Source organism: Lysobacter sp. DMC104 (assembly GCF_056313665.1).
Genome location: NZ_JBQUZW010000014.1, coordinates 1 through 57671 on the forward strand (window position 1 = coordinate 1; position 57671 = coordinate 57671).

The following is a 57671-nucleotide window of genomic DNA, read 5'->3' on the forward strand; positions in this document are numbered from 1 at the left end:
GTCCCCGACTGGTTCGCACCCGTCGACACCGTCCCGGTCAGGTTGTGCTCTTCCACGCACACCGCGCCCACCACACCGCCGCTGCCCAGGCTGTAACCGCCGCTGGCATCGGTGCTGGCCGTCGCATACGTCGTGCTACCGCAATCGGTGAGCGTCACCGTCACCCCCGCGATGCCCGCCTCGCTGCCGTTCTGCACGCCGTCGTTCGGCGTGCCGCTGTTCGCGCCCGTCCCCGGCGGGACCGGTGCACCGCTGTCACGGAACACCCGGCCCGATACCGTGAACCCGCCGTACGTGTCGGTGAACGCACACACGATGTCCGCTCCCGACAGCACGTTCGCCGCCGGAATCGTGATCGCGCTGCCGCTGATCGTGCCGAAGCTCGCCGGATTGCCGGTGGTCGCGGCGTTGCGGTCGAAGCACGACACTGCGTTGAGCGTCCAGCCGGGCGGCACCTGCTCGGTCACCGTCGTCGCCACGCCGTTGGCGACCAGTGTCTGCACCGACGAGTCGGCCAACGCGCCGGCGGCGCTCGTCGTCACCGCCACACCGGGGAGGGCCGCGGGCAGGCCGTTCGTCCCGGTGAACGCAAAGCTCCCCGTACCGCCGAAACTCGTCTTGCGGATCGTCAGCCTCGGGCGGGCGTCGTTGGTGAAATCGCAGGTCCAGTTCGAGCCGGCGGCGACGTTCGCGGCCGGGATCGTCACCGTACCGGTGGCGCCGCCGATGGCGGGCAGACCGGTCGCGGCGAACGTGCTGGTGCCGTCGGTGCAACTCGCGGCACCGAGGGCGAAGCCGGCCGTCACCGTTTCGCTGATCGAGACCGCGGTCCCGGACGTGCTGATGACGATGATCGGCTGGACACCCGAGATGCCAGAATCGGCATCGTAGGTGACGGGTGTACCGGCTACCGTCGTCGTGATGGTGGCCGCGCTGTCGGCCACGGCCGGCGTGGTCAGGTCGGTGTCGGCATTGGTGACGCCGAACACGAACGTGCCGGTCGACGACGTGCTGGTCTTGCGCAGCAGCACACTCGGATTGATCGCCACGTTGGCGCTGAACTCACTGGTGTTGTTGGCCGTCGTGGCGCCGTCGGTGCGGATCGCGATGGCCGTGATCCGGTCGTTCGCCGTCAGCCCGGTCACGCTGAGCGTGCCGGAGGTGAGCAACCCACCCGTCACCGTGAGTTCGCCCAGATAGGTGCCGCCCTCGCCGGCCTGCTTGCCGTCCGTGCCCACGTCACCGGCGTTGCCCGCCGCAACCTTGTAGATCTCCAGCCGATAGGTACCGGTACCGCAGTAGGTGGCACCGAGCGTCAGCGTCGTGCCGTTGAGCACGGCATAGTTGATCGTCGGCCTGGCGATGTCGCCGTTCACGCCGCTGGTCCCGTTCGCGGTGCATGCGTTGGTGTTCAGGCTCACGCCATCGCCATTGAGATCGATCGCGTTGCCGCCGTTGCCGCCGAAATCGTTCTGCGACACCAGCGCCTGGGTCGGTGTCGAGATCGAACGATCCAGCCGCACCGCGGCACCCGGATTGTTCTGGATGATGTTCTGCAACACCTCGATCTTGCCGGCGCCGGTGATGCGTACGCCGAACAGTTCCGCGCCGCCGGTGCCGTTGCCGATGATGCTGTTGCGCCAGACGAACCAGTCCCCGGACGCATGCCTGAACCCTTCCACGCCCACAGCGCCGTTGGCGACGATGAGGTTGCTGTCCACGGTCAGGGACCCGGCGTTGACCGGCCACAGCCCGATCCCGTCCGAATGCACATCGACCAGCGCATTGCCGCGGATCTCGTTGCCGGTCAGGGTCCAGCCGGCCACGTTGTCGGAGGCCGGCACGTTGCCACCTGCGCCGGGCACCACGCCGTCGAACGCGTGGAAGCCCACCAGGCTGTTCCTCAGCGTGCCGTTGTCCGCGCCGGAGATCGTGATGCCCGCACCGGTCGTGCGTGCGCCCGCGCCAGGATCGGTGAAGCTCGCCGCGGACGTGCCGACGACATCGGCATCGATGAGGTCGCCGGTGAAGCCGTTGGAGACGTTGTTGCCGATCTGGATGTCGGCCGAGGCCGACGTGGTGCGCGTGCCGTTGCCGAACCCGTAGATCGCGATGTGGCGGATGGCGACGTTGCTGGCCTCCACGTCCAGGCCGGTGGCGATGCTGTTGTTGCCCGGCCCCTTGATCTCGAACTCGGGGCCGTTGAGTTGCGGCAATGCGACGGCGCCACGTCCCACGGTGCCGCCGGTGCCGAGCGTCGCGTTGTTCGGGTTGATGACGGTGGTGCCGTCGTCGTCACTGTACGCGGTACCGTCGATCGTGGTCTGCGCGTCCGTCATGGCCGGCAGCAGCGATGTCGGTGCCACGCGCCACCATGCGTTGCCGCCACTGGCCTGGTTGGTGATGACCGCCGGGACGAAATGCATCGTATCGGCACCGGGGATCGTGTTGGCGTTGAGGATGAACTGCCGCAGCGAACCCTGGCCGCTGTTGCCGGCATGGGTCACCACGTCGAAGCCGAAGCCGAAGTCCGCGTCGGTGACATCGCTCGAGCCCAGCACCACGCGGGTCACGTGCTCGTCGTTGTCCAGCGTGGCGCCCGGATTGTCGGCGACCGCGCCGCGCCGGCCACCGTAGCACGCGCCCTTGGCGGTCAACACTGACGTATCGATTGCCACACCGCTGGTGGCGGTAGCGTTGCTGTCGATGTAGGCAGGCGGCGTCCCGCTCACGCACAGCGGACCATGGCCGGTGCCTCCGGCCGAACCGGCATTGCCGTTGCCGGAATCCGCGTAGGTCTGCTCGCCCACCACGCCCGCGATGCCCGCGGCCGTGGTGACTGGCCGGTCGACACTGATGTAGTAGGTGCGCGCCAGAAGATTGCCGAAGGTGTAGCTGCCATCGGCCGCCGTGGCAGTGGTGGTCTGCTGCACGCCAGTACTGTCGAACAGGCGCACGGTCACGCCACCGATGCCGGGATTACTGGCGTTGCCGACGGCGCCATCGAACAGCAGGTCGCCCGATTGGTCCTCGAACACTCGACCCGACACCGCCAGGATCTGCGGCGTATTGGTGATGGTGCAGTTGATCGCGTCACCGGACACCGGCGTCACGTTGATCGGCAGGCTGGTCAGCCCGCTGACGTTGGTGGTGCCGGAGTTGGTGCAGGCCACCGTCTGGACGTACTGCGCCAGGGTGGAACCGCTGCCCGTGGCCATCGCCTCGTTCAGGGTGTAGGCCGTGCCGCTCGTGCCGTTGAATAGCACGTCGGCCGACGTGATGCTGCTGCCCGCACCCGTGGTGTCGCTCGGCGCCGGCGCACCGGTACCGGTCGCCGTCAGCGTGAACTGGTCGGTCGCCACGATGCGGCCCGCACCGCCCAGCGTCTTCTTCAACTGCAACGTCGGCGTGTTCTGCGCCGCGATCACGCAGACGCGCTGTTCATTGACCGCGGCCGCCTCGGTGGCCGCGACGAAGCCCACGTTGACGATCGGATTGCCCGCGAAGTCCAGCGCCACGATGTCACGCACCAGCGTACGGACGAGCGTGCCGTCCACGTAGACCCGCAGCGTATTGGTGGGCCGGTCCCACGCCACCCGCACCGTATGCCAGTTGCCATCCTCGACGTTGGTCACCGTATCCGTCGTCAGCTGCCCCGCCGCTGCCGGATTACCCGCCCGGTGCAACGAGATCTCGTCGGTGCTGGGGCCGAAACCGGCGGGATCGGTCCCCGCATTGTTGTTGGTGTCCACCTCGAGCGTCAGCGATGGCGTGATGCCCTGGTATCCCATGCCCGCCCCGCCCGTTCCGGACGTGGCCGCACTGGTGGCCTTGAGCACACCCGCGATGCCGCCGGCGCCCGAGTCGAGGTCGCCGTAATAACCACGGTAGGTGTAATCGAACGAAGCGGCCAGGTTCACCGTCTGGTTGAACCATGCCTGCCCGTTCTGCGAGGCCGGACTCGTCGACGTCAGCCGGATGCTGCCGTTCTGGTAGCTGGCGTTGCCCGAGACGTTGAAGTTAGGGCTGCACAGTGCGTCGTTGGCGGTCAGCGTGGCGCTGGCCGCGGTGTCGTTGGCGCCGCGATCGGTCTGCAGCGCGCCTGCGGCGAGCGTGTTCACGAAACTGCCCGCCGTGGTGGGTTTCACATCCACCGCCACCGTGCAGGTGCTCGCCGCCGGAATCGTGGCGCCACTGGCGAGAGAGATGGTGCCTGCGCCGGCCACGGCGTTCACCGCACCCGCGCCGCAGGTGGTGACCGCGTTGGGCGTCGCGCTCACCACCACGCCGGCAGGTAGCGTGTCCACCAGCGCGGCACTGAGCGTCGCGACCAGCGTCGGATGCGTGTTGGTCAGGGTGATCGTCAGCCGGCTCTTGGCGGGCACATCAACCGTCGCCGGGCTGAACGCCTTGCTCAGCGTGGGCAGGTTGACCTCGTTCTCCAGCACGCACACGGCATTGATGCCGCCTGCGTTGGCCTGGGTGTTCAACCCGGCCGCCGGAATGGTGAACGCATTGACACCCAGCGTCGGATTGGTGCCGCCCGACAGGCCCGTGCAGGCAGCCGAACGCAGCGTGTAGCCGGTGGGCTGCGGCGCTTCGGTCAGCGTGGTCGCCGTGTTGGCGGCCGTGAGGGTCTGGGTGGCGCCGGTCACGGCGCCCGGGTCGCCCGCCGCGGTGGTGACGAAGGTCTGGTTGGCCCAACCATTGGTGCCGGTGACGGTGAAGGTCTGGCCGAAGCTGCCATAGGACTCCTTGGTGACCGTCAGCTTCGGGCGGCACAGCGCGGCGGTCTGGAAGTTGGCCATGAAGCCGGCGATACCACCGCCATCACCCACCTGCAGCACGAGGGTATTCAGGCCCGCCTGCCAGTTGTTGCTCAGCGTGATGGAACGACCATTTCCCGCCAAGAAGTCCGTGCATCCGCCATAGTTGGGGCCGCCGGCGCAACTTGAAAGCGTGGCGTAGGTCGCCTGCTGGACACCGTTGACCCAAGCCGAAACCGTCTGGTTGTCGGACCAATACTTCATGGTCAAGGCTAATGTTGCCGGATCGACAGCCGGGTCCAGATTGAAATCGAAGCGATACCAGCTGTTGTTCTGGCCGCTGGACGAACCAGCGCTCGGCACGCCGCTGATCCATGAAGTGCCGGCCGCAGGCGCCGCCCAAGCACCTTGCACTACCTTAGACGCTGGGTAGTAGCCGCTCGCGGGTGGCGCCAGCACTGCCTGGCCGCCGCCATCGAGGAAAGCCACCTTCCAACGATCATCCTTGCCTGCGTTCACGGTCGAATAACGTCCCGTATCGAAGCCCGCACCGCCATCGATGCACGACAACGTGGGAGTTGCCGGCAGCGGGTTGAGGACACTGGTGTTGGTGTAGGTGCAGGTGATGTTGGCCGCCGCCGCGCTGGCAACCGAACTCGGCGACGTGACGGTGCGGCTGTAGCCCGTACCGCCAGTGATCAGGCTGGTGCCATTGCCGTCCACGCAGGCGAAGGCCGTCGTGTAGTTCGCCAGATCGGTGTAGGTACTCGCCGCCTCGGTCAGGGTGATGCTCTGGCCGGCGTTGACCGTCACCGTGCCGGTGCTGCCGCCATTGCCCACGGCATTGGCCGGATTGGCCGTGCAGCCAGTGCCGCAGGTGGCGGTGCCACCACTGACGGTGAGATTGAACAGGGCGTTGTCCGGCTGGATGCCGGCGGTCGCCTTGACCAGCGTGACCGTGGGTTTGGCGTTGGTGAACGTGCAGGCGATGTTCGCGCCCGCCGCCGTCGCCGCCGCATCCAGCCGCACGCTGCGCGCAGGCACGCCACCCACCGCGGCGCTGGTGGTGTTGACCGTCGCGGTGCCGCCGCTGCCCAGCCCCGTGCAGGTGATGCCCGTCAGCACGAAGCCGCTGGCCGAGGGGTCGGCCTCCGAGATGTCGGTCACCGTGCCCGAGGCGGCCAGAGTGCGCGCGGTGCCGGCCACCGCTGTGCCAGCGGTGATGGTGGTCACGCTGGTGTTGGCGTAGCCGTTCGTGCCGCTGAACGTGAAGGTGCCCACGCCGCTGTTGGACAGCTTGGTCACCGTCACTGTGGCGGTGCGCGAATTGGTGAAGTCGCAGGTCCAATTCGACCCGGCCGTCACATTGGCCAATGGAATGGTGACCACAACGTTGTTGCCGCCCGTCACGGGCAGGCCCGCAGCGTTGAAGGTGCTGGTCCCGTCGGTGCAGCTGGCGGCCGTCAGGCTGTAGCCCGCCGGCACCGCCTCGGTCACGGTCACTGCCGTCCCCGTCGTGGTCACGACGATGGGCTGAACACCGGCCACGCCGCTGTCGGCGTCGTAACTCGTCGCCGTGCCGGCCACCGTCGTGGTGATGCTCGCCGCGGTCTGCGCCCCGGCCGTGGCGAGGTCGGTGTCGGCGTTGGTCAGTGTGAAGGCGAACGAGCCCACCCCGCCATTGCTCGTCTTGCGCAGCAGCACGCTCGGCGAGATCGCCACGTTGGCGCTGAACTCGCTGGTGTTGCCCGCCGTTGCGGCTCCGTCCTCGCGGATCGCGATGGCGGTGATCGTGTCGGTGGCGGCCAAGCCTGCCACCGTGAGTGAGCCCGAGCTGAGCGTGCCGCCGGTGAGGCCGGTGAGCGCGCCCAGGTAGGTGGCGCCTTCGCCGGCCTGCTTGGCATCTGCACCGGTATCGCCCACCGACGCGCCCGCAGCGACTTTGTAGAACTCCAGCGTGTAGGTGCCGGCGTTGCAGTAGTTGGCGCCGACCGTCAGCGTGGTGCCACTGAGGGTGGCGTAGCCGACCGTCGGGCGCGCCAAGTCGCCATTCGCCCCGGAGGTCGCCGCTGCAGTGCAGGCATTGGTATTCAGGCTCACCCCATCGCCGTCCAGGTCGATCGCATTTCCGGTATTGCCGACGAAGCTGTTCTGCGTCAACTTCGCCTGCTTGCGTGATGCGCCGATCGCGATGCCGCTGGAGCCGTTGGCGCTGAAGCGATTGCCTCGCACGAGGTTGGACGTACCGCTGCCGACCATCGTGATGCCGATGGAGGTGTTGGCGAAGAACAGGTTGCCGATGATCTGCCAGCCACCACCGGTGCTGCCGGAGGTCAATGCCAAGCCGTTGCCCGCGGCCGCCGTGACCAGGTTGTTCTGCACCACGACGTTGGCCGTTGCACTGGCCTCGCCGGCGAAGGCGGCTGTGGAGATGTCCGCTGGACCGCCGACGCTGCCGCGCAGGAAGTTGCTCCGCAGCGTCCAGTCCCCCTGCGCCAGCCCGGTCAGGTTGCACAGCGACACGTTCTGGCTGGTCGAGCGGATGAAGTTGTGCTCGATGAGCCCGGATGTGCCGGCCAGGCCGGCGCAGGCGCCGGCTCCTGTGGGGCCAACGGCTATGCCCTGCGCAGCAGCCGTGAAATCGCCGCCCGCGGGATCCTGCCCCAGGATGTTGTCGCGCACAGTCAGACCGGCAACCCCGGCAGTACGCATCAGCAGCGCAGCGCCGCCTCGGGTAATGGAGAAATTCCTTACCGTGGCATTGCTGGCCGCGACCTCGAAGACGGCATTACTGAGCGCCGTGCCGCCGGCTGTGCCCCGGATTTCCAGTTCGGGCCGCGCCAGTGCGGCAATGGTCGCCTGGTCGATGCCAGTGCCAACCGAAATGCTCGCCTCCCGGTCGCCGGGCATCGGGTCAAGCACCGTACTGCCATCGCTCATGCTGTAGGCGGTGCCGTCGAGCGTGGTACTGGCTCCGTTGGCGCCGGTGATGGCCGGCAGCACCGCGGCCAGGCTGGTGCGCCACCAGTTGCCGCCGCCACCGGCGGCGTTCGTCGCCACCGCCGGCACAAAACGCATCGCATTGGCGCCTGATATGGCGTTGGCGTTGGTGATGAACTGGCGCAGGCTGCCCTGGCCGGTGTCGTTGGTGTTGGTCACCACGTTGAAGCTGAAGCCGTAGTTCACGGCGGTGACGTCCGTCGCGCCCACGACCACGCGGGTAACGTGCTCCTGATTGTTCAGCCCAGTGCCCGGGTTGTCGGCCGTGCCGCCGCGCCGCCCGCCGTAGCAGGCGCCATTGGCCGGATTGACGGCCGTGCCCCCCACGACCGCGGCGCCCGCGTCGTTGTAGGTCGGCGGTGTTCCGCTCACGCACAGCGCTCCGTAACCCGCCGCACCGCCCGCCGCACCGGTGTTGCCGCTGCCGACGCTGGCATAGGTCTGCTCGCCCATCACGCCGGCCGTGCCACCTGCCGTGCTCGTGGGCCGGTCCACCGCCACGTAATAAGTGCCCGCGGCCGGCGAGAAGAAGCTGTAGGAACCGGGCGCACCGGCAACCGTGGCGGTGACGGTGGTCGCCACTTGAACGCCAGCGTTGTCGAACAGGCGCACCGTGATGCCGTTGATGCCTGGGTTGTTCGCGCCGTTGACGGCACCATCAGCCAACAACTCGCCGGCGCCGTCCTCGAATACCACGCCAGAAATGGAGGCGGCCGTGTTGGTCGCGGTACACGAAACGGAAGGTCCATCGGTTCCGACTACCGCAGGATTGAAGGCGGAACTCGGTATCGTGAACTTGCCTGTGCCGGTCGTGTCCACCGTGGGCGTGACCGCCACGCCGCCCGCGGTCTGACAGGTCACTCCGGTTAGCGAATAGCTTGAAGGTAACGCTGTCTGGCTGATGACAACGTTACTGCCATCGGGGTTGATGCCGGTTGCCTGGGTGCTCGACAGCGCTGCGCTGGCGTCATATTGCACCGTTCCATTCGCAGCGATTGGGCCGACCGTTGCGGCCGTGTCATAAGCAGCGGTATCGACATTAAGATCGATATTGGCCGAACCACTAACGCTAACGTTGCCGGCTGTAGTGCCGACCAACCTTTCACTTAGGCAGAGGGTAGGACGTTGTGTAACACTGATGGAATTTACAATTGGGTTATCTCCCGCCGCGCCTGCAGGCACGCTTGCATCAATCGCGATAGTGCCATTAGGCGGCAGGCCGGCCGGCAACTGGACCTGTGATGTATACCCGTAGAAATTGCCGAATCCGTTATTGCCTATGTAAGCGGTAGCTGGCGCACCCACACAATTCTGTATGCAAATTGCCCCTGAACTAAGAACCCACCCGGTCCTTGAACCCCACGTGGCATAAACAACGCCGCCATACCTCAATCTAATCAAAACATTATTTGCATCCCAATTGAAGCCGGTAGTAATTGTTACAACGGGCGAATTCGCAACGTTCACCAAATTTTGGGTGAGTGGCGCGAGCCATGCCGCCCCGTCGTAGTTGGTCGCCGGCATGTTGGTGCCGGAAATATTCTGGATACCCCATCCTCCGTAGTTCCAGTACGTCGCTCCGCTTTGAAAGGTTGGGTCCTGCACCACGGGCGGTCCGCACGTCGCTGCATCGGCCACCGATCCGATCGTCATGGTCGAGCCAAGGAAGGCGACAAGGGCTAACCGCGCATACGACGAATGGCGCCCTCCCATCCCCAATGGTCGACATAACTGGATGAGTCGCCCAAAGCACAGCGCCAAGGCATGGCCGACCAGGCACACGAGAGTCAAGATGATGCCCCGATACGCAAAGATCACTTTCATGGTGTTTTCCCCGTGCCCGCACCTTCCGGGCGCCTGACTTCGGCTCGCCGATCGGATGCCAGGCACGCGATGTTTTCGGTGGTGGCATCTGCATCGCAGCCCTGCACCACCGGTTCGTCAGCGCCTCTGGCCTCCACCTGGATGCGATCGGGCGGGATACCGAGTTCGGCAAGGATCGCCTTGACGGTTTCGGCACGTCGCTCGGCAAGTCGCCAACTGAATGTTGCTTCCCCCACGTGGTCGGCATACGCAAGACCGAGCGCCATGCCGGGAGAAGCGTGCTGCTTCCACTGCGCCGCAACGCGGGTCAATTCTTCCAACGACCCCGGAAGCAGGTCCTCCCGATCGGCACCGCCGTAGCGGAAGCGGATCAGGCTGCCCATTTCGACGGGCCAGGCATCTGCGGCCGGTGTGACCGCAGCCGGCGCTGCGGGCATCGCCGATTGCGTCGGCGTGGTCTGTGTGACCAGCGGCGCAGACGAGGTCGGCGCAGTCGCCGCAGGCGCGGGCGTAGCAGCGGCGGAGGCCGGCGCAGGCGCAGGGGCGGCCGGCATCGGCACGGCACGTCCACGGGAGAACGCAGCTTCGTCGAACTTGTAGCGCAGGCGCACGTAGGCGCCGCGATCGAGGTAATCCTCGTCGGTCAGATCCGCGTCGTTCAAACCGAGGACGTTGTAACCCGCCGACAGCCACAGGTTGGGCATGAGCCGATAGCCGCCTTCGAGGCCGAACGCCCATTGCCGTGCCCCGCCCTTTCCGTAGAGCAGCGCGCTCTGCAGGCCGATGTCCCAACGATCGTCGAGGTCATAGGTCATGCGGCCGGCGAGCAGGTGCGCCCAATAGGTGCTGCGCAGCCCGTCGGCGTCCAGGATCGAGAACTTGCCGGCGTAGCGGGCGTTGAACCACAGGTCGCGCCGCGGCTGGACGTTGAGGTGCGCGGACACGATATGCGTGGTGGTCTCCTCGTCCGTCGCGCCACTGAGGCGTTCGGTCTTGTACTCGTAGCGGGCCAGCGCGTTCCAAACGTCCTGGTCGACCGGGCGGTAGGCCACACCGATCTGCTGGCGGACCAGCAGGCGGTCGCTGCCGCTGGCGCTCTTGACGTCGCTGTCGCTGACGATGGAGCGCGCCAGCAGGGTCCAGTCCCGATCGATCTTCCAAGCCACGCCGGCCGTGAGCATGGCGGTATCGGCGTCGTCGCCGCTGCGCAGCTCCAGGCCGCCGCTGGCCTTGAGGTCGTCGCGTTTGGTGTACTCGATCGAGCTGGTCAGCGCCGTGGATTCGACGCCTTCCGCACCGCCCAGTGCCTGCGTATGCTCCATGCCCGCCTGCAACGTCAGCCCTTCGCCGAGGCGGAAGACATTGCGCAGGCCCAGCGCCGCCACGGCGTCACGCCCGTTCACGCCATCACGCAGGCGATATTCGCTGTAGGCACGACCGGTCTTCATGTACGTGCTTTCGAGACCGAAGATGCTGGTGTTGTTGCGCTGGGTATCGTTGAGGCCATAGTCGCCGGTCAGGCTGGAAATGAACTCGTGACGGCCGTAGAAGCGCAGCCTGTCGTTGATGCGGTAGTCGCCGCCGGCCGCGAAGACCTGGCGATCGGCGTCGTTGACGGCCTGTTCGGCCTCGACGAACACGCGACCGTCGGGGGCGAACGGCAGGCGCGCGGTGAGGCGACCGCGGATGGTGAACAGGTTCTCGTCCGAAGTGCTGCGCGGAAGCGAAGCCGATGACGACGGCGAGGAAACGTTGCCGTAGTCGAAGGACGACGCCGGCGAAGCCGATTCGTTGCCGGCGCGCACGCCCAGTTCACCGCTGATGTTCTGGTTGAAGCGATGCTGCACGCTGAGCGACGCTCCGCGACGCTGGTTGTCGCCGGTACCGCTGCCGTCGGAATAGACCGCCTCACCGCGCAGTTGGGTGCGCTCGCCGAGCTTGTATTCGGCGCGCAGGTTGGCCTCGGTGCGGCCGGACGCGACTGCCGCAGACGGATTGTCGAACCGGTCGTTCGTCTTCGCGATCTGGGCCTGGAGCTTCAGGCGCCGGCCTTCGTGCCGCAGTTCGATGCGGCCGCCGAGCCCGTCGCCCTTGTCGTCGGTACGCGTGCCGACCACTTCGGCGGCGAGCGAGGTCTTCTCGCCCAGCTTGAACAGGCCGGTGAACGCGAGCAGCTTGCGGGCATTGTCCGGGTTGTCGTCGACGGACGCGGCCACGCCGAGCTGGGCGCGCTTGCCGACCTTGAACTGCGCATCGGCACCTGCGACCCAGAACGCGGGACCGCCGCCGTCCACCTCGTAGGTGATGCGAATGGACTGCGGATTGAGATCGGGATCCAGCGACGACACCGGCTTGCTGAACAGCAGGCGCTTGGTCGTGGGCTCGATCGCATAGTCGACGAAGCGGCTGAGCCGCGTGGTCGACAGGATCAGGCTGGCCTGGTTGCGATCGCGCACGAGGATCTCGACCTGCTCGCTGTTGGCGAACAAATCACCGGCGGCCTTGAGGTAATACGGCCCGGACGTGCCGTTGGCGGGGAACTCCTCGATCTTCTGGCGCAGGTGATCGTGGCTGGCGTATCCCTCGACGCGGACGCGATCGTTCTCGTAGTGCTGCTTGACGCCGGTGAGCGAGCGATTGACCTGGCTGAGCTGCCGCACTTCCGGGCTGGCCGCGGTGGTCAGGTCGCCGTACATCAGGAACGAGCGGTCCTTGTCGATGCGTACGTACGCGCGATCGGTGGTCTGCGCATCGAAGGTCCGCGCGGAAGCGTCGCCGTAGACGGGGTAGTACTCGTCCGGACGGATGTCGCGGAACAGGCGTTCGCGCGAGGCCTTGTCAGAGTCGTAGGCGGCCGTGAGCAGGTAGTCGCCCCGGATCACGCCCTTGAAGTACAGGGCCGCACGCGCCGATGCACGGCCCTTGCCGTTGTCGAATTCCCGCGACCAGTGGTCCAGTTCGGCCTCGAAGGCGTCGCGCACGCCCAGCCCCTGGGCACGCTTGCCGAAGTCTACGCGCGCCTCGACGATGCCGATGCCGGCGAGCGGCCGCAGCTCGGGCAGGAACGCCACGCGCACCTCGCGCGAGGCAGTGCCGGCCGACGCACGGATCACGCCATCGCCGGGCTGCTCGGGAGGCATCAGCTCGAAGGTGCGCTTCCCGCCTTCGATGAAGACCTGCAGGCCTGGCTCCTCCGGATTGAGATCAGGCGTGTTCCAGCGGCCGGCATTGGCTTCCACCGTCACCGCCGTGCGCGCCGTGACCGGAACGCCGCTGGCGTCGGTCAGGCGGACGCCTATCTGCAGCGGCACGCCGATCCGCACGTTCGCCGGCACATCGAAATCGATCTGGGCGAGCTTGTCGGGCGCGGTGATCGTCAGGCTGCGCTGGTCGCGGACATTGCCGAATTCATCGACGACTTCGAGCACGAGCTGGTTCTCGCCCGCCTTGAGTTCGATGCCGATGTATTCCCACGCCACCAGGCTGCGCGCCGCCAGGGTCGAACGCTTGCCCACGCGACGCTCGGGAATGACTTCGCCGTTGACGCGCAGTCGCAGGGCGGTACCGCTCGGCCCCTTCACGCTGACGTTGGTCTGGCGCGCGGGCAGCACGTCGTGGTCCTGCAGGTCGAGGAAGCCCGGTGTGTTGTCCAGATCACGCAACCGTTCTTCGAGCGGGATGGCGGATGCAGTCACGGTCGGTTCCATCTCCGGCAGGCCACCCATCGGCGCGACCTTGACGTCGGCCGGTGCCAGCGCGCGGAAACCATCCGGAATCGGTGTTGCAGCGGACGGCATGGTCGTGCCGCCGGCCACGCCCTGCGCGTCGATCATCGGCCGCACCACGGGCTGGTCGAGCTGGACGCCACCGTTGTCGGTGATCCGGCCGCTGGCTGCGAGGGCGCGTGCGTCGCCGATGCGAACCGGCTGTCCATCCGGCGTGAGGTGCACGCGGGCACGCGCGGCCTCACCTTCCGCCCCGGTACGGCCAGTGGCCTGCTGGCGCCGCGTCTTGACCTCGTCAGCCACCGTCTGCTCGCAGCCGGCGATGGCGAAATCGGCCTTGTGCCATTCGCCCTTGCGCAGGTCGACGAAACGGCTGCCGGCGCGACCGGCATTGCGGTTGTCGAGCACTTCCAACTGCGCGCCGACCGGCAGCGTGGTGTCGTCGAGCTTCAGCGCGTGGGTGATCGGCCGCAGGCCGTACAGACTCCACTTGCCTTCGCTGTCGGTCACCACGCCGGTGCCGTCCTCGATGAACAGGCGCACGCCGGGAACACCGGACTCGTCGGGATCCTGCTCGCGGTTGCGATTGCAGTCCAGGTACACCTTGCCGAACAGGAAGGCATCGTCCGAGAACACGCCACCGCTCACGTGGACGCGCCAGGAGGCTTCGTTGGATTCCTGCGTCCCCGACCAGGCGCGCGCCCGGTTGATGGCATCGCCCGTGGTCGGTGCACCCACGCCGATGCGCAGGCGATAGGTGACGTCGAGCGATGCGTCCTTGGCGAGCGTCAGCGCGGGGTAGTCGAACGTGAGCGTACGTCCCGGACTGCCCGCCGGATCGGGCATGGACACGCCATCGGCACGCGCGGAGCCAGGCACGTAGGCAAAACCCAGCGGCAGATCGTCGACGAAACGGATGCCCACCAGCGGGCCGCCGGTCTTGTTGGTCAGGGTCAGGGTGTAGTGGACGAAATCGCCGAGTTCAGCCTGGTCCTTGTCGCCCTTCTTCTGCAGCAGGATCGTGCCGCCGGTGTTGGCCGGATCGAGCGGAATGTGGTTGTGCACCACTTCGCAGATGGCGCCGGCGGCACCAGAGCGGCCGGCGGCGAACCGCCAGTAGTAGCTGGTCGGATCGCTTCCCTGCGGAGCGCTGCTGTTGGGCACGACCGCATTGCATGCCGTATAGGCACCCACCTGCGCGGGAATCAACGCCGAAGGCACGATCAGCCCGCTGCCGGCAGGCGGCGTGACTTCCAGCCGATACGTGCAGACGTCGGAGATCGGCGGCGACTTGAGGAAGAACTGGTATTCGCCGGAGGCCGGCGTCACCATCGAGATGCTGCCGTCGGGATAGAAGGTGTACAGGCCCGTCGTCTGGCCGTAGTAGATCTCGTCGGCAACGATCGGCGTCGCCGGTCCGCTGGTGCAGGATTCGCGGTAGAAGCGCACGATGGCGCCGGCCACCGGCTGGCGGGTCACCGAGTTGTAGACGACGCCCTGCGGGTCGATCAGCAACAGTTCGACATCGTCGGCCACTGCGACCACGATCGCGCCGGGATTGACGTTGATGTCGTTGCTGTCGAGCGATGCCGCCCAGGCGCGGTTGTCGATCTGCACGCGGGTCCCGATGGCGCTGGGCTTGAGCGTCACCCGGAGCCGAAGGACGACGGTCTCACTTTGGCCGGGTGCCAGCGGCCGGCTGCCGTCGGTCAGCACCAGACTGATCGCGGTCGGCATCGATGCGGCCGCGCTGGGATTGGCAAGCGCCGTGCGGTCGCAGAAGGCATGACCGGTGAAGGTGGTCGACGGCGCCAGCACGCCGTTCTGCACCGTCGGCGCGGCAAGCAGTTGCCAGGCCTGGATCGGCGTACCGGCCAGATCCATGCCGAAAGTGCAGTCGAGGTTGTCGATCACGCGCACGTTCGGCGCGGTGGCCGTACCGACGTTGGTGACCGTGAGGCGATACTCGAACTCGTACTGATCGGTCGCGACGCGCTGCGGCGGTGTCGCCGTCTTCATCAGTGTCAGCACCGGCAATGCGGTGGACACCGGCGTGGGCGCAGCGTTGTTGGACGGGTCGCCGTCTCCATCGGGATCGGGATCCGTACCATTCATCGACTGGTCCGAGATCTCGAGCTGGCCAGTCGCGGTGATCGCCGCATTGGTCGTGGCCGTGTTGTAGCGCGTGGCCGCTCCGCCCACGGTGTTGAAGCGCACCGAGAACGCGACCGTCACTTCGCCCGCGGGGGGCAATGTCGCGCCGGTGGCCAGCAACGTCGTGCGGGAGCCGGCACCGGTAAACGAGGCATCGATCGCGGCGCTGGCGCCCGCGCCCTGCAGATCCGAGATGCGCAGGCTGCCGGCGACGATGGTGTACTCGCCCGGCGACGGGACCGTCGCGGTGGTGTAGGCACCGAAGGCACTGCCACTGCCTTCCAGCAGGTCGCTGATCTGCACCTTGTAGAGCGTCTCGCTGCCGTAGTTGTATGCGCGCAACAGGAAGGGCACGGTGACGGTGCCATCCGGCGTGCCATCGGCGGCCACGCCGCCCACGGGTTGTCCGGCGCGCTTCGCCAGACCGATGCGCGCCGGCGTGGTGGCGATCACCACGGTGTTGGAACGCTCGTCCGCCGGATCGATGCCATCGTGATAGTCGCTGTCCGCGGTGTTGGGGATCAGGCGCGGCGCGGTGGACAGCACCCTCACCGTGAAGCCCATCGAGAACGAGCCGTTGACCACCAACGGGAACGGCAGGCCGATTGCGACTTCGATCGCCGCCGCGTCGTCGGCGCCGGTGCGGTAGTAGTAGGCGGGATCGCCAGGCAGGCGGAACAGTCGCAGCACGCCAGGCGTCGCGGTATGCAGCGAGCCGGCCACATATTGCGTGCCCGTCGGGATCACGTCGCGGATCAGGATCAGGCTGCGCGGCGCGCCATCGACCCGGATCGTGGAGCCGTCCGTGGTGGAGTTCGACGGCATCGCGTCTACGTTGCCGATGTTGCTGACGTTGACGACGTAATCGGCGGACGAACTGCCGGGCAATACCATGCCGGGATGGCTCACGGACTTCGTGAGCGAAAGCACCGCGGCATCGCGCACCACGGTCACGTCCATGTTGCTGGCGGCGTTGCCGCTGGTATCCGCCGTCGCAGTGAGGGTGAAGCAGGCCTGGCCGGTGGCCGACGACGTGGGGACGAGGCCTTCGATCAGCAGGCTGGCCGCCTGGCCGGGCGCCAGGGCAATGGCCCCGGCTGCACCGAGCGTGATCGTCGGGTCGCTGGCGTCGACGACGCCGTTCCCGTTGAGATCGAGATGGACCGTCACCCCCGACAGGTCGAAGGTCGTGCCCGGGCAACCGGCTCCGTTGGGGGCGATCGCCAGGGTGTAGGTGGAATGGGTGTTGCCCGTGTTGGCGAGCAGATGCGAGAAGCGCGCAAGGGCGCCCGGTGTGCGCGCGATGGTCTGGTCCTGGGTGAGGCGCAGCGCCTCGACCGCCTGGACCATCGCGTACACCGCATTCGAGTCGACGATTTCCTGCTGGGTGTATCCCGCAGGAATGTAGGTGGCCCTCGCGGTGTTGGCGATCGACACACCTGCTGCCGGGGCCGCCGCGGACGCGATACCGCTCATCAGTCCGATGAGGATCAGCGCAAGCGCGAACAGCAGTACCTGCATCGACAGGACCAGACGCCTCCGGTCCATCCCTGTCTTGCCGTGAAGAGGAGTGTCGTAACGGATCATCATCTGCCTTCTTCCGCTGACTCTTGGCCGCCCTCCTCCCCGCAGCGACGCAGGGAGGAGGGACCAGATCGAAAAGACCCCTTGGGCAGTTCCCGGTGGGAGGAGGCTGACCGAGGAAGCAGCCCGCCCAAGGGGTGAAGCGTCAACGCATCGTCACAGCGGATCGATCTGCACGGCGAAATGCAGCGTCACCGTGCCGCCAGGTGCGAGCGTGTTCGCCGCGCTACCGCAGCTCACGGCCGCAACCGGCACACCACTGGAGGAGAAGCCGACCGGCGTACCGGTCAACCCGGTGGACGTACACTGGATGGCCGGCTGGAACGCGCTGAAGCTGGTGCTGACCGGCATGCCGTCGTTGACGGTCACGTTGGTGACCGGAGCCGCACCTTCGTTGGTGGCAACGACGGTGTAGATCACGCAACCGCCGGGCGCAGCCGAGATCAGTGCGGAACTGGGCGCCGCGTCTTCCACGCCATCACAGCTTGCGTCCGGCGCCTGGGTCTTGATCAGGCGCAGCTGGCCGGTGATCACGGTGGTGACATCGTCCGCCGAAACCGCCGGACAGGTGAAGCCATCGCCGTCGGTGTCGGCATCGGTCGCCGTCACCGTGACGCTGCTGACGCTACCGGCCGTGGCACCGCCGGGCGCGAACACCTTGACCAGGATCTTGGTCTGCGTGCCGCCGGCGAGCGCCGGGAGCGGCGCGGTGATCAGCGTGTCGCCAGCGTCGATCTGGCCGTCGCCATTGACGTCGACGTAGGTCACCGCCGTCCAGCCTGCCGCGATGTCGGCCGCGGAAAGCACGGCGCCGATCGTGACGTTGCCGCACACCTGGTTACCGGTGTTGGACAGCGTATGGGCATAGACGATGGAACCACCCGGCGTCGCCTGACCGCTGTTGTTCGGCAGCAGCGACCACGCCCACAGGTTGGGAACGGTGACGGTCACGGCATCAAGCTTGCTGTCAGCCGGATAACCACCGTTCGACGCCGGCGAAAGCGCCTTGGCCTGGAAGTAGATGTTCTGCGTAGCGATCGCCGCACCCGAAGGTGGCGTCACGCAGGCCACGGCCTGACCCTGGGCACCCGCGGCCACCGCGAGGCTGGCGATCGTGGGATCACCGCAGACACCGCCTGCCGCGTGGAAGGTCACCGTCCAACCGGAGGGCAACGTTCCCGGGAAGGTCGCCGACTGACTGGCGGCCAGCGAGTAGCTGTTGGCGACCGTGTCGTTGTTCTTGACGAACAGCGTGAAGGTCGTTCCCGTGCCGGCTGGCGTCGAGTTGGTGGTCGTCGCCTGCGGACTCGGACCCGGACCCAGGTCACCGTTTCCGACCGTACCCGAGCCGGTACCGGCCGCGGTGTTGGTCAGATCGACCAGCGAGCCGATGACCGTGGTCACCTGCACCCAGACCGAGTCGTCGCCGGTATTCGCCGTGCTGGTATCACCCACCGAGTCTGCGGTCAGCAGCGCCGAATACGGGCCGGAGCCGACCGGTGCGGATGCCGGCACGCTGGCGCGCACGACGACCGTGGTTTCCGCGCCCGCGGCCAGAGGACCGGTATCGGGCGTACCGTCGCCATTGCTGTCGAGCAGCGGCGTGACGCCATCGGCCCGGAACAGGGTGAAGGTAGTGCCGGCGGGGAAGCCATTCGACCCCATGGTGAGGTTGAACGTGTCGGTCGCGTTGCCCGTGTTGGCCACGTACGTGGTGAACGACACCGATCCGCCCGCCACGACGCTGGGCTGGATCACCAGGTTGGGCGATGCCTGCGACGGGTTGTCCTCGACATCATCGGCGGTGGTCACACCGCTGGTGTCCACCGCGACCACACCATAGGTGGGCAGCGTGTCGAACGGCGACGGATTGGTATCGCCATCGGTGCAGGTGTTCGGATCCGTGCAGTCGGTGGTCGAGTAAGCGGCGATATTCGTCGTGTTGGCGTCGTCGACCGTGGCGGTCGAATTCACCAGCACCACGAAGCTCAGGGTACCGCTGACGTTCGGCGCGACGCTGGCCACCGTGGCCTTGATCGTTCCGCCGACCGACTCGTAGGTGATCCCCGCCGGATCATCCGCATTGCCGGCCACGTCGCCCAACGCCGTACCCGGCGCGGAACTCCACACAGCCGAACCGGCCACGTAGGTGAAGCCGGACGGCAGCGGATCGTTGAGCGACACCGCGCCGGTCGCACCGCCGGTGTTGCTGTAGCGCAGGGTGTAGACCGTATAGGTGCAACCCGCAGTGAGCGTGCCCCACGTGGTGGAGCAACCCGCCGCCGGAGACGCTCGACCGCTCGTGATCGCGGTGGGCCATGCACCGCCGCCCGGCGCCGCGACTGCAGGCGCCTGAATCGCCTTGGTGACGGAGAAAGCCGCCAAGTCGGTCAGGTTGACCGTATCCGTATCGGTGTCGGTCGTCGCGATATAGGTCGCCAGGACCGGCGAGGCGGGATTCACGCTCGCGGTGACGGTGGCCACATCGTTCGGCCAGGTCGCGACCGTCGCGGTGCTGGGCACCGTGTAGGCGACGACGAACTTGAAATTGCCACCGTTGCCTGCCACCGAGGTGGTGAAACCGGTTGTGCACAGCGGCACACCCGCGCTGTCGCACAGCGGCGTGAGGGAATTGTCGGGAACGCCATCACCATTGGCGTCGGCGAACACCTGGACCCGGGTGAACACGATGCCGTCCGCAGGCTCGGTCACCGTGATGTCGAAGCTGTCCGTACCGTTGCCGGTATTGGTCAGGGTATGCGGCATGTAGACCTGATTGCCAGCCGCCGCCGACTTGTTGTTGTCGGAGTTCAGGGTGAACGCGCCGACCTGCTGCACGAGCGTCTCGACCAGGTTGGACGTGGCCAGTTGCGACTGACCGTTGGGATCGATGTAGCTGGCCGAAGCCTGGTTGCCGATTCTCGAATTGGCGGCGGGACCCGCAACGACATAGCTGGTTGCCAGCACCACCGCGATACCGACCGCGGTGGCACTGACCTTCAGCGGCGGACCGCCCGGTCTGGTGAGGAGAGGGATCTTCATGTCTGTTCTCGCAGTGATTGACAAAGACAAGCCCCTCCCGTGCCAAACGACACGAGCTCCGGCCATTCGGATTACGGGATGAGCGGTGGACACGGCGCCCGAGTGGGCGCCATGCGGAACCTATCGCTTGGGCGTGCGCGACACTTCTTGTGCGCTGGTGCGCGGCGTACGCGCAGGCGCGGCGTCGGACGCGGGCGATTCGGCCCCTTCGATCCTTACGCGCGCAACGACGCTCACTTCACCCTTGCCGTTCAAACGGTCAATGACCCACCTCAGCGTGCGGTATTCAGCGTAGGGCACCGGCTCCTCATGCAGCTTGCCGTCTGGACCCTTGACCTTGCGCGTGAGGGGTTCTCGCCCAAAACTGCCGCCGGCCGTTGCAGCCTCGGCAACCAACCCGGCGGGAGCGGAAGCGGACCTGGGCAGATAGTCCGTTCCCTGCGGGATAGGCAGAGTTGCTGCCATCCCCGACACCGGCTTGTTGGTGGTGTTTCGATAGGTCGCGCGGTACTCGATGATGTCCCCGGGCATGACCGCATCGGCCGGGAGGTACTGCTCCTTCCCGTCCGCACCTTTGATCACTTTGAACTGCACCAGATCCACCTTCACAGGCGGAATGGCTTGCACTTTGGGTGTCGCGCGATCCTGGGCAATCGCAAAAACGGGGCTGATCGCATTCAGCACCAATGCCAGCATTGCAGAGACCAGTAGCCCATTCCAGGATCGAATCGATGGTCGCCCCATCAAGCAGACGTTTGTATTCATTGCTCCCCCTGTCCTTTGAAACATGAACCAAAATCATGTTGATCCACACGCCAACTGCGGCGCATGCGCTTTGACATATCCCTCGCGTCGGAAAGCCGAAACCATCTCTTGTGTCGTCACCTTCCGGCTCAATCGCACCTTTTGAGGATGTGGTGAGTATTCCCCTTTTTTTTACATCTTGGGTTCTGCTTTCTTCAACTATCAATTCGAGTCCGTGGAACACGAGAGAAACAAGAGTATTTCCGACATTGTTCGCCACCCGCTGGAAACCCGGCCACCTGTCAACGCCACGTGCTCGACCGACTCCATGACCGGCCGCGGTGGACGAGTCGCCGCTCTCTCTCACCGCCAAATTACGAACGACTTCAAGCCCGAATGCCTGAAGGCCAACGTCGACGTCCAGCAGGCGGGTTGCCGAAACGAGAATTGACAGTTGCGCAAAGAAGAACCTCGCGTACCGGGCTGGCCAGGGCAACTGTGTTCAACTCGGGTAACTGTTTGCCCCCCCCCTGCGGAGACGGTCACTACCAGCGGCGCCGTCACAAGTCGAAGCAAAGGAGCGGTGATGGATTTTCAAGGAAATTTCAAGTTTATCGATCGATACGAATCCAGCGCACTGGAAAACACGGTCCTGTCCTTTAATGAATCACTTTGGGACAGCCTATCCTGGCGGGACAGGATAGGTCATGAGCATCGTCATACCCAGACTATTCCAATCCTGTTCGACAAGGACTTTCGCCATGTGAACCCATCTCGGCATCCCGCGTATGGCGCCTTGGAAGATGTAGTCCATGATCTTGAAGAGATCATGAAACGTCGTTATGAGGATCTGGATGGATATTTCATCCGAATGATCATCGTGCGACTAAAGCCTTGGTCAGAGATTCCTCTTCATTACGACACGGGCTCATCCCTCCCGTACTCGCATCGAATTCACCTCCCACTTAAAACGAATGAAAATGCGATATTCGAGATTGGAAGTGAATGCAAGAATCTCCAGAGGTTCGACCTGTGGGAAGTCAACAACCAGCGCGAACATGGCGTACGAAATGCTTCAAGCGAAGCGCGGATACACATGATCATGGACTGGGTGACCTCCGATCTTGTGCGTTTGAGGAAACAGGAACTGGGCTTGGAGATTGGAGATGTCGGCACTCCGCCCAAGGAAGATTCAAGATCTCGGTAACCGGGATGTTCAAACCTTTGATGGGCATTTGAAGCATTTTTCATTGTTCGTCTGGATGCTGTTGCTACTTGCACCGGAAGAAGCTTGCGGCAACCTGTCGATTGCAGCACCCGGCAGCCGATCTCAAGGAATCAGAGGGTCTCAGGATGACGTCAGATGCCATGGAAAGACAAGAACACATCATTCAAGGCATTCGAGTGCCGTATTTCGTAACTCAGAAACGCATCGATGAGCTGCGGCAGCGCACGATGAGGGACGATGATGTTTGGTTGGTGACCTATCCGCGATCGGGAACAACACTGACGCAGGGACTGTTGGCCGGCATTCTCAACAAGGAATCCAGAATCTCTCGGCACAAGGCCGTTCCCTGGCTCGAGGTTGGCGATCCGCAGGTCCACTATTACGTGGAATTGGATGTCATTGATGACACCCCGCCCCCGAGATGTTTCAAAAGCCACTGGCCCGCAGAAGGCCACATGGACCCCTCATTGCCCGGTGCCGGCAGATTCATTCATGTATCCAGGAATTGCCTGGACATGTTCACGTCCTATTACCACCAGTATCTCAGCCCGCCTGATGATGCCCCAATATATCGAGGATCTCCCGACGATTTCCTTCAGCTATTCATGCGCGGCAATGTTCGGTGGGGCAATTATTTTGATCACTTGGCATCTTGGCGGGCGTTCAATGACGCGCCCAATGTGTTGTTTCTGACGTACGAGCAGATACTTAATGACATGCCTTCCGCGGTCGAATCCATCGCCGAGTTCATCGGCGCGCAAGTGGGTCATCGTGATATCGATTCAATTACCGAACGCTGCAGCTTTCCCAACATGAAAGCCAGGGAGCCTGAGGCGCCAAACCACTTCAGGCACGGAACGATCGGAGGTCATCGGAATTTTTTGACAGAAAGACAGATAGAGATACTGCTATCTCGTCTCAATGACAAATAGATGCCGTCTTGATGCGGCAGGCGGTAGGCGGTATGGCACATGCAAATCAAGGATGTCGCAAAAAAAGTCAAGGAACGAGGTGGGACATGAAAAATTACCGCGAGCGCTTCATCCAAGCACGCGAACTTGGAATTTACCTCGAAAGCGAGTATTCAGCGTGCGCGGAGATGCCGGCCCCATGGCTAATGGATTCCGACGTCCTGATTGCCACTTTTCCGAAGTGCGGGACCACACTTGTGCAACAGTTGACGTATATGGCTGTAAGCCGAGGGGACGCTGGATTTCACGAAATTGGACGCGTTTCCCCATACCTGGATTGGCTTCGCAGAAGCAGGCAAAAGCTGCGCTTCGAGACCGCATATACACCGCGGACAATGAAGACGCATTCGCTTCCCAAGGACCTACCCGGATGCACTCGCGCCATATGTTGCTTCAGAGACCCTGGCGATGCAGCTGTCTCGTATTACCACTTTCTGTCCCATTGGCTTTTTGATCCGTCTCGACTGACTATCGACGAATTCGTCATTGACTTCTTTTGCTGCCCCGATCAGCGGCAGACAAGTTATTGGGCACATTTTCTGGCTTGGCGGGACCGATGCCGAACAGGAAGTGCACTTGCCCTGGCCTACGAGAACCTGATCAAGGACAAGCGACCAGCCGTTGAGATGATCTGCACCTACCTCGGGCTACCTTTCGACGCAGCGCTCGTGGATATGGTCTCCCGATACTCGTCCTTTGGATGGATGAAGAAGAACGAGAGCAAGTTCAACGAGTCGGACCTGCGTCGCAGTAGCGAATTCTACGTTCCAAGCGACATGGGCAACCTAGTGACGAAGGTGCGCTCTGGGAAAGCGGGCTCCGCATTAAGGGAGCTTTCTGATGGGTCTCTTGATCTTCTCGAGCAACGTTGGTCGAAGCTGATTGCGACAAAGACAGGACTTCGATGCTATCGCGATTATCTCGATGAATTGGCTAGTGACCACGAGCGCCACGGTCGTCTTGGCGTACAGATTTAGCAATGAATCTTTTTTCTATTCTGGAAAGAAATAGCATCACTCGTATCCTCATCGACAACCCGATTTTTTTTGGAGAAAAAGATGAACGACCTCGTGAGCGCATATGTGCAACGGCTGGAGAATTTTTGTCAAAACGGATCTATCGGAGATGAGCCGAGTGGCGTTTATACAGCCGTGGGGTCTCCGCTTGGCCCTCGAATCCATGTGAGGAAAGGGGGCGGAGAGGTTTCTGAGGTTGTGTCATTCTTGAGTTTGGACTATTTGAATATCGGCCAGCACCAAGCCGTGCTGGAGGCGGCACAGAAGCATCTAGAACAGTATGGAATCGGATCGGCGTGTTCGAGAGCGCTCATGAATTTCGAACCACACCAGGAACTGGAAAGGTCTCTTGCAAAGGGACTGCCATCATCTTTTGGCTGTGTCCTTACCAATACCGGATACGGAGCGAATGTAGCGCTCGTACATCTCTTATGCGATACCGTCAATGCTTTAGGTGGTGGCCTACTGCGCAAATCGAAAGACATCCTGGTTTGCGCGGACGTTTTTTCCCACACCTCCTTGCTCAAACCGCTGATGAGCCTGAAGAATGACCGTGGATTTAATCTTGTCAAATATCCGCATCTCGATTATGAGGCACTTGATCGATCGCTTTCCGAGCACGGAAGAGATAAAGATATGAAGCTTGTCGTGACAGACAGCTTGTTTTCCATGGGCGGAGATTTCGCTGACATGGAAGCACTCCTTGGCATCGCTAGGAAGCACAATGCTTTCTTAATCGCAGATGGCGCCCATAGTGATTGGATTTATGATTCGCAAGGGAGCGGCATCTTTATGGATTCCAGTCGATTTTCCGCGGATGATCTTGAGCGAGTCATTTTTACCGGGACGCTGAGCAAGACGCTGTCCACGCAGGGAGGGTTTATCATTTTCCCGGCCCAATGCATCAATGAGCTGATCCGGTATTCTTCCTCCGAAGTGATTTTCTCTGTGTCCATTCCGGCTTGGTCAGCGGCGACATGTTGTCGGACGCTGGAACTGATCAGGAGCTCGGTAGGCGTCGAAAAACGAGCACAGCTCCACGCCCTGTCGGCGCTCCTCAGGCAGCGCTTGCGGGAAGAGGGGTTCAATACGCTGACTTCCCAGTCGCACATTGTTCCTGTTCTCATCGGCGCATCTGTCTGCGAAGTACAGAAATATCTTCTTGAAGAGTTGGGGATCTACACAGGCGCTGTCCGTTGGCCTGCGGTTCCGAAGAATGGCGCATTGCTTCGGTGCGCTGTAAACGCGGGACATACGGGGGAAGATATGGAGCGGCTCGTGAAAGGATTGGCGATGGCGCGAGACAAGTTTCCGTCTCTGAGAGCTGTTTGCTGATCTAACTCGAAGAACGGTACCGTATGCCATACCGAGCATACCTTTGCATCGTGCTATTTTCCTGATTGGCAATGCGCTTCAACATTCATTCTGACTGCACATGTTTGGTAATTACCCGACACCCGCGCCTCGGCAGAGGCGATTCCGCGGCGAGTGTGTCGGGTTCGATTTCGGCTGTCACCTCCGGCTCGGGAACGATGGGCGGCAGGGTCACGAGCGTCTCGCGTAGCGCCTGAGGGAGCGTCCGGCCCCTGAGGCCGGAGCCCTGATGGCTGCATTCGAGGTTGTAGTAGCGCAGGAACGCCTTGAGGTCGCGCTCGGCGCATTCGAACAGGCGCCTCTGCCCGTCCGAGAGAACAAAGGTAATCTCGCGGACGCGGGCTTCAGCGAAAAGGCCGCTGATGGCGCTTGAGAATGCCGTATCGCTGCCAGACACCACGCATCCTGGAGGGACTGACCTTGATGCCGGAGAGACGAAGCTGGTTGGCGACGAACCGGGAGCCTTTGGTGGGATGCTTGAGGCAGAAGTCGAGGATGGCGCTTCGACCTTATGGCCGACCCAGTTGGGTTGCTGCTCTGCTCGACGAGGCCGGCGACACCGGCGGCTTGGAAATGGATTGTCGCGTACGATTGCACAGTGTGCAGTAGAGGCGCGTTTGCCGAGCACGCTCAGTAGAAATCGGTGCAACTGCGCTGGTACGTCTCAAATGCCTTCCCGATGACTTCCCCCGAGACTTCCGATGGGGCGATGCGACCACGCTTGGCGATCGCCAGTGCAACGGGGTACCAGCCGCGGAATTCCTCAAGTCGCAAGCCCATGCAACTACGTGCCGCCTCATATTCAGGGCCCTCGAATTCCTTGTTGTCGACATTCAAGGCACGAAGGGCAAGCACGGCATCGTCCGCCACACGGGCAGCCTTCGTCGGCTCATCCTGCTGCTGGGCATAGACACTGGCCCACACCTGCTGCTCCCGGTCGGACATCAGATGCCACGGCAGGTACGCAGTCATTGCGATCTCCAGAAATGACAGGTTGGCGCCCGGCCGGAGGAGCGCGCCATCACGACGAAAACATTACGAACACTGATACTGCCCTGCCTGGCAGGCCGTCGCTAGCCCGACTCCGCATCTCGCATGACTTCCCATAGCTTGACGTCGAGGCCGTGACAAATCCGCTGCAGCGTATCCAACTGCAAGTTCTTCTCGCCTCTCTCGATGGCGCTGTAGTAGGTGCGATGCATGTTGATGCGATCGGCAAACGCCTCCTGGCTGCAACCAGTGGCTGCTCGCCGAACGCGGAGCGCCTTTCCAAGGCGTTGAGCTAGGGTCGCGGACATCCCGCCACCCTAGTTAGCTGCCTCTTTAAGCTCTACAGGCTTAAAGATAGACTACTTATAGATTCCATTCAAGCCAGGACCGATCATGGACGTCAGCACCCTCGCCCCTCGGCTGCGGACCTTCTTGTCCGCCGCTGGATTTGCCGTATGCGCGTGTCTCCTCACGGCATGTCGCGGCCCGATGGACCAGCCTCTGGATACCGGGTCATCCATGCAGGCATACCGAGCGTCTCTCGACCCAATCGTCGAGAAGATGACGTCGCACGAACGGGATGCATACGAGTGGGCCGTTCAAGGCATACCGAACATCGCGGCACTCCATGCAAGGTATCCGAACGGCAGCCCTCGGGACATCATCAGTGCGCGGGTCTCCGAAGTGCGGTCAAGCTACTCGCGCACCATTGCCGAGCTTGAGTCGTCCGCGAAGGCATCCGCCTCCGTCAGAGATGATCTGAAGAAGATCGTCGCTTCTGAAGGTCAACTCGTCATCGAGAACGACTTCTTCGGTCCACAGCCTCGCATCAAAGTTGTCGTGCATAACGGCTCGTCTAGAGGCGTCAGCTCTCTGCAGTGGCGGGCCTCGCTTTACCTGGAAAATGCGAAAGCACCCATAGCCGCAACAGTTCTATCCCAAGACTTCAAGAGCGATGGCGGTTTCAAGCCAGGCCAATCCTACGCCTCTACATTCACGGTGGGATTCGTTCGCGGCGACGGAGCATGGACAACCCTTGAAGTCCGAAACGCCGCGCAACGCCGGGTTCTGCTTGAGCCTGTGCTGAACACTGTTCGTGACTTTGGAGATCGCCCTTATCTCGCCAACGACGAAGTCGAAGAGATCAACGCGCTGCGGGAAGCGAAAGCGGAAGCCGACAAGTACAGCGACATCTGACGGAGGTCACGGCAACAGGTGAACGATCGTAGTCGAAGTTCCGATTCGCCAAGAAGCCAACCGTCGATACCAACTATCGACGATCTTGGGCTGCAAGCATCCATCTATCTCGCCGCCTTGCTCCGCGCTCAGGAAGAACGAATCAGCGTCACGCCAGCATCTCGGCTCACTCTTGCAATGATGGTCGAACTGAAGACCCTTGGCATCATCGATGCCCCGTGGCCGGAAGCGCGGTGGGATCTCGAGCCACGAGCCGAAATCACGCCAATAGAGGGATTTCAATGGCTATACGCGTGGGCCGCGTATTCACGGGACTCCGTGCATGAAGCGATCGTTGAACTGATCGCTTCAGTCCGGCTAAAAGAGATGGACAGCGAGTGGCGTGTCAAACTATGGCAGTCACTTTCCGTAGCCGAGATCGAAAGCTACTTCGGACTGCAGTTGGCCAAGCACAGATTTGAGAGGAAATGGGCAAGCGACATTGAATACGTCTACAGAGAGTGTCGCCCCGCCATGTCCATTGCCAGATGGCGCTACTGCTGCTGGGCAGCAGTCAGGCATGGCGCATCATCGTCTCAGCAGCAGGCATACCCTGACCTAGGCGCAGTGAGAGAGGCCATCTATAGCGAGCTCAGGAAGCGAGCAGATCTGGTATGCACTGGAGAATGGCCGGGATGCACTTTTCCCCCGACGAACCCTAGGCCTCAAAATGCGCTTGGCCGGCTATTCGTCGATCAGCTTTCCACTGTTGGAAGTGGCTATTGGAACTCTCCTGCAACTGACGCAGGGTTACTCATCTAGCCTAGATCATTTGACCATCTGAATGCGCGGGATTGAGGACTTCATCTGCGCCTGTGATGAAGCATTGCGATGAGGGCCCAATGGAGGCATCAGCTTCAGTCGCCCTCCCCGTCATCGCCACCGTAATCGCTACCCTCGCTGCCGTCCTTCTTGGCAGGGGCATCGAGCTGCAATAGCCCGGCAGCATTGACCACGTCCTTGACTTGACCGGGTGCCAACCCACGAAAACCCGGTTTCGAGGCGTACTTGTGGAAAATGTACGTGGCCATCGTCGTCAGCGCCTGCATCGAAACCTCTTCCACTGGCTCGATGCCCATTTCCTCGCGACGTCTCACGTATTCGATGTAGATCGGTTCGGCTTCATTCGCCAATCGCCAGTTGGCGTCCCATGCTTCGGGAGCCAGTCCCTGCGTGAAGCTGATGCCGCTGCGCGCCGGATGAAAACAGTGCTCATCGAAGCGCTTGTAGGCGTACTTCACTTCATCCGAAGAACGATGCCCTACGAACTCGACGTCGTCGGCCATTAGGCGCGCCGTGATCTGCTTCTCCCCGGCCTGGATCAGGAGTTCACGCTTTAGCTTGAGCTGAGGCTGCCCTACCATCAAGGTGAACAGCATCACCCGATATTGCTGATAGAGCTCGTTCTGGATGGACATGAGAATTTCAAAGTGCAGCGTTTCGAGACGTTGCGCATCATCCAAGACCAGCATGATCTTCTTGACGGGACAACGACGGGCCAGCACCAGGAACCGGTTGACGATCAGCTCCATCTTCTGATCTTTCGAACCACGCTTAGGTGGGATCTCGCCCAGGGACCGAAGCAACATGTCGAGGAAGTCGCCCTCACGAACGACGTCGTGCTTGCGTACGCACAGAAGAACAACGGCAAGCTTGTATCCCAGAGTGTCAGCAAGATACCGCTTGATAAACTCGGCGCAATGGGACTTCCCCAAACGTCGCTGGCCGTAGATCATCACTCCTGAAAAATTGAGCCGGATCCACGCCGTGAGGCTTATCATGATCCGGCCGATCGGCTTGGTCAGGATCAGATAGTCGTTTCTCTCAATCGGATGGGGGGCAGGCATCGATCATCCTTTCAACTTGCTGCCGAGCAATGCTTCGATGTCGAACTCATCGTCTTTCGCAACATCAGCAATCAGTCGCGACGACGCAGATGGACGACTCGAACGCGCAGGCGTCTGGGGTTCAATGCGCACCGATTTGTCACGCGCCTTTTTCGGCTGCGCATGGCTCGCCTTGCTGATTTTGCGCAAGAACTCGGTCACCTGCTCTTCCGGGTCGACGCCTTCGGTCCAATGAAAATTTCCATCCGCAATCTCCCCATTGAGTCTCTTGCGAAGCCGCGTGTCGTGGACGAATTCCGCCCACGGCCCGCGAACCCAGAGGACCCCCAGATCTATACCTCCGGCGACTTTTGCTTCGATCGTTCGTAGATCGGTAAGATTGACGGTGATGATAACTTCCGTTCCCGCCAAGATATTGCCGCTGGCACGTAGCATGTCGTTGGTGTAGTTGCCTTTGAGATACGTAATGCGCGGCGCATGGTCTTCACTGCAGCTCACCGTCGCAGTGAGTTCGATCTTCAGCAGGTTTCGCCACGCCGCCTTGGCGGACATATCGGCGCGAACCAACGCGGACTCAGGTTCCTCTCGGAGGAACTGCAACGGCGACTTGCCATAGTGAGCTGCGTGTGGTTCGGCGTTGTAGTTGCTTAGCACTACATCTAGATACTCCTCCATTTGCTCGATCGTGAGTCCATTCTCTTCTGCATCCTTCATCGCAGCATTCCTCTCTTTGTTGCTCATGTCCGGGCGTACGCCGCCGATAAGGTGCTGGACATTGCGATGCGTGATCGTATTGAAGAGCTGCTCGATTTCGGAGCGAGTCCTCGGTTCGCCAGGAATTCCAAGTCGAAGCGTGGCGTGCAACCGCTCGAGCACGATCTCTCGGATGTTGTCGGCATGCCCACACAAGGCATTGTCGAGGCTGATGGTGTCGGCGAAGCGACCCGCGCAACGCGGAATAAGGCCAGACGGCATGCCAGCCCCCGGCTTGTATTCAAGCCCAATGATTTCGAACTGTTGGCGACGCTGCCAAGGGTTCATCATGCCGTAGAGGCATCGCAGCAGGTCCAGGTGCGACGGCTCTCGCTCCACGGAAAGACTCCACCCCAAGCACGCCCCACTGTCGACCTCAACGGCGGCAATCAGCCAAGGGCGAAGCACGCGCGTTTTGAAGCGTCCCTTTCGCCCGATGAATTTCACGCGGATGAAAGAATCGAGCCGATGAGCATCGATCTGAACATGCCGGTAGCGCATGTCAACCTGGGGCCGAAATGCACGCTCTATAGACTCTCGCAAAGGAGTGCGGGCATCGGCTCGTTGCATGGCGATTTCTGCGTTTAGCGCCATGCGATAACCTTCTCGCCCCTTGTTCTGAAGGGTGAATGGGTATCCCGCCTTGCCTTTCAGCTTGACCAGCGCGCTCAGGAAGATTCCATGTTCCTTCTTGATGGGAACGCGGCCTTCGTACGTGTGATGACTGTACTTTCTTGCTTGACTCGACAACAGCGTGCGCAACGATTCGTGGCTCGCAAGCAGTTGCGAAAATAATCCGCCCGCACCACGACCGACTGCCAATGCATCGTCGTTGACGGATTTTTTCCGTTCGTAGGCCTTCCTTCGAACGTATGGAATCAGCGCGCGGAATCCACGGATTCCATCTCCGGGCGAAGGCATCGCGCAGGCCTCGATCATGGAATAGAGTGACGCTGCATCGACGCCCTCAGCTTCCTGGATCACCATGAGCTTTTCGCCACGCATGTACGCCTCAACCGCCCGCTTCCGCTTCTGGTAGACATCCTTGTATGCCGACGGAATCTCTTTGTCGGAAGGCACAGTCCAGTTGGCTGTGTCACGCCACCTCACCGGAAACAGTTTTTCAACTTTGCGGTGCATTGAGGGCCTTCGTCAGGAGAGTGTTGAGCGAGAGGCCTCGACTCCAGTCCAGCTCAAGGCTCCCTTTGCGAACCATATGAAAGATCGCGCATTGCGATACATAGCTGTCAGCCCCGGGCAAATCACACACGTCACCGATGGTTTGACCCGTTTCAGGCCATTCTGTGATTAGCTTCCTGCAAGTGATTCTCAGGCCGCCTTGAAGGCGAGCCGATACCGCATAGGGGTGTGCCTGCTCAAGCGCTAGTAAGAGGGAGCGTCGCGCCCACATCCAACGTGGTGTGATTCGTCCCCGATCAGGTTCGACTGACTGGAATCCGTCGGCCAGCAAATCCCATGGGGTTGAGGATGCCGCCGTGTCAGCTCGTGCTTCCTGCGCGACATCGATCAGGTACTCCTTTCCGGCGTACTCAATCCAGAAGTCGGCTACCCACTCGCTAGGCTCATCCGGATTCGCTGGCAGCTCAACGTAGGCCGTCGCCTCCCGGCACCAATCCAGCCATAGGCCGAGCCAGTAGCAACGGGCCGGAAGGATGACTTCACGGCCGAGCTTTGCGCTGAAGAACTCACAGATCGAGATGGCCCGTCGCTTCTTCAGCGGCAGCCTGACAGGACTCGGCCTTGGGCGTGCGGTTACCCCATCAGGGGTGCCCCTCAAACACCAACCGAATCCTTTATAGGACTTTTTGGTGTTGGGCGCAACGCCTGAATCTACATTATTCTTGGCGCGTTCCTAGAGCGATCAAGCAGTTAGCTTCCACGGGTTTGGTCGACTTCAGGTGGGCGTCCATTTTGCCTGCCTTACGGGCAGACAATGGTGATACCACTCGATTACGTGCAGGCGATCAAGGCCTGCGCCGACGTGGACGTTGGTGCCTCGGTTGAGTGGTTTGACCACCACCTGTGCGGCATCGGACGATGGCCGGACACGCGCAAGCGATATGCAATAAAGCGAAGGGCCGCGCCCGGATGGACGCGGCCCTTCGCATTTCCGACCCTTCCAGGTGCTTACTGCGTCATCAGCGACACGTCGTCGATCAGGAACGACGTCGCCACCTGCGAGCCTTCCACGCCGAGGAAGTACACGCGGATGGTCTGGCCTTTGTAGGCGCTCAGGTTGAAGCTGCGCTGGACGTAGCTCGTGCCCTTGTTGAGGTTCGAGTACGTGGCCAGCGTGCCCAGCACGGTGTTGCTGCTGTTGCGCACCTGCACCGTCAACGTGTCATAGGCGTTGGTGGTCGTGGTTTCGGCGCTGTCCACGCGCAGCCAGAACGTCAGCGTCGCGCTGGTGGCGGTCGCCGGGATCGACACGGTCTGGTACACCGAATCCGTGTGCGTCGCGCCGTAGCCGTTGAGCCACGCCCTCCAGGTGCCGGTGCGGGCCGGCAGCGTGCCGCTGCTGGTGATCACGCCGCTGGTCGCGGTCCAGCTGGTGCTGCCGGATTCGAAGCCGCCGTTGACGATGCGCTCCACCGCGGACGTGGTGTTGCTGATGGAGAACGCGACCGCGCTGGACGTGCCGATGTTGTTGGCGGCGTCGTAGGCCTTGGCGGTCAGGGTGTGGCTGCCGTTGGCCAGCGTGGTCGAATCCAGCGTCGTCGAGTACGGCGAGGTCGTGTCAGTGGCCTTGAGCACGTTGTCGACGTAGAACTCGACCTTGGCGACGCCCACGTTGTCGCTGGCGGTGGCCGCCAGGGTGATCGTGCCGCTGGTGCCGGTCTCGGTCGCGCTGACCGTCGGCGGCGTGGTGTCGGCGGTGGTGTTCGACACGGTGAAGGCGACCGGCGTCGACGTGGCGCTGTTGCCGGCGGCGTCGAAGGCCTTGGCGGTCAGGCTGTGGCTGCCGTTGGCCAGCGTCGTCGAATTCAGCGACAGCGAATAGGCCGCCGTGGTGTCGGTGCCGACCAGCACACCGTCGACGTAGAACTCGACGCGGCTGACGCCCACGTTGTCGCTGGCGGTCGCGGCCAGGCTGATCGTGCCGCTGGTGCCGGTCTCGCTGGCGCTGACGGTCGGCGGCGTGGTGTCGGTCGGCGGCGTGCCGCCCTGATCCACCCACACCGGCGCGGACCACAGGCGCAGGCCGTTCGCCTGGGTGACGAGCGCGTAGTAGAAGTGCTGGCCGGTGGTGGGCGTGAAGGTGTAACTGCCGCTGCCCTCCGTGAGCTGGGTGACCGTGCCCTTGCGGCCCGGGACGCCCTCGAAGAACTGCACGCGCTGCGCGGTCTGGCCGCTGGTGCTGGCGAAGTTCGCGGTCAGGGTGACGTTGCCGGTGTTGGTGAAGGATTCGCCCATCACGTGGCCGTTCGCGGTCAGCACGAGCTGGCTGGTGCGGTCTTCGGTCGCGAACACGCGGCGCGCGCGCAGGGCGTCGTAGAACGCGGTCGTGGTCAGCGCGGTGCCGCTGGGCAGCAGCACGCCGGTGCGGTTGGTGAAGCTCAGGCCCCAGTTGGCGCAGTGGTTGTCCTGGTCGCTCGACGGCGCGACGTGGTAGCCGGCTTCCAGCAGCTTGTTCCAGGCGTCGCCGTAGTTGCTGCGACCGACTTCGGTCTGCGTGGTGTTCGTCGAGAACGCCGAGCTGTTCATCACTTCCGCCAGCACCATCACGTCGGCGCCGTTGGCGTCGTACGCCAGCGACACGCCGCCGATCTGGAACTGGCCGGTGGTCGCGGGGTGGTTGAACTGGCCGATCCAGCCGCGCTGCTTCATCACCGCATACAGCCCTGCGTAATCGTTCTTCGCGGTGAACACGCCGCCGATCAGCTGGCTGGAGCTGTTGTATTCCCACTCGGCGAGGACATCGGGATTGATGATGTTGAGGTGGCCGCCGTTGCTGATGACGCCCCACTCCAGGCCGTACAGCGCCATGAAGCCCGGGTTGGCCGTGCGCGCGGACGTCGCCGCCTGCAGGCCGCTGCTGAAGAGGTTGTTGGCGGTCGTCGGCGAGGCGGAGGTGTTGGTGCCGGTCGAGCCGTCGTACATGTGGTTGTGTTCGGAGGTCAGCAGGAAATCGCCGCCCGCCTGCGTCCGCATCATCGTGTAGGCATCGGCCGGGCCCATCGTGCCGCCCTGCGGGACTTCCGAACCGCCGCAGCTGGCGACTGCCGTGCCGCCGTCGCTGTGGTTGGTCTGGCTGTGCATGTTGCCGTAGTAGATCGTGTACGGCAGGCCGCCGGTGGCGGCGATGCTCTTCTGCGTCGTCGCGGCGCCGGTCGCCGCGGCGCTCTGCCTGCCCATCGGCAGCGGCGCGATCGGCTTGACGTTCGCGGCGGGCACCTTGCCCAGCATCACGTCGTAGCGCTGCTCGACCACTTCGTCATGGAACGTGGCGAAGGCCAGTCGCACCTGCTGCGCGACGCTCAGGCGGGCGTCGCCCTTCGTCGTGATGGTCGGCACTGCGCGCAGGCGGACCGTGTAGTAGCCGGAGGGCAGCGCGCGGCCGTTGGCGTCGAGCCCGTTCCAGCGGCCGAGCTTGAAGCCGCGGCCGTCCTTCAACGAGGCGATGCCGCTGTCGCTGCCGATGATCCGGCCGCTGGGCGCGATGACGTCGACCATCCAGGCGGCCCGGGTGGCGTTGCCGGCACCGGGATAGTCGAAGTCCACGCGGATCGGGAACTTCGCGTCGACGGCGTTGAACGGTACCGACAGGCTGGCGTCGAATTCGTAGTGGTCGGGGTGGCCGAGGTCGGCCGCGGTCGCGAGGCTGGTGCAACAGAAGGCGAGCGCACAGGCAAGGGCCTGCCGGCGCCAATGGCGATTGAGCATGGGTGGGCTTCCGGGGGATCGAACGAATCCGCGTCCGTGCGGCGGGTTTCCTGGCGGGCCTAGTATGAACCGTGCAGATTGCAAGCACGAGACGCCGGCTCCGGCGGGGCCGGCCCGGGCGGCCCCCTGCCCCGGGGCGGTCCGGCGGCGCGGTCTGCCGGCGGCGGAGCCATCGGCGATGCCATAATCCCGGGCTGCCGACAGGGATTACACAGGAGTGGTGGGAATGTCGCTTGCCAGGACGGTCTTCGTCTTTTCCGGACAGGGATCGCAGTACTACCGCATGGGCCAGCCGCTGTACGACGCCGACCCGATCTTCCGCGAACACATGCGCCGCCTCGATGCCCTTGCGGCCGAGCGCTGCGGCGTCTCCGTCCTGGAGGCGACCTTCGCCGGCCAGAAGTCCGACAACTTCGACCGGACGCTGCTGACCCATCCGGCGATCTTCATGCTCGAACACGCGCTGTCGCTGCGGCTGATCGCCGGCGGCATCCGGCCGGACGTGGTGCTGGGCGCCAGCCTGGGCACGTTCGCCGCCGCCGCGCTGGCCGGCTGCATGGACGAGGCGACGGCGATGACGGCCGTCGTGGCCCAGGCCCGCACCTACGAGGCCACCTGCGCCCCGGGCGCGATGATCGCGATCCTCGACGCCCCGTCGCTGTACGAACGCGAACCCTTCCTGCACCGCACCAGCACGCTGGCGGCGCTGAATTTCGACAAGCATTTCGCGGTGTCCGCGCCGCAGGCGGCGCTGGACGGGATCGAGGCCGAGCTGAAACAGCGCGGCATCGTCTTCCAGCGGCTGGCGGTGTCCTTCGCCTTCCATTCGCAGTGGATCGACGCCGCGCGTGCACCCTACCTCGAGGCGATCCGCAGCCTGACGTTGCGTCCCGGGACCTTGCCCATGGCCTGCTGCGACCGCGCGGCCACGGATGTCCGCACCCTCGTCCACGACGACCTGTGGAATGCCGCACGCCTGCCGATCCGCTTCCTCGACACCGTGCTGGCGCTGGAAGCCGAAGGCCCGTGCCGCTACATCGACGTCGGCCCGTCCGGCACGATGGCGACCTTCCTGAAGTACGCCCTGCCCCGCGGTTCCGCGTCCACGGTGCACGCCGTGCTCACGCCGTACGGCCAGGACCTGCGCAACCTCGACACGCTGCTGGCGGCACCGCGATGAGCGACTGGAGCCGGCAGCTTGCCGACGCGCTGGCGTCGGGCGAACCCGAGGCGATGCGCCGCGCTCTGTCCGCCGTGCCGCAGGGCGCGCTGCGGCAGGCGATCCCGCTGCTTGACCGGATGGCCGACGACGGCGAACGCGCCGGCCGGCTGGAGGAGGCACTGTTCTATCGCGACTGTCTGGTGGAAGCGGCGCCGGAACGCGCCGCGGCCCGGCTGGCACGCGGCCGTCTTCGGCTGCGGCTGGGACTGCACGAGGAGGCGCTCGGCGATGCCGGCCTCCTGCTCGACGGCGCCGGCGAAGACGCCGCGGCGCTGCGCCTGGCTGGCGAAGCCCACGAAGGCCTGGGCGACCTCCGCGAGGCGCTGGCCGCCTATCGCCGCGTGCAGGCCGCAGTGCCCGATCCGACGCTGGCCGAGCGCATCCGCACGCTCGAAACCGAACAGGCCCGGGCGGAGGTGCTGCGTCGTGCGCTGGATCCGGAGGCCGCTGCCGAACAGCCGCGCATCGAACTGCCGCCCCCGCCGGACGTGCGTTTCGACCCGGCGATCCGCGACGATCCGTCGATGCCGGTCGACGCCGAGGCGTTCCGCATCGACGGGCTGGTGCGCCACCTCGGCCGCTACGGCAGCCAGGCGTCGCCGCGCAGCACGCTCATGCGCCTGCGCGATCCGCACTGGTGCGACGCATGGGACCGCGCGCTCGCGGGCACCGCCGGGACACGGGTGCGCTTCGCCGGCAGCGAACTGGGCGTGTTCGCACTGCGCGCCCTGCACCACGGCGCCGCGCACGCGCTGTGCGTGGAGCGCCACGCGCTCGACGCGCGCATCGCCACCGGCATGGTGCAGAAGCATTTCCTCGGTGCGTGGCATGCCCGGCACGGCGACGTCATCCGCCAGTGGAGCGACGACGAGCGCCGCGACTCCTTCGACGCCTTCACCCAGGCGATCGACATCACCCCGGCCGAAGCGGCCGGCGCCGCGGCGCCCTGCGACGTGGTGGTGTTCCCCGGCATCGACCACACCCTGCTGGGCACCGGCCTGGTGCCGGCGATCCGCGCCGCGCGCACCACCGACGGCGGCGTACCGCAGGTCATCCCCGCGCGGGCCACGCTGCATGCGATGCCGATCCAGTGGCGTTATCCCGACGACGAGGCCGGGGCCGGCTTCGACCTGACCGCCGTCGATCGCCTGCGCTGGAGCGCCTATCCGCAGGCGCTGGAGCTGGGCCCTGAATGCTGGACCGCCCTCGCCGCTCCGGTCTGCGTCGGCACGCTCGATTTCGCCGCGTTCGAGGCCGGCGCGCAGGAATTCGAACTGCCGGCGCTGTGCGACGGACGCATCGACGCCGTGCTGACGTGGTTCGACCTGGATCTCGACGGCACGTCCGCCGACACACGGATCAGCAGCGCCCCGGAGAGCGGGCTGCGCTGTCTGCGTCCTGCCGTCCATGCCGCCGACGGCTTGCCGGTGCGCGCGGGCGAACCGCTGCGGCTGCGGATCGAATGCCACGAAACCCGGCTGCATGCGCGCACCGTGCCCGCGCCGTCGCGACTGCGGGCGAACACGCTGCCGTCGTGGTACGTGCCGATGCTGTGCGACGCGCGCCGCAACGGCGCCTACCGCCATGCGCTGCGCGGTCTGCTGCGGCAGGCGCCGTCCCGGCTGGCGCTGGACATCGGTGCCGGCACCGGGCTGCTGTCGATGCTGGCCGCGGAGGCCGGGGCCGCGCACGTGATCGGCTGCGAACAAGTGCCGGCCATCGCCGCGGTCGGTCGCGAAACGCTGGCGGCCAACGGTTACGCCGGTCGGGTGACGCTCGTCGATAAGGACTGCCGCGCACTGGAGATCCCCGGCGACCTGCCCGAACGCGCCGACCTCGCGCTGTTCGAGCTGTTCGACTGCAGCCTGATCGGCGAAGGCGTGCTGCATTTCCTCGCGCATGCCCGCGAGCACCTGCTGCGGGCGGATGCACGCTTCCTGCCCGCGGGCGCGCGGCTGCGCGCGCAGGTGGTCGAGTACCGTTTCGACCGCGTGCTCGGCGTCGATGCCGGACTGCTCAATCCCTATCTCGCGTCGCTGGAGTTCGTGAACGTCGAAGCACGCACGCTCGACTGCCGGCCCTTGAGCGCCCCGTTCGACCTGTTCGACTTCGACTTCGCCACCGCCGGGCCGGAGCCGCAGGAGCTGGCCGTCGAACCGGTCGCGACGGCCGACGGCACCGCCAGTGCCCTGCTGTTCTGGTTCGACCTGCGCCTCGACGGCGAGACCGTGCTGTCGAACGCGCCCGACGCTCCGCCGCTGCACTGGCACCAGGGCCTGCAGTTCCTGCCCGAGGCGCGCATCGCCGCCGGCAGCGCGCTGCCGCTCGTGGCGAAGCACAACGGCAGCGCCTTGCGCGTCCAGTGGCGCCCGGACGGACTGCCGGCCGATGCCTTCTCGCGCCTGCCGCGACTGGACCCGAACTGGCTTGCGGCCAACGCCGAGCTCGACCAGCGCACCGGGCAACTGCTCCAGCACTGCGCGCAGGACCCGGACGAATACCGCAAGGTCGCCGCGATCGCGCAACGGCTGGCGGTCGACCCGGCGCGCCACGGGCTGGATCCGGTGATCGCGGAGCGCTTCCTGCGGATGTTCCTGCGCGCCCCGGACTGACGCCGGGGCGTTCCGGCGCTCAGGCGTCCGCGTCCGAGCGCCGCGTGGACACCGCCATGATCGCTTCCTCCGCGCACAGCGGCAGGCAGCGGCGCAGCGTGACCGTCGACGGCGGGCGTTCGCCGCGCTCGGCGCAGACCGCGAGCAGGTAATTGCCGGCAGGCCGGTACTGCCACAGTGCCCAGCGCTCCGGCGCGTCCTCCAGCGAGGGGTCGATCGCCAGTCGCACGCCGGCGTCGTGCGGGTAATGGATGCTGAAACGGTCCAGCGGGATCGACAGCCCCTGCCCCCGCGCCTTGATGTACGACTCCTTGAAGGTCCAGTACTCGAAGAAACGCACGTGGCGCGCCGATTCGGGCTGCTGCCACAGCGACTCGACCTCGACCGGGGCGAAGAAGCGGTCGGCGATGTCCAGCGGACTCTCGCGGTCGTCGAGGTGCTCGACATCCACGCCCAGCTCGCGGCCGCGGGTCACGCCCAGCGCGATCAGGCCGCGGGTGTGCGAGAGGTTGAAGCGCAGGTCCGCCGCTTCCGGGCAGCGGGTGACGATGTCCGGCGCGATGTGCGGCCGGCCGTAGCCGTTCCCGGCGAACCGCCAGTCACCTGGCGCGAGCGGCGCGTAGCGCGAGAGTACCGTCCGCACCAGCGCCCGGGTCACGAGGTAGCGCAGGCGGTCGTCGGCGAAATAGAAGCGCGGCTCGCGCGCCCGTTCTTCCTCGGTCAGCAACGTGCGCAGGCGCGGCGCGAGGTCGGCGGCCAGGTCGTAGTAGGCCAGCCACAGGTCGATGTCGGCCGTGCCCGGTGCCGGGTCGGCTTCGGGGTTGCCGCGGTGGTCGGTGGCGTCCGTTCCGCCCATGCGCCCTGCTCAGATGTCGTCGATGCACAACAGCCGCTTGGAGGCGATGGATTCCTCCTGCGGGTAGCCGAAGGCGTTGTTGATGTAGTGCACGCCGTCGATCCGCACCGAGCGGTTGATGTGGCTGTGGCCGTAGACGTGGATGTGCGGCGTGAACCGGCGCAGCTGCGCCTCCAGCCGCACCGTGCCGAGCACCGGGTCCAGCGTGCGGTGCCGTTGCGGCACGAACATCGGCACCAGGTCGATCCGCGGCAGGAAGTGCGAATACGTGATCACCCGCTCCGGCGCGTCGTCCGGCGGCGCGTCGTTCATGCCGTCGAACAGCGCCGACATCTCCGCCGGGCCTGCGCCATCCGGCCAGCGGCAGGTGCGGAAGTCGGCCCACATCTGCAGCAGGTTGTCGTCGGGCTTGCCGAAGGAGAAGTCGTACCAGCCCAGCAGCGGCTGGATCAGCGTGCCCTCGCGACGGAAGGCCTGCATCGACGCGCCATTGTCGGTGGCGATGTCCGCCACTTCGCGGAACTTGTGCAGGGAATGCCGGTCAGGCGGCTCGCCGACCACCCACAGGTCGTGGTTGCCGGGCACGAACAGCACCTGCGCGAACCGGCGGGCGAAGGCATCGATGCACTCGGCCAGCAGCTTCGGCCGGTGCGACACGTCGCCGGCGAGGATCAGCAGGTCGTCGCGATGGTCGGCCCGGGAGAGGCCATGGACCCAGCGCATGTTCGCGTCGTAGTCGACATGGATGTCCGAAATCGCGAAGACGCGCATTGCAATCCTGGAGCTTGGGGACGGGGGCGGTGCAAAGGCACCGCGGGAGGCGGGTCCGCGGCGATTCTCCCTTGCCCCCCGGACCGGGTCAAACGCGAGCGTTTCGCATCCATGACCACCGCCCATGGCCGGCGTCATGCACGACGCCGGCCGCGCACGCATCGCGGATCAGGTCGCGAGATTGATCCAAGTCGCCTTCACTTCGGTGTACTTCTCGAAGGCATGCAGCGACTTGTCGCGACCGTTGCCGGACTGCTTGTAGCCGCCGAACGGCGCGGTCATGTCGCCGCCGTCCCAGTAGTTCACCCAGACGCTGCCGGCGCGCAGCTTGCGCGCCACGCGATGTGCGCGCCCGATGTCGCGGGTCCAGACGCCGGCGGCGAGGCCGTACTCGGTGTCGTTGGCCAGACGCAGGGCCTCGGCCTCGTCGTCGAAACCGATCACCGACAGCACCGGGCCGAAGATTTCCTCGCGGGCGATGGTGTGGTCGTGGGCGACGTCGTCGAACACGGTCGGTTCGAGGTAGCAGCCGCCGCTCACCACGTCGGCACGGCGCCCGCCCAGCAGCAACTTCGCGCCCTCGGCCTGCCCCTTCGCGATGAACTCCAGCACGCGGGCGGTCTGGCCTTCGTCGACCATCGCGCCCATCGCCGCGCCGGGCTCGAACGGGTGCCGCGGCTGCATCGCGCGGCCGGCCTCGACCACTGCGGCGACGAACTCGTCCTTCACCGAGCGCTGCACCAGCAGGCGCGAGGCCGCGGTGCAGACCTCGCCCTGGTTGTAGAAGATCGCGGTGGCGGCGGCCTTGGCGGCCTGTTCGAGGTCGGGCGCGTCGGCGAAGACGAGGTTCGGGCTCTTGCCGCCGCACTCCATGTAGGCGCGTTTCATGTTCGAGCGCCCGGCGCACTGCAGCAGGTGCCGGCCGACGGCGGTCGACCCGGTGAACACCAGCCCGTCGACGTCCATGTGCAGCGCCAGCGGCTCGCCGGCCTCGCGGCCGAAGCCCGGGACGACGTTGAACACGCCGGCGGGGATGCCCGCCTCCATCGCGATCTCCGCCAGCCGCAGCGCGGTCAGCGGCGATTTCTCGGACGGCTTCAGCACCACCGAATTGCCGGTGGCCAGCGCCGGAGCGATCTTCCACGCCGCCATCAGCAGCGGGAAGTTCCAGGGCACGATCGCGCCGATCACGCCCAGCGGCTCGCGGGTGATCAGGCCCAGTTCGTCCTGGCCGGTCGCGGCCACTTCGCCGTAGACCTTGTCGATGGCTTCGCCGGTCCAGGACAGGCAGCGGATGGTCGCGGCGATATCGACCTGGCGGGCGTCGGTGACCGGCTTGCCCATGTCCAGCGATTCGAGCACGGCCAGCTCATCGCCATATTTTTCAATGAGCTGCGCGAACTTGATGAGAATCTTCTTGCGATGCGTGGGGCGGGTGTCCGCCCAGATCCCCGCCTCGAAACTGCGCCGCGCCGCGGCCACGGCAAGGTCGATGTCCTCGGCGCCGCCATGGGCCACCTGCGCCAGCACGCGGCCGTCGATCGGGCTGATGCAGTCGAAGGTGCGGCCGTCGGCAGCGTCGACGTAGCGGCCGTCGATGAAGGCCCGGGTCCGGAGGTCGAGGCCGTCGGCGATCGCCTGCCAGCGTTCGCGGGTGTCGGGGGTGGTCATGCGGGAGGCTCCGGATTCGGGACAGGGCCGATCGAACGGCCCGGGAAGAGATCAGAACGTCGGCGGCGTGCTGGCGCTGACGATCACCGCGTCGCAGTCGCCGATGTTGCGGAAGCGGTGCGGCTTGCGGCAGTCGAAGTAGTAGCCCTCGCCCGGGCCGAGTACCCGCACCTGGTCGTCCACGGTCAGCTCGACCTGGCCCTGGAGGATCACGCCGCCCTCCTCGCCGTCGTGGGTGATCATGCCCGAGCCGGTGTCGCTGCCGGGTTCCATCACTTCGCGCAGCACGCACATCTGCCGCTTCGGGCGATGGTGGCCGATCAGGAAATAGTGGATGTCGTTGCTGCCCATGTCGGGCTGCTCGTCGACGCCGTAGAACGGCTGGTCCGACGGCCGGGTGTCGATGTCGAGGGTGAAGAAGTCGGCCATCGAGATCGGGATCCCGTCCAGCACCTTCTTCAGCGAGCTCACCGACGGGCTGACCTTGTTCTGCTCGATCAGCGAGATCGTGCTGTTGGTGACCCCGACGCGCTTGGCCAGCTCGCGCTGGCTGAGCCCCTTGTTCTTGCGGACGAGCTGCAGGCGTGCGCCGATATCCATGGGGTTCCGGTCGACTTTGGTGTAGCGGGATACTTTACACGGCTACGGCCGTGCAGCATTTTTCGCCAAATACGAAGCGGTTGTAAAGTTTTTTCAACGCGCTAAGCTTCCCGTCGACCCGTTCGGCTCAGGATTCCGCCCCATGCGCGACGACACCCCCGCCTCTTCCCTCGGCGCCGCCTACACGGCCCAGGCCACCCGCATGCCGGACGCGATGGACGCGTTCTGGATGCCGTTCTCGGCGAACCGCCAGTTCAAGGCGAATCCCCGCCTGCTCGCCAGCGCCGAAGGCATGTTCTACCGCTCGGTCGACGGCCGCGAGATCCTCGACGCCACCGGCGGCCTGTGGTGTGTCAACGCCGGACACGCCCGGCCTCGCATCGTCGAGGCCGTGCGCCAGCAGATCTCGACGCTCGACTTCGCGCCCACCTTCCAGATGGGCCATCCGCTGCCGTTCACCCTGGCCGAGCGGCTGAAGGCGATCGCGCCGGACCACCTCGGCCACCTGTTCTTCACCAACTCCGGCTCGGAGTCGGTCGATACCGCGCTGAAGATCGCCCTCGCCTACCATCGCGCCCGCGGCGAAGGCCACCGGACCCGCCTGATCGGCCGCGAGAAGGGCTACCACGGCGTCGGTTTCGGCGGCATCTCCGTGGGCGGCCTGCCCAACAACCGCAAGTTCTTCGGCAGCCTGCTGCCGGGCGTCGACCACTTGCGCCACACGCTCGACATCGAACGCAACGCCTTCAGCCGCGGCCTGCCCGCGCACGGGCTGGAACTGGCCGAGGACCTCGAACGCCTCGTCGCGCTGCACGATGCCAGCACGATCGCCGCCGTCATCGTCGAACCGGTCGCCGGTTCGGCCGGCGTGGTGCTTCCGCCGGAAGGCTATCTGCGCCGCCTGCGCGAGATCTGCGACAAGCACGGCATCCTGCTGATCTTCGACGAAGTCATCACCGGCTTCGGTCGCGTCGGCAAGGCGTTCGCCGCCGAGCGCTTCGACGTGAAGCCCGACATGATCACCTGCGCCAAGGGCCTGACCAACGGCTGTGTGCCGATGGGCGCGGTGTTCGTGTCCGACGGCATCCACGATGCCTTCATGAAGGGCCCGGAGCAGATGATCGAGCTGTTCCACGGCTACACCTATTCCGGCCACCCGCTGGCCTGCGCCGCCGCGCTGGCGACGCTGGACACCTACGCCGAGGAAAACCTGTTCGAGCAGGCGATCGTGCTGGAAGACGCCTGGGCCGACGCCATCCACGCCCTGCGCGGCCTGCCGAACGTGGTCGACATCCGCAACATCGGCCTGATCGGCGCGATCGAGCTGGCGCCGCGTCCGGGCGCGCCCGGCGCCCGCGCCTACGACGTGTTCACGCGCTGCTTCCACCAGGAAAACCTGCTGATCCGCGTGACCGGCGACGTGATCGCGCTGTCGCCCCCGCTGATCCTCGACCGCGACCACATCGATCGCATCTTCCGAACCCTTGCGCATGTGATCGCCGAAACGGCCTAATGCGCGCCTTGCCCATCCTCTGAACGGTATCCAGCCATGCTCATCGGCGTTCCCAAGGAAATCAAGAATCACGAATACCGCATCGGCCTGACCCCCGCGGGCGCGCGCGAGCTGGCGAACCATGGCCACCGGGTGATGGTGCAGCGCGACGGCGGCAAGGCCATCGGCCTCACCAACGAGATGTACGTGAAGGCCGGCGCCGAGATCGTCGACACCGCGGAAGAAATCTTTGCCCGCGCCGAGATGATCATCAAGGTGAAGGAACCGCAGCCGGTCGAATGCGCGATGCTGCGCCCCGGCCAGGTGCTCTACACCTACCTGCACCTGGCGCCCGACCCGGCGCAGACCGCGGCGCTGGTGAAGTCCGGCTGCACCGCGATCGCCTACGAGACCGTCACCGACAAGCGCGGCGGCCTGCCGCTGCTGGCGCCGATGTCCGAGGTCGCCGGCCGCATGTCGATCCAGGCCGGCGCGCATGCGCTGGAGAAGGCGCAGGGCGGTTCCGGCGTGCTGCTCGGCGGCGTGCCCGGCGTGAAGCCGGCGGAAGTGCTGGTGATCGGCGGCGGCGTGGTCGGCATCAACGCCGCACGCATGGCGATGGGCCTGAACGCGCACGTCACCATCCTCGACCGCTCGCTGGAGCGTCTGAAGTACCTCGACGAGGTCTACGGCCACCAGCTCACCACCATCTACTCGACGCACGACGCCATCGAGGAACGCCTGCCCGACACCGACCTGGTGATCGGCGCGGTGCTGATCCCTGGCGCCGCTGCGCCGAAGCTGGTCTCGCGCCAGCAGCTCGGTTTGATGCGCCCGGGCTCGGTGCTGGTCGACGTCGCGATCGACCAGGGCGGCTGCTTCGAGACTTCGAAGGCCACCACCCACCAGAACCCGACCTACGAAGTGGACGGCATCATCCATTACTGCGTCGCCAACATGCCCGGCGGCGTCGCCCGCACCTCCACCTTCGCCCTCACCAACGCCACCCTGCCCTTCGCGGTGCAGCTGGCGAACAAGGGCGCGAAGAAGGCGCTGCTGGACGACCCGCACCTGCTCAACGGCCTGAACGTCCACGCCGGCAAGATCACCTACCAGGCGGTCGCCCAGGACCTCGGTTACGAGTACGTGCCGGCGGAGAAGGCGCTGGGTTGAGGCACGCAGCACATCGGTAGAGCGGCCTTCAGGCCGCTGCTTTGGCTTCCGAATGAAGCAGCGGCTTGAAGGCCGCTCTACCGAAGCCAGTCGGTGATTTCCACACGCAGGCGGCGGATGCGGGAGTTCCTTCTCCTCGCATGCGGGGAGAAGACGTCGAAGGCGGATGAGGGGCGCTCTACCGAAACCTGATCAAGCCATGTCGCGGAAGCGATGACGGACACGATCGACGTTTGAAGAGAGGTTCAATCCGATGTCAGCTTCCGTGTCCACCGTCCCCCACTGCATCGCCGGTGCCCACACCGCCGGCCGTTCCGACCGCCAGGCCGACGTCTTCGACCCCGCCACCGGCGCGGTCACGAAGCGCGTGCCGCTGGCCTCCGTCGACGACGTGCAGGCTGCGGTCGATGCCGCAGCCGCGGCCTTCCCCGCCTGGGCCGAGACCACGCCGCTCAATCGCGCGCGGGTCATGTTCCGCTTCAAGGACCTGCTGGAGCGCCACGCCGGCGACCTCGCCGCGATCATCACCGCCGAGCACGGCAAGGTGCTGTCCGACGCACGCGGCGAAGTGACCCGCGGCCTGGAAGTGGTCGAGTTCGCCTGCGGCATCCCGCACCTGCTCAAGGGCGAGCATTCGATGAACGTCGGCCGCGAGGTCGATTCGTGGACCGAGTACGCGCCGCTGGGCGTCGTCGCGGGCATCACGCCGTTCAATTTCCCGGCGATGGTGCCGCTGTGGATGTTCCCGGTCGCCCTCGCCTGCGGCAACACCTTCGTGCTGAAGCCGTCGGAGCGCGATCCGTCCGCCGCGAATTTCATGGCCGACCTGCTGAAGCAGGCCGGGCTGCCCGACGGCGTGTTCAACGTCGTCCACGGCGACAAGGTTGCGGTCGATGCGCTGCTCGACGCGCCGCGCGTGCAGGCAATCAGCTTCGTCGGCTCCACGCCGATCGCCGAATACATCTATGCCCGCGGCAGCGCCAACGGCAAGCGCGTGCAGGCGCTGGGCGGCGCCAAAAACCACATGGTCGTGCTGCCCGACGCCGACCTCGACGGCGCGGTCTCCGCGCTGCTCGGTGCCGGCTACGGTTCCGCCGGCGAACGCTGCATGGCGATCTCCGTTGCGGTCTGTGTCGGCGATGCCACCGCGGACGCGCTGGTCGCGAAGCTGGCACCGAAGGTGGCCGCGCTGAAGATCGGCCCCGGCTGCCTGGATCCGGAAATGGGTCCGCTGGTCACCGGCACGCATCGCGACAAGGTCCGCAGCTACGTCGACGCCGGCGTCGCCGAAGGCGCGACGCTGGTCGTCGACGGCCGCGGCCATGCGGTGGATGGCCACGCCGACGGCTTCTTCCTCGGCGGCTGCCTGTTCGATCGCGTCACGCCCGACATGTCGATCTACCGCGAGGAGATCTTCGGCCCGGTGCTGAGCGTGGTGCGCGCGCCGGATTTCGAGGCCGCGCTGAAACTCGTGAACGAACACGAATACGGCAACGGCACCGCGATCTTCACCCGCGACGGCGGCGCCGCGCGCGCGTTCGCGCACCGCGTGCAGGCCGGCATGGTCGGCGTGAACGTGCCGATCCCGGTGCCGATGGCCTTCCACAGCTTCGGCGGCTGGAAGCGCTCGATCTTCGGCCCGCTGCACGTCCACGGCCCCGACGGCGTGCGCTTCTACACGCGATTGAAGACCATCACCGCGCGCTGGCCCGACGACGTGCGCCACGCGGAATTCGTGATGCCGACGATGAAGTGAGCGGAGATCGTGATGAGGCAAGATCGATGCAACGTCGTGCATACACGAACACTGTTTGCCGTCTTGCTTGCGTCGTTGACGACGATGCCCCTCTCGCTTTCCGCAAGGCCACCCGCGGGATCCGATCCCGGCACACGCACACGGCAGTTCATCGAGTACCACAAGACGACCGGGCCAAAGCGCGATGCTCGCGGCATGGCGGCATTGCGCCGCCAGCTTTCGCCGGGTTTCTACCGTGCCGTCGACGCGGCTTTCAGGGAAGATCGCGAAACGTCGGCGCAGGATTCCACGGCCAAGCCGCCCCACGCCGATTTCACCTTCATCTGTTCCGACGGCTCCTACGACGGCTACAGGATTTCGTCGGTACGCCAGGTTTCGCCTTCGTCCGAATGGGTCGTTGTTTCGTTCCACGACCTTTATCAAGGCGAGACCTACCGCTGGAAGGATCGCTATCGCTGGATTCGCACGCAGGCCGGCTGGCGGCTCGACGACATCGACTGCGAAATCGATCGCCCCGGTGGCCGCCACTCCAAGCGCAAGGCGATCGACCATGGTTGACGGAAAGCGCATGCATCCGAAGAAGATCGTCATCCTTTCCGGCGCAGGCGTCAGCGCCGAAAGCGGCCTGCCCACGTTCCGCGACGCCGACGGGCTGTGGCGCAACCACGACTGGCGCGCGCTGGCGAGTCCGGAAGGCTGGCGCAGGCATCCGGACGTCGTGCTCGAGTTCTACAACGAACGCCGCGCCCGCGCCGCCGAAGCGCAGCCGAACGCCGCGCACCGCGCGATCGCCGCACTGGAATCGAAATACGAGGTCGTGGTCGTCACCCAGAACGTCGACGACCTGCACGAGCGCGGCGGCTCCACGCAGGTCGTGCACCTGCACGGCGAACTGGCGTGGGCGCGGGGCACCTCGCCGCGTCGCCTGCGCCGTCGCATCGACGCCGCGCCGATCCACCTCGGCGACCTGTGCGACGACGGCACCCAACTGCGGCCGGATATCGTCTGGTTCGGCGAGGACGTGCCGATGATGGACGTCGCCGCACGTCACGTGACCGAAGCGGCGAAGGTGCTGGTCGTCGGCACCTCGCTGTCGGTGTATCCCGCCGCCTCGCTGACCCGCTACGCCAGCCCGACCGCGGAGAAGGTCGTGTGCGCGTTCGAGGTCGATGACCTGCCATGGGGCTTCCGCATGCTGCGCGGCCCGGCGACGGAGATCGTGCCGGGGCTGGTGCGGGAGTGGTTGGCGCAAGCCGGCTGACCGCGCGTCATCGCAGGTGCCGGCATCCTGCTCACAGTCCCCGATCGACCCGGAACACCGAGAACCCGGCCGGGTCGGTCTGGCCGGCGACGGGGGCGTAGCGGCCATCGGGTTCGCGGACGAGGAAGAACAGCAGTGTCTGCGCGTCGTCGCGATGGAAGTCGAGCAGCAGCGGGCCGTTGACCAGCGGCTGTCCGGGATTCGCCAACCGGTAGTGATGCAGCACCACCGTTGCGTCCGGCGCCCCCTTCAGCCAGGCCTGCACGCGCAGCGGCGTGTTCACGCCGACCGCGGGCACGTCGGGCTGCAGGCCGGGCAGCGTGATGCGTTCGTCGGTGTCGGTCGTGGCCTGCGCGGTCGCGATCATCACCGCGTCGGCACGGTCGTAAAGCGCCTGATAGCCGGGCGTCGCGATCAGCCGCGCGGACGCCATGCCGGGCAGGCCGCAAGACAGGAGCAGCAGCAACGACAGGATGCGGGTCATGGCGGACGGCCTCGGCTGGATCGGGGATCGGTCGGATCGACAACGTCCGTTCCGGCTCGCCGGGGTTGCCCGGGCCGCGGGTTGAGGAGGAACACGACGTAGCCGCGGAACTGCGGATGCCGGGCCAGCGCCGGTGGTGGCGTCCACTCGCCGCCCTGCAGCAGGCCGATGCGGAACGGCACGCGCAACCGATCGAGGCGCGCGAGGTACGCCGCATAGCCGGGGATCACGTGCCGGCCCTGGTAGATCTGCAGCACGATCTCGTCGACGACGCCGGCCAGCGCGTCGAGGCCCGCGGGATCGCCGTTCGCGCTCCAGTCGAGCAGGCCGGTGATGCCGAGCCGGCAGTCCGCCGGCAAGCGGCGGCGCAGATCGCGCAGGAAAGTGGCGTATTCGTCGAGGTGGCGCGTGCGCGCGTCGAAGTCGATCTGCACGCCGACCACGCGATTGCCCGCGGCACGCCAGCGTTGCAGCCGCGCCAGCACCTGCGCGTGGACCGCAGGCGTCCAGCGCAGCGTCTGCACGCGGTAGACCATCCACACGTCGGCATGGCGCACGCGCGGTAGTGCGGCACGCTGGGCCGCGAGCCGCATCGACGGCGTCGCCTGCACTTCGCCGTCGAGCAGGTAGAGCGTCTTCGCGCGTGCCAGCGCGGGCTGCGGTTTGACGCCGGCCCACAGCCAGAACGCCTCGTAGTGCGCGGCGTCGACGTGCGCCGTGGCGTCGCCGGGAGCCGCCAGCGCCGATCCCGACGACAGCAGCCCGGCCAGCAGCAGCGCCGCGAACCGGCGCACGGCGCCGCGCGGCCTCACCAGAAGTACTGCAGCGACTGCGCCCACGGCGAGGTCGGGAATTCGCTCTTGAGGCGCTTGAACCACGCCTTGCGCGTCGCGACCGGCACGTCCTCGCCGCCGCAGTCGTTCGAGCCCGACGGCGCGTAGCAGTGCACGGCGCGATACAGCGCGTAGGCGCGATCCTGCGGCGCCGCGGCGGCGTCGGCCATCACGCGCTGGTAGATCGCCTGCCGAGCGAACGGTTTGCCGGGGAATTGCGTCGGCGTGCCGCCGAGTTCGCCCGCCGCCGGCTGGCGGTCGAGCACGAACCCGTCGTAGCCGTTGAGCCGCGCGAATTCGCCCAGGCACAGCGACGCGTGGACATCATTCGGCGTCTTCGCCAGCGTCGTCGCCACGTCGAGCAGCGACGGGCAGCGATAGCCTTCCTTCGTGCCTGTCCACGCGTAATCGCCCAGCGGCGGCGCCTGTTCGAGCTTGAAGTAGCGGTCCGGCTCGGCGGTCGGCGGCGGCAGCGCGCCCTTCGCCGCGGCGAGGAAATCGGCGTAGCGGCCGCGGGTCAGCGACTTGTAGAGCAGCACGTAGCGGGCGACGTTGCGTTCGCGTGGGGTCGCGGTCGTGTCGGCGACGCGCGCGCGCAGCAGGTCCGGACCGGCGACGTTGACGAGCAGGAGCTCGCGCAGCTCCGGATCGGTGACCGGCGAGCCGGCCGCGAACACGCGCTCGGGATGGCCATGGCGCGCATCGTGCATCGCCAATGCGACCTGCAGGGTTTCGCTCTGGAGCGGTGCGGTCGCCTGCGGGAACAGCGCAACCAGCGCATCGCGCGCCTTCGGGTCGTCGAGGCGATCCAGCGCCAACGCACGCAGCGCGCGCCGGCTGAATTCCAGCGTGTCGAGCGCGCCGCCCTTGCCCGCGTCCGCGGCCGGGAGGCGTTCCAGCGCGGCCTTCGGCGAATCCTCGACGAAGAACGCGTAGGCCGCGAGCAGGTAGTCGTGCATGCCCGGCATCGCGGCGAAGCGCGCGCGCTGGGCCATCAGTTCGTCACGGCCGAGGTCGCGCTTGCCGGTGTCGCCGTTGCGGCGCATGCGGCGGAGATCGTCGATCGCCAGCAGCACCGGGCCGGCGGATTCGAGCCGGTACGCCTCGGCCGGCAGCTTGGCGTCGATTTCCTGCGCGAGGTCGAGATCCGGCAGGTTGCGCTGCACGGCGTCGGCCTGCTCGATCTGCGCGCGGTAGGCGGCGGCGAGCTTCACGTGGTCCTGGCCCAGCCAGTACACGCGGCGCAGCAGGCCCTGCGCCGACGCGGCATAGGCGCCGCGCGGATAGTCGTGCAGGTAGTCCTTGAGCGCGGCCTCGGCCTTGCCCAACGCGGCCCGATCCATTTTATCGAACACGAGTTCGCCGTATTCGCCGAACCCGTTGGCCTGCGCCGCGAGCGCCCAGGTGCGGCCGACCATGTAACGCGCGGCCTCGCGCACCCACGGCTGCTTCGACTTCGCCAGCGCGATGAAGGATGCGGTGTCGTAGTCGTCGGCGTAGAACGCTGCGGCGGCCTTGAGGTAGGCCAGGAACGCCTTGCCCGACGCCGAGCGGATCGCATCGTCGAGTGCGGGATCGAGCGGCACGACCGGCTTGTCGCCGTCGGTGGTGCAGGCGTTGGTCTGGCGGCGCGCGGCGGTCAGACGTTCGCGCTCGTCGGCGCTGACGCCGGTGTCAGCGGCGAGCGCGGCGACGAAGGCTTCGGTGCCGGCGTCGTTGCTGACGCACACCGTGCCCTCGCCCTGCAGCACCCAGCCCGACGGCTCGTCGCCAGTGGTGCCTGCTGGCCCGATCCGGCCGACGAAGTCTTCCCACGACAGCGGCACCGGCAGGGCCGGCGCCTGCAACGGCTCGCGCTTCGGTGGATACGTGCGCAGGCCGCCGTGGCGATCGGCCATCAGCAGCACGAGGTTGATGCGGGTGTCGTTGGCCGGCGTCAGCACCGCGGTGCCGGCGCAGCCGTAGCCGTAGTCGTCGTTGACTGCCACCACCGCCGGGACGCAGCCCCAGTCGCCGCTGGCGCGCGCGATGGACGGAGCGAAGGGCAACAGCAGCGCGGCGGCGGCCGCGAACGCAAGCGGAGCAAGACGCATGGGAACTCCTGTGGGGATGCGAGCGATGACGCGGCTGCGTCGGCACGACGCGACGGTCGTCGCATTTTCGCTCGTCCCCCCACGCCTTGCACAGCACCGATCGCACCGGCTGCGCTGCGCGCCGACGATCGGCGCGCAGCGCAGCCGGCCTGTCTCAGGCGACGTACACCGTCTTGATGTTCATGAACTCGTGGATGCCGTGCTCGGCGAGTTCGCGACCGAAGCCGGAGGTCTTGGTGCCGCCGAACGGCAGGCGCACGTCGCTGCGCACGATCGCGTTGACGAAGGTCGCGCCCGCCTGCAGCTTGCGCGCGACCGCTTCGCCGCGGGCGAGGTCGCGCGTCCACACGCTGGCGCCGAGGCCGAAGTCGGTGTCGTTCGCGAGGCTGACGGCGTCGGCGTCGTCGCGGGCGCGCAGGATCGCCGCAGCCGGGCCGAACAGTTCCTCGTCGTACGCCGGCATGCCGGGCACCACGTGATCGAGGATCGTCGCCGGATAGTGGCAGGCGCCCTCGCCCGGCGTGCCGCCGAGCAGCAGTGTGGCGCCGGCGTCGACGCTGCGCCGCACCTGCGCGTGGATCTCGTCGCGCAGGTCGGCACGGGCCATCGGCGCGAGCGTGGTGGCGTCGGCCATCGGGTCGCCGATGGCGAGTTTCGACGCCGCCTCGACGAAGCGCTGCACGAACGCATCGGCGATGCCGGGCGTCACGATGAAGCGCTTGGCGGCGATGCAGGTCTGGCCGGCGTTGCCGAAGCGCGAGGAAATCGCGGCCGGGATGGTGACGTCGAGATCGGCGTCGTCCAGCACCACGAACGGATCGCTGCCGCCCAGCTCCATCACGCATTTCTTGAGGTTCCGGCCGGCGGTGGACGCGACCGAGCGGCCGGCGCGATCGCTGCCGGTCAGGGTCACGGCCTTCACCCGCGGATCGGCGATGACCTTCCCCGCCATCTCGTTGTCGATGTGCAGCACGCCGAATACACCGTCGGGCACGCCGGCCTCGCGCAGCACGCGCGCGATGGCGTCGGCGCAGCGCGGCACGTTGGTGGCGTGCTTGAGCACGGCCACGTTCCCGGCCATCAGGCCCGGCGCGAGGAAGCGGAACACCTGCCAGATCGGGAAGTTCCACGGCATCACCGCGAACACGCAGCCCAGCGGCTCGTAGGTGACGTAGCTGCGCCTGGCTTCGGTGGCGATGGCGCTGTCGCGCAGGTAGTCGATGGCGTGGTCGGCGTAGTACTCGCAGGCGCCGGCGGATTTCTCGATCTCGGCCAGCGCCTCGCGGCGCAGCTTGCCCACGTCGGCGGACATGATCGCGGCGATCGCCTCGCGCTCGTCGCGCAGGCGGGCCGCGACTGCGCGCAGCAGCGCGCCGCGGTCGTCGAGCGGGCGCGCGGCCCAGGCGGGTGCGGCCGCGGCGGCGCGTGCGAGGATGGCCTCGACCTCGGCCTCGCCGATGTAGTCGTAACGGTAGTCGGCCTGGCCGGTCCAGGGGTGGGTGAGCGTGACGGTCATGGTGCGTGTCTCCGGGGGCGTGCGTTCCGTGCGGCGCCCTACTCCGCGTTCGACTGGAGCGCCAGCTGGATGTCGCGCTGGCGGCGCTTTTCCTCGCGATACATCAGCCACCAGCCGATGGCCGCAGCCACCGACACCGCGAGCACCATCAGCGTGGCGAGCGCGTTGATCTTCGGGCTGAGGCCCAGGCGCACCGACGAGAACACCTTCATCGGCAGCGTGGTCGAGTTGGGGCCGGCGACGAAGCTGGCGATCACCACGTCGTCCAGCGACAGCGTGAAGGCGAGCAGCCAGCCCGACACCAGCGCCGGCGCGACGATCGGCAGCGTGATCAGGAAGAAGACCTTGATGCGGTTCGCGCCGAGGTCCATCGCCGCTTCTTCCAGCGACTTGTCCAGTTCGGCCAGGCGCGAGGACACCACCACGGTCACGAACGACAGCGTGAAGGTGACGTGCGCGATCCAGATCGAGACCACCCCCTTGGGCGCGATGCCGACCGAGCCCGCCACCGACACCAGCATCAGCAGGATCGACAGGCCGGTGATGACTTCGGGCATCACCAGCGGCGCGGTGATCATCGCCCCGAACACGGTCTTGCTGGGGAACTGGCGCATGCGCGTCATCGCCAGCGCGGCCATGGTGCCCAGCACCACCGAGGTCGTGGCGGTCCAGAACGCGACCCGCAGGCTGACCCACGCGGCGTCGAGCATCGCCTGGTCGCGGACCAGCTCGCCGTACCACTTGAACGAGAAGCCCGACCACACCGAGGCCAGCCGCGACTCGTTGAACGAGTAGACGATCAGCACCACGATCGGCACGTACAGGAACGCGAAGCCGAGCGTCAGGATGCTCCAGCGCAGGACGCGTGCGCCGGGGGCGGAGACGCCGCTCATGCCAGCCGTCCTTCCAGCTCGCGCTGCTGCACTCGGTTGAAGATCAGGATCGGGACCAGCAGCATGATCAGCATCACGATCGCCACCGCCGAGGCCACCGGCCAGTCGCGGTTGTTGAAGAACTCGTTCCACATCACGCGGCCGATCATCAGCGTGTCCGGGCCGCCCAGCATCTCGGGGATCACGAACTCGCCGACCGCCGGGATCATCACCAGCATGCAGCCGGCGATGATGCCGCCACGCGACATGGGCAGCGTGATCTTCAGGAACGCTTTCCACGGCCGTGCGCCGAGGTCGTAGGCGGCTTCCAGCAGGCGGTGGTCGAACTTCACCAGGTTGGTGTATAGCGGCAGCACCATGAACGGCAGGTAGCAGTAGACGATGCCGATGTAGGTCGCGAGCGGCGTGTTGAGGATGCGCAGCGGCTCGGAAATCACCCCGATGCCAGTCAGCAGGTTGTTGAGCAGGCCGTTGCTGTCGAGGATGCCGATCCAGGCGTAGACGCGGATCAGGAACGAGGTCCACGACGGCAGCACCACCAGCATCATCGCGATGTTGCGCGAGGACGTGGACATCCGCGAGATGACGTAGGCCATCGGGTAGCCGATGAGCAGCGTCAGCAGCGTCGAGATCGCGGCGATCTTCAGCGAGCTGGCGTAGGCCAGCAGGTACTGGCTGTCGGAGAACAGCACCTTGTAATTGGTGAGGTTGAGCTTGAGCAGGACCTCGTCCTGCACGAATTCGAGGATCGGCGTGTACGGCGGCTGCGCGATCGCCAGCTTGGCGAACGAGATCTTCAGCACGATCAGGAACGGCACCGCGAAGAACAGCAGCAGCCACAGGTACGGGACCGAGATCACCGCCCAGCGCGGGCCCGGCAGGAAGCGCTTGAAGGCGGCGATCTTCATGAGGTGAGCACCACCCCTTCGTTGTCGCCCCACGACACCCAGACCTCGTCGCCCCAGGTCATGCCCTCGCTGGCCCAGCGCTGCTGGTTGGCGAAGTTCGCCATCACCCGGTAGCCGCTGGGCAGGCGCACGTGGAACACCGAATGGCTGCCGAAGTAGGCGATGTCCTCGATCCGGCCCTGCGCCTTGTTGTACGGCTGGTCCGGCTCTTCCTTGCTGATGACGACCTTCTCGGGACGCACGCCGTAGCCGACTTCCTGGCCTTCGTAGCCGGTCACGCCGTGGCCGACGTAGATCGGCACCGACAGCGACGGCGAGGCGATGGTGATGTAGTCGGCGTGGTCTTCCTCGATGCGGCCGTCGAACATGTTGATCGAGCCGATGAACTCCGCGGCGAAGCGGCTGGTCGGCGATTCGTAGATCTCGTCCGGCGTGCCGACCTGGCGGATGCGGCCGGCGTCCATCAGCGCGATGCGGGTGGCCATGGTCATGGCCTCTTCCTGGTCGTGGGTGACCATCACGCAGGTCACGCCGGACTTCTCGATGATGTCGACGAGTTCCAGCTGCATCTGCGAGCGCAGCTTCTTGTCCAGCGCGCCCATCGGTTCGTCGAGCAGGAGCAGCTTCGGGCCCTTCGCGAGCGAGCGCGCCAGCGCGACGCGCTGCTGCTGGCCGCCGGAGAGCTGGTGCGGCTTGCGCCGCGCGAGCTTGCCCAGTTGCACCATCGCCAGCATCTCGTCGACGCGCTTGCGGATCGCGTCCTTGCCCAGACCGTCCTGCTTCAGGCCGAAGGCAATGTTCTGTTCCACCGTCATGTGCGGGAACAGCGCGTAGGACTGGAACATCATGTTGATCGGCCGCTCGTAGGGCGGCAGGCCGTTCATCACCTGGCCGTCGAGGTAGATCTTGCCGGAGGACGGCGTCTCGAACCCGGCGAGGCAGCGCAGCAGCGTCGACTTGCCGCAGCCGGATCCGCCCAGCAGCGCGAAGATCTCGCCCTGGCGGATGCTCAGGTTGGTGTCATCCACGGCGACGAAGCCGTCGAACTCCTTGCGCACGTCCACGATCCGGACGTAGTGGTCGGCACCGGGTTTCGCGGCGCCGGTCTGCGGTCGTTCGTTGGCGACTGCGGCCATGGGCGTTCCTCGGGAATGCGGCGGGGCGGACATCGCTGCCCGCCCCGCGGTCGGTCAATGGCCGGTCTTGAGCTGGGTCCAGATCCGGGTGTACTGGCGGTCGACTTCCGGCGGCACGATCGCGAAGGTGAAGAGCTTCGCGCGCACGTCGTCCGGCGGATAGATCGTCGGGTCGCTCGTGATCTCCGGCTTCACCAGCGCCGTCGACTTCACGTTGATGTTCGGATAGCTGACGAAGTTGGAGTTGTCGGCGGCGACCTGCGGTTCCAGCAGGTAGTTGATGAAGGCGAGCGCGTTCTCGGGATGCTTGGCGTCCTTCGGGATCGCCAGCATGTCGAACCACAGCGGCGCGCCTTCCTTCGGGATCGAATAGGCGATGTGCACGCCGTTCTTCGCTTCCTCGGCACGGTCGCGGGCCTGGATGATGTCGCCCGACCAGCCGACGACGAGGCAGGTGCTGCCCTTCGCCATCGAGTCGATGTACTGCGAGGAATGGAAATTGGTGATGTAGGGGCGGATCGACTTCAGCAGCGCCGCGGCCTTGTCGATGACGGCCGGGTCGTGGCTGTTCGGATCTTCGCCGAGGTAGTTCAGCGCGATCGGGATCAGCTCGGACGGCGTGTCCAGCAGGGTCACGCCGCAGTCCTTGAGCTTGGCGATGTTCTCGGGCTTGAACACGAGGTCCCAGCTGTTGGCGACGTCGGTGGTGCCGAAGGCAGCCTTCACCTTGTCGACGTTGTAACCGATGCCGGTGGTGCCCCACAGATACGGCACGGCGTACTTGTTGTCCGGATCCTGCAGCGCGATGCGCTTCATCATCTCCGGATCGAGGTTGGCGAGGTTCGGGATCTTCGACTTGTCCAGCGGCATGAACACGCCGGCCTGGATCTGGCGGCCGAGGAAGTTGAGCGTCGGCACCACGATGTCGTAGCCGGACGAGCCCGCGAGCAGCTTGGTCTCGACGATCTCGTTGCTGTCGAACACGTCGTAGACCACCTTCACGCCGGTCTTCTTCTCGAAGCCCGGGATGGTGCTCTCGGCGATGTAGTCCGACCAGTTGTAGACGTTGAGGAGCTTCTCCTCGCCGCCGGCCGGCGCCTTGCCGTCGCCGGTCGCGGCGTTGCCGCCTTCGGGCTTGCCGCCACCGCAGGCGGCCAGCATGCAGACGGCGATGGACACTCCCAGCAATCGCAGTTTCATGACGCGCTTACCTCCGCCCCGGGGGGCTCAGATGG

Annotated in this window: 34 protein-coding genes; 12 read left to right on the forward strand and 22 right to left on the reverse strand. The window is 65.6% G+C overall.

Annotation, left to right across the window (positions count from 1 at the left end):
• The 4 genes from ACT53R_RS16465 to ACT53R_RS16480 form a co-directional block, all read right to left on the reverse strand.
• Positions 1–8744 (reverse strand): beta strand repeat-containing protein (locus ACT53R_RS16465; RefSeq protein ID WP_476172998.1); only part of this gene is annotated, 8744 nt, incomplete at its 3' end.
• 842 nt (positions 8745–9586) lie between these two features.
• On the reverse strand, positions 9587–17017 hold the full coding sequence (locus tag ACT53R_RS16470) for an OmpA family protein (protein ID WP_476172999.1): 7431 nt from the start codon (positions 17015–17017) through the stop codon (positions 9587–9589).
• A 192-nt stretch (positions 17018–17209) separates the two neighbouring features.
• A complete protein-coding gene (locus ACT53R_RS16475) occupies positions 17210–20095 on the reverse strand; it encodes a beta strand repeat-containing protein (protein ID WP_476173000.1) in 2886 nt (961 codons plus the stop codon).
• Positions 20096–20215: 120 nt separating this feature from the next.
• Positions 20216–20860, reverse strand: a complete 645-nt coding sequence (locus tag ACT53R_RS16480) for a hypothetical protein (RefSeq protein WP_476173001.1) — start codon at positions 20858–20860, stop codon at positions 20216–20218.
• A 565-nt stretch (positions 20861–21425) separates the two neighbouring features.
• On the opposite strand from ACT53R_RS16480, the gene ACT53R_RS16485 reads away from it, so the two are divergent.
• The 4 genes from ACT53R_RS16485 (at position 21426) to ACT53R_RS16500 (ending at position 25389) form a co-directional block, all read left to right on the forward strand.
• The gene (locus ACT53R_RS16485) at positions 21426–22046 is read left to right on the forward strand and encodes an aspartyl/asparaginyl beta-hydroxylase domain-containing protein (protein ID WP_476173002.1); all 621 of its coding nucleotides are present in this window, start codon (positions 21426–21428) and stop codon (positions 22044–22046) included.
• Between the two features lie 146 nt (positions 22047–22192).
• Positions 22193–22999 carry a sulfotransferase domain-containing protein gene (locus ACT53R_RS16490; protein WP_476173003.1) on the forward strand — a complete coding sequence of 269 codons (807 nt, stop codon included), beginning with the start codon at positions 22193–22195 and terminating at the stop codon, positions 22997–22999.
• Between the two features lie 86 nt (positions 23000–23085).
• Positions 23086–24015, forward strand: a complete 930-nt coding sequence (locus tag ACT53R_RS16495) for a sulfotransferase domain-containing protein (RefSeq protein ID WP_476173004.1) — start codon at positions 23086–23088, stop codon at positions 24013–24015.
• Positions 24016–24096: 81 nt separating this feature from the next.
• Positions 24097–25389: an aminotransferase class I/II-fold pyridoxal phosphate-dependent enzyme gene (locus ACT53R_RS16500; protein ID WP_476173005.1), complete on the forward strand. Its 1293-nt coding sequence runs from the start codon at positions 24097–24099 to the stop codon at positions 25387–25389.
• Between the two features lie 85 nt (positions 25390–25474).
• Here ACT53R_RS16500 and ACT53R_RS16505 read toward each other — a convergent pair whose 3' ends face one another.
• The 3 genes from ACT53R_RS16505 to ACT53R_RS16515 form a co-directional block, all read right to left on the reverse strand.
• Positions 25475–25825: a hypothetical protein gene (locus tag ACT53R_RS16505; RefSeq protein ID WP_476173006.1), complete on the reverse strand. Its 351-nt coding sequence runs from the start codon at positions 25823–25825 to the stop codon at positions 25475–25477.
• A 233-nt stretch (positions 25826–26058) separates the two neighbouring features.
• The gene (locus tag ACT53R_RS16510) at positions 26059–26400 is read right to left on the reverse strand and encodes a hypothetical protein (protein ID WP_476173007.1); all 342 of its coding nucleotides are present in this window, start codon (positions 26398–26400) and stop codon (positions 26059–26061) included.
• Positions 26401–26501: 101 nt separating this feature from the next.
• Positions 26502–26726: a helix-turn-helix domain-containing protein gene (locus ACT53R_RS16515; RefSeq protein WP_476173008.1), complete on the reverse strand. Its 225-nt coding sequence runs from the start codon at positions 26724–26726 to the stop codon at positions 26502–26504.
• Positions 26727–26811: 85 nt separating this feature from the next.
• On the opposite strand from ACT53R_RS16515, the gene ACT53R_RS16520 reads away from it, so the two are divergent.
• Complete coding sequence (locus tag ACT53R_RS16520; RefSeq protein ID WP_476173009.1) at positions 26812–27615, forward strand: hypothetical protein; 804 nt, start codon at positions 26812–26814, stop codon at positions 27613–27615.
• Between the two features lie 896 nt (positions 27616–28511).
• Here ACT53R_RS16520 and ACT53R_RS16525 read toward each other — a convergent pair.
• The 3 genes from ACT53R_RS16525 to ACT53R_RS16535 form a co-directional block, all read right to left on the reverse strand.
• Positions 28512–29501: an ATP-binding protein gene (locus tag ACT53R_RS16525; protein WP_476173010.1), complete on the reverse strand. Its 990-nt coding sequence runs from the start codon at positions 29499–29501 to the stop codon at positions 28512–28514.
• 3 nt (positions 29502–29504) lie between these two features.
• Complete coding sequence (locus ACT53R_RS16530) at positions 29505–31394, reverse strand: hypothetical protein (RefSeq protein WP_476173011.1); 1890 nt, start codon at positions 31392–31394, stop codon at positions 29505–29507.
• Between the two features lie 1008 nt (positions 31395–32402).
• A complete protein-coding gene (locus ACT53R_RS16535) occupies positions 32403–35159 on the reverse strand; it encodes an Ig-like domain-containing protein (protein WP_476173012.1) in 2757 nt (918 codons plus the stop codon).
• A 226-nt stretch (positions 35160–35385) separates the two neighbouring features.
• Between ACT53R_RS16535 and ACT53R_RS16540 the strand changes: the two genes are divergently transcribed.
• Together ACT53R_RS16540 and ACT53R_RS16545 are read left to right on the forward strand one after the other, a co-directional pair.
• The gene (locus ACT53R_RS16540; protein ID WP_476173013.1) at positions 35386–36339 is read left to right on the forward strand and encodes an acyltransferase domain-containing protein; all 954 of its coding nucleotides are present in this window, start codon (positions 35386–35388) and stop codon (positions 36337–36339) included.
• Complete coding sequence (locus ACT53R_RS16545) at positions 36336–38993, forward strand: methyltransferase domain-containing protein (RefSeq protein WP_476173014.1); 2658 nt, start codon at positions 36336–36338, stop codon at positions 38991–38993. The genes ACT53R_RS16540 and ACT53R_RS16545 overlap by 4 nt, the downstream gene beginning before the upstream one ends.
• Before the next feature lie 19 nt (positions 38994–39012).
• Here the strand turns inward: ACT53R_RS16545 and ACT53R_RS16550 are convergent, their stop codons facing one another.
• The 4 genes from ACT53R_RS16550 to ACT53R_RS16565 form a co-directional block, all read right to left on the reverse strand.
• Complete coding sequence (locus ACT53R_RS16550; RefSeq protein WP_476173015.1) at positions 39013–39849, reverse strand: 4'-phosphopantetheinyl transferase family protein; 837 nt, start codon at positions 39847–39849, stop codon at positions 39013–39015.
• A gap of 9 nt (positions 39850–39858) precedes the next feature.
• Positions 39859–40620 carry a metallophosphoesterase family protein gene (locus tag ACT53R_RS16555; RefSeq protein ID WP_476173016.1) on the reverse strand — a complete coding sequence of 254 codons (762 nt, stop codon included), beginning with the start codon at positions 40618–40620 and terminating at the stop codon, positions 39859–39861.
• 168 nt (positions 40621–40788) lie between these two features.
• Positions 40789–42291 carry an aldehyde dehydrogenase gene (locus ACT53R_RS16560; RefSeq protein WP_476173017.1) on the reverse strand — a complete coding sequence of 501 codons (1503 nt, stop codon included), beginning with the start codon at positions 42289–42291 and terminating at the stop codon, positions 40789–40791.
• Positions 42292–42342: 51 nt separating this feature from the next.
• A complete protein-coding gene (locus ACT53R_RS16565) occupies positions 42343–42891 on the reverse strand; it encodes a cupin domain-containing protein (RefSeq protein ID WP_476173018.1) in 549 nt (182 codons plus the stop codon).
• A 142-nt stretch (positions 42892–43033) separates the two neighbouring features.
• Between ACT53R_RS16565 and aptA the strand changes: the two genes are divergently transcribed.
• From aptA to ACT53R_RS16590, 5 genes are all read left to right on the forward strand, one after another.
• Complete coding sequence (gene aptA, locus ACT53R_RS16570) at positions 43034–44404, forward strand: omega-aminotransferase AptA (protein WP_476173019.1); 1371 nt, start codon at positions 43034–43036, stop codon at positions 44402–44404.
• 36 nt (positions 44405–44440) lie between these two features.
• Positions 44441–45556 carry an alanine dehydrogenase gene (gene ald, locus ACT53R_RS16575; protein ID WP_476173020.1) on the forward strand — a complete coding sequence of 372 codons (1116 nt, stop codon included), beginning with the start codon at positions 44441–44443 and terminating at the stop codon, positions 45554–45556.
• A gap of 265 nt (positions 45557–45821) precedes the next feature.
• Positions 45822–47312, forward strand: a complete 1491-nt coding sequence (locus tag ACT53R_RS16580; protein ID WP_476173021.1) for a CoA-acylating methylmalonate-semialdehyde dehydrogenase — start codon at positions 45822–45824, stop codon at positions 47310–47312.
• Between the two features lie 12 nt (positions 47313–47324).
• The gene (locus ACT53R_RS16585) at positions 47325–47870 is read left to right on the forward strand and encodes a hypothetical protein (RefSeq protein ID WP_476173022.1); all 546 of its coding nucleotides are present in this window, start codon (positions 47325–47327) and stop codon (positions 47868–47870) included.
• A 10-nt stretch (positions 47871–47880) separates the two neighbouring features.
• On the forward strand, positions 47881–48573 hold the full coding sequence (locus ACT53R_RS16590; protein WP_476173023.1) for an SIR2 family NAD-dependent protein deacylase: 693 nt from the start codon (positions 47881–47883) through the stop codon (positions 48571–48573).
• 31 nt (positions 48574–48604) lie between these two features.
• Here the strand turns inward: ACT53R_RS16590 and ACT53R_RS16595 are convergent, their stop codons facing one another.
• The 8 genes from ACT53R_RS16595 to ACT53R_RS16630 all read right to left on the reverse strand — a co-directional run bounded on the left by ACT53R_RS16595 (position 48605) and on the right by ACT53R_RS16630 (position 57636).
• Positions 48605–49057: a hypothetical protein gene (locus ACT53R_RS16595; protein WP_476173024.1), complete on the reverse strand. Its 453-nt coding sequence runs from the start codon at positions 49055–49057 to the stop codon at positions 48605–48607.
• Positions 49054–49851 (reverse strand): DUF3142 domain-containing protein, encoded by a 798-nt coding sequence (locus ACT53R_RS16600; RefSeq protein ID WP_476173025.1) that lies wholly within the window; start codon positions 49849–49851, stop codon positions 49054–49056. The genes ACT53R_RS16595 and ACT53R_RS16600 overlap by 4 nt, the downstream gene beginning before the upstream one ends.
• A gap of 14 nt (positions 49852–49865) precedes the next feature.
• Positions 49866–51983, reverse strand: coding sequence for a PA5441 family protein (locus tag ACT53R_RS16605; protein ID WP_476173026.1), 2118 nt, complete (start codon positions 51981–51983; stop codon positions 49866–49868).
• Between the two features lie 154 nt (positions 51984–52137).
• The gene (locus ACT53R_RS16610; RefSeq protein WP_476173027.1) at positions 52138–53499 is read right to left on the reverse strand and encodes an NAD-dependent succinate-semialdehyde dehydrogenase; all 1362 of its coding nucleotides are present in this window, start codon (positions 53497–53499) and stop codon (positions 52138–52140) included.
• Positions 53500–53537: 38 nt separating this feature from the next.
• Positions 53538–54392, reverse strand: a complete 855-nt coding sequence (locus ACT53R_RS16615; RefSeq protein ID WP_476173028.1) for an ABC transporter permease subunit — start codon at positions 54390–54392, stop codon at positions 53538–53540.
• Entirely contained in the window at positions 54389–55300 is a 912-nt protein-coding gene (locus tag ACT53R_RS16620) for an ABC transporter permease subunit (RefSeq protein WP_476173029.1), read from the reverse strand. The genes ACT53R_RS16615 and ACT53R_RS16620 overlap by 4 nt, the downstream gene beginning before the upstream one ends.
• A complete protein-coding gene (locus ACT53R_RS16625; protein WP_476173030.1) occupies positions 55297–56436 on the reverse strand; it encodes an ABC transporter ATP-binding protein in 1140 nt (379 codons plus the stop codon). The genes ACT53R_RS16620 and ACT53R_RS16625 overlap by 4 nt, the downstream gene beginning before the upstream one ends.
• A gap of 54 nt (positions 56437–56490) precedes the next feature.
• Positions 56491–57636, reverse strand: coding sequence for a polyamine ABC transporter substrate-binding protein (locus ACT53R_RS16630; RefSeq protein WP_476173031.1), 1146 nt, complete (start codon positions 57634–57636; stop codon positions 56491–56493).
• Positions 57637–57671 lie beyond the last annotated feature (35 nt).

Bases quoted from the DNA above. Each gene is read 5' to 3' on its own strand.
- ACT53R_RS16470 (WP_476172999.1), bottom strand. From the start codon at position 17,017: ATGGACCGGAGGCGTCTGGTCCTGTCGATGCAGGTACTGCTGTTCGCG.
- ACT53R_RS16475 (WP_476173000.1), bottom strand. From the start codon at position 20,095: ATGAAGATCCCTCTCCTCACCAGACCGGGCGGTCCGCCGCTGAAGGTC.
- ACT53R_RS16480 (WP_476173001.1), bottom strand. From the start codon at position 20,860: ATGAATACAAACGTCTGCTTGATGGGGCGACCATCGATTCGATCCTGG.
- ACT53R_RS16485 (WP_476173002.1), top strand. From the start codon at position 21,426: ATGGATTTTCAAGGAAATTTCAAGTTTATCGATCGATACGAATCCAGC.
- ACT53R_RS16490 (WP_476173003.1), top strand. From the start codon at position 22,193: ATGACGTCAGATGCCATGGAAAGACAAGAACACATCATTCAAGGCATT.
- ACT53R_RS16495 (WP_476173004.1), top strand. From the start codon at position 23,086: ATGAAAAATTACCGCGAGCGCTTCATCCAAGCACGCGAACTTGGAATT.
- ACT53R_RS16500 (WP_476173005.1), top strand. From the start codon at position 24,097: ATGAACGACCTCGTGAGCGCATATGTGCAACGGCTGGAGAATTTTTGT.
- ACT53R_RS16510 (WP_476173007.1), bottom strand. From the start codon at position 26,400: ATGACTGCGTACCTGCCGTGGCATCTGATGTCCGACCGGGAGCAGCAG.
- ACT53R_RS16515 (WP_476173008.1), bottom strand. From the start codon at position 26,726: ATGTCCGCGACCCTAGCTCAACGCCTTGGAAAGGCGCTCCGCGTTCGG.
- ACT53R_RS16520 (WP_476173009.1), top strand. From the start codon at position 26,812: ATGGACGTCAGCACCCTCGCCCCTCGGCTGCGGACCTTCTTGTCCGCC.
- ACT53R_RS16525 (WP_476173010.1), bottom strand. From the start codon at position 29,501: ATGCCTGCCCCCCATCCGATTGAGAGAAACGACTATCTGATCCTGACC.
- ACT53R_RS16530 (WP_476173011.1), bottom strand. From the start codon at position 31,394: ATGCACCGCAAAGTTGAAAAACTGTTTCCGGTGAGGTGGCGTGACACA.
- ACT53R_RS16535 (WP_476173012.1), bottom strand. From the start codon at position 35,159: ATGCTCAATCGCCATTGGCGCCGGCAGGCCCTTGCCTGTGCGCTCGCC.
- ACT53R_RS16540 (WP_476173013.1), top strand. From the start codon at position 35,386: ATGTCGCTTGCCAGGACGGTCTTCGTCTTTTCCGGACAGGGATCGCAG.
- ACT53R_RS16545 (WP_476173014.1), top strand. From the start codon at position 36,336: ATGAGCGACTGGAGCCGGCAGCTTGCCGACGCGCTGGCGTCGGGCGAA.
- ACT53R_RS16550 (WP_476173015.1), bottom strand. From the start codon at position 39,849: ATGGGCGGAACGGACGCCACCGACCACCGCGGCAACCCCGAAGCCGAC.
- ACT53R_RS16555 (WP_476173016.1), bottom strand. From the start codon at position 40,620: ATGCGCGTCTTCGCGATTTCGGACATCCATGTCGACTACGACGCGAAC.
- ACT53R_RS16560 (WP_476173017.1), bottom strand. From the start codon at position 42,291: ATGACCACCCCCGACACCCGCGAACGCTGGCAGGCGATCGCCGACGGC.
- ACT53R_RS16565 (WP_476173018.1), bottom strand. From the start codon at position 42,891: ATGGATATCGGCGCACGCCTGCAGCTCGTCCGCAAGAACAAGGGGCTC.
- aptA (WP_476173019.1), top strand. From the start codon at position 43,034: ATGCGCGACGACACCCCCGCCTCTTCCCTCGGCGCCGCCTACACGGCC.
- ald (WP_476173020.1), top strand. From the start codon at position 44,441: ATGCTCATCGGCGTTCCCAAGGAAATCAAGAATCACGAATACCGCATC.
- ACT53R_RS16585 (WP_476173022.1), top strand. From the start codon at position 47,325: ATGAGGCAAGATCGATGCAACGTCGTGCATACACGAACACTGTTTGCC.
- ACT53R_RS16590 (WP_476173023.1), top strand. From the start codon at position 47,881: ATGCATCCGAAGAAGATCGTCATCCTTTCCGGCGCAGGCGTCAGCGCC.
- ACT53R_RS16595 (WP_476173024.1), bottom strand. From the start codon at position 49,057: ATGACCCGCATCCTGTCGTTGCTGCTGCTCCTGTCTTGCGGCCTGCCC.
- ACT53R_RS16605 (WP_476173026.1), bottom strand. From the start codon at position 51,983: ATGCGTCTTGCTCCGCTTGCGTTCGCGGCCGCCGCCGCGCTGCTGTTG.
- ACT53R_RS16610 (WP_476173027.1), bottom strand. From the start codon at position 53,499: ATGACCGTCACGCTCACCCACCCCTGGACCGGCCAGGCCGACTACCGT.
- ACT53R_RS16615 (WP_476173028.1), bottom strand. From the start codon at position 54,392: ATGAGCGGCGTCTCCGCCCCCGGCGCACGCGTCCTGCGCTGGAGCATC.
- ACT53R_RS16620 (WP_476173029.1), bottom strand. From the start codon at position 55,300: ATGAAGATCGCCGCCTTCAAGCGCTTCCTGCCGGGCCCGCGCTGGGCG.
- ACT53R_RS16625 (WP_476173030.1), bottom strand. From the start codon at position 56,436: ATGGCCGCAGTCGCCAACGAACGACCGCAGACCGGCGCCGCGAAACCC.
- ACT53R_RS16630 (WP_476173031.1), bottom strand. From the start codon at position 57,636: ATGAAACTGCGATTGCTGGGAGTGTCCATCGCCGTCTGCATGCTGGCC.